Genomic DNA, 42,289 nt, shown 5'->3' with positions numbered 1-42,289 from the left:
AATCTGGGGAGGTTTTCGTCCTTGGCGGACAAAACAGGGGCCAGCCCCGCCGCCAGCGGCCATTGAACGGCGATGTCGGGATCATTCCAGAACAAGCCGCCGTCATGCGAGGGGGCGTAATATTCGGAAACTTTGTAGACAACTTCGGTATCCGGCTCCAGCGTCATGAAGCCATGGGCAAACCCGGCAGGAACGAAAAGCTGCGCCCCATTCTCGGCCGATAATTCCGCACCTACCCATCTGCCGTAGGTTGGGGAGCCAGCGCGTATATCAACTGCAACATCGAATATCCGGCCGCGGATGCAGCGCACGAGCTTATCCTGCGCATAGGGTGGAGTTTGAAAGTGCAGACCGCGCACCGTACCTGCGGCGCGCGACAAAGACTGATTATCCTGCACGAAGCCGCAGCATATGCCGACCGCCTCAAGCTGCGCCTGATTATAGGTTTCGCTGAACCAGCCCCGGCTGTCGTTAAATCTTTTGCTTTTTAACAAAACGACCATTAGGCCCCGACCCATTCTTCATTTGAAATTTGACATGTGTTAAAAATGCGGCTTAAAAATGACGGACGATAGATTTTTGAATGCACAAAGAAGCACATCCAATAAATTTGGCAAATTTGCTCCTCATAAAAGTAAATAGGAATTAAATAACTGTGCTCGAATTAAATATTAAAGCTTTTGAGCTTAAATCAAAACGTGATCCCTTCTTATTTCCTGTTCTAAAGTTAAATATTAACTCGGACTCCGGTGGAGAATATATAAATTTACTTAATGGCACAAAAGCGAGCTTTATATTTGTGCCCAGTTTTTTTGGAGCAACGAATATAGGTTTCGACAGTAATGATTTCGAAATCCAGATTTTGTCATTTCGGAAAGGTCTTGGCGCGCGCCTGCGTGCGTTAACCACTTTCAAAGCGAAGAAAATTCTCAAGTTTCGTTCCGGCAAAATTTTGTTCGATGGGCCCGAACACACTAAGAAGCTGTTAATCCGCACCAACAAGCTCCTGACACGACTTAGATCACGACTCGATTCATTAACAATTAAGCAGCATCCAGAATTAATCATTGGCTGGGGCGAAAACGCTGTCCAGCTGGCAAAGCCACGTGAAGTTTCAACTCCTTCAACCTGGCTCGCCGTCGTTGTGCATGTCTATTATCCTGAAACTTGGCCAGAATTGGCGGAGGTGTTGCGCCATATCAGTTATCGGTACGATCTGTTCATAACCACTGTTTCTGACCGAACAGAACTGATAGCACAAATGAAGGCCGACTTTCCGCAAGCGCAAATCAAAGTGTTTGAAAATCGCGGTCGTGATGTCCGACCTTTTCTGCGCCTTTTGGAAGACGGAACATTGGCCCCCTATGATTTAGTCTGCAAAATCCACGGCAAAAGATCATTGGCCAACGACCCTTCGGGAAATCTCGGTGATATTTGCCGTCGTCGCATGTTATTTGATCTTTTGGTCGCACCAAATGTGATCGCGCATATCGTAAAACGCTTTCGCACCGAACCCAAACTGGGAATGATCGGCTCCAAAGCCTTTCATCTCAACCGAAAAAGGGATTTTGGCATATTCTGGAAAGCGAATTTTAGCCAAATGACACAGATTATTCGCGAACTCGGTGGCGATCCGCAAGAAATCAAGCCAAATTTCTTTGAGGGTACGATGTTTTGGGTGCGCCGAAGTGCTCTTAATAAACTCGCGCAGCTGAAATTGAGTGAACGTTTCGACGCAGAACGCGGCGCCAACGATGGCGCGTTAGAGCACGCTCTCGAACGTGTATTCGCTGTTGCGGTTCTGCTTTCTGGCTTCATCATTAATGCAATAGATGGACTGAATTTCTTCGATTTTTAAATGAAACCTGTTGCGCTTATCCGGATGGACTTGGTGAACTCGGCACGCACCACACGATCGTCGAGTTGGCAATGAGTGGCAAGCCAACTCGTTCAGCACGAGCAATTGTCGCAAATCAAGGGCTCAGTTGGCCAATCTGATGGCAATCAAGACCAATTGAAAATTGTAGGACCCCTCTCCCAAAGACAGGGAATGCGTGCATTGGCCAATGTAAACAGTGCTCGTTGATTAGCGCCCTCGAATAAGATTTGAACGCAACGGCCAATTATGATATTTGTTACGGTATCGAAATGAATTTGAGACGCGGCGATGGCTGCAAATTCAACAGCAAAACAGCGAGGACCAGGACGGCCCTTCCAGCCGGGTCAGTCGGGCAATCCCGCCGGGAAACCCAAGGGCGCGCGAAACCGGACGACATTGGCAATTGAAACCTTGCTGGAAGGTCAAGGCGAGGCCATTGGTCAGGTGGCCATCAGCAAGGCCTTAGACGGGGATATTGCCGCCGTCAGATTGGTGCTGGATCGTATTGCCCCGGCGCGAAAAGATCGCACGGTTGCTTTCGACTTACCGCATCTGAATGAAGCGGGCGATGCCGTGGCGGCGATGCGGGCGATCCTCCGAGCAGTTGCCGAGAGCGAGATTACGCCGGCGGAAGCCAATGAGTTGGCGCGTTTAGTCGATACCTTTGTCAAAGCTCTCGAAGCCAATGAACTGGCCATGCGCATCAAGCTGATTGAGGAGCATTTACACCATGGTCAGATCAAGGATATTGGCTAAGCGCATCGCGCAGGTACAACTGCCAAAACGACACATCACGGACGATTTTGATTTCACCAGATTATCGTCAGATGAGCGCGATCGCTTACGTATCATGCTCGAAGCGCAGATAGCCGGAACATTCCATGAAAAGGATCGTCCGCAGTTCCAACGGCTGATAAAGATTGCCAAAATTTAGAGCAGTTTTATCCCGCCAGATATCTTTTCCTGGTCCATCGTACCCACGTGACCAGGCATTTGCACAAATCTCACATCAACGCCAGAAGCCGTGATCGAATCGATTAAGGAAAAAGTTTGCTAGCTATCTGCTAGCTAGGTAATTTTGCCAGTTCGGAAAAATTTTGCTAAACTATTGAAAATATTGGCGCACCCGACAGGATTCGAACCTGTGACCTCTGCCTTCGGAGGGCAGCGCTCTATCCAGCTGAGCTACGGGTGCCTGTTATGATGTTTGAATAGCTTATTCGCTCGGAGCCGGCAACAGCCAAACCCCAAAAACTGGCCTGTCGCGCCAAATTCATCTTGCGGCCCTAGGCTGGCCCTTCAAAACCGTCGGCACGGCGCAGTTGCGGAAACAGCCGGGCCCAGAGCGCCACAATAAGCAGCGTGCCAACCCCGCCCAGCAACGCCGCGCCAACGGCACCCATAAAATAGGCCGCGAAACCCGATTCGAATTCGCCCAGCTGGTTGGACGCTCCGATGAACACAAAGTTGATGGCCGTAACTCTGCCGCGCATGTCATCGGGCGTTGCGATCTGCACCAATGTCTGGCGGACGACAACGCTCACCATATCGAACGCGCCCAGAGCAATCATGGCCAAGGCCGAAACCGCAAAATTGGACGACAGGGCAAAGACGATGGTTGCAAGGCCATAGCCCGCCACGCACACCAGCATCAATCGCCCCACCCTGCGGCGCAGGGGCACATAGGCCAGAAAAATGCCGGTCAGAGCCGCGCCGATCGCCGGACAACCGCGCAGCATTCCCAGCCCGCCGGGGCCGATCATCAGAATGTCGCGCGCATAAATCGGCAGCAGCGCCGTTACGCCGCCGAGCAGCACCGCGAAAAGATCGAGCGAGAGCGCGCCCAGAACAATGGGATTGCTGAACACGTAGCGTGCGCCAGCCCTGACACGCTGCATCGTCGTGAGATGCGCCTCGCTCGATACAGCCCGCACTTCGGGCAGTCCGGCCATTATCAGAGCCGCACTGGCAAAAAGAAGAGCCGGAAGAATAAAAATGGCATCTCCCATCAGAGCATAAAGCAACCCGCCAGCCGCCGGCCCGACAATAGTTGCAACCTGAAAGGCCGACGAATTGACCGCTACAGCCCGGGAAAATTCCTCCTTGGCGACGAGATTAGGCAAAATTGCCGACATTGCGGGCGCATTGAAAGCCCTTGCCGTGCCAAGCGCGAACAGACACAAATATATCGGCCAGACGCCAAGGCCCGGCATCAGGGCAAAGCCCAGCAATGCCAGAGAGCATCCGGTCTGGGCAATATTGCACACCATCCCAATGCGGCGCCGGTCCCTGCGATCTGCCGTATCACCGGCAAGGCCGACAAAAAGCAGCAAGGGAAGAAATTGCGCCAGACCTACAAGACCAAGGCTCAGGGCGCTGCCCGTAATCGAATACATATGCCAGCCGATGGCCACATCCTGCATTTGCGCGGCAAAAGCCATCAGCACCCGCACCGAAAGGAAGCGGACAATGCTCGGCTTACGCCAAAGAGAATTTTCTGAAACAAGAGAAGACATGCGGGAATTTCGCCTTACACCAGAAGGATAAGGCCCGACTCACGGCAAATCCAGCCCTGTTCTCAATGGCAAAAATGATTGCCCTCGCCAAGACAAAACGGCACTGTGCGCTGGAACCTATGGAGGATTTCAATTGCCGGGCCTTGGCTGGGACATTCTTGCGGGAATTTCAGTAGCAGGCGTGTTGCTGCCGGAATCCATCGCTTATGCCATGATTGCCGGTGTCGGCCCGGCCCACGCGATCATGGCCGGCCTGATCGGACTTGTGGTCTATGCACTGCTGGGCCGCAGCCGCTATGCCATTGTCGCGCCGACCTCGTCAGCAGCAGCCATTCTTGCGGCTGCGGCCCTGTCGCTTGGCTTTGTCGGGCCAGATCAGAAGATCATCGCAATGTCCGGGCTGGTGCTGTTGTGCGGCGTGCTCTTCGTCGCAACAAGCCTTGCGCGGCTAGGCGCGCTCGCCTCCTTCGTATCAAGACCGGTTCTTCGGGGCTTTGCCTTCGGTCTAGCCCTCACCATTATCATCAAGCAAATTCCGTTGATTGTCGGCTTAGATCATATCAGCGGCACGCCAATCTCGGTTGTGTACCAGTGCCTGAAGCGCGTCGCCGAATGGAATCACGTCTCGACGCTGCTCGGCATTGCCGCCCTGACGCTGCTTGTCGCCTTGCGGCGTGTACATGGCCTGCCATCGGCACTACTTGTCATCATATTTGGCATTCTGGCAGCATATGCCCTGCCCTTGCAGGCCTATGACGTTCATCTGGTCGGACTCATCAGGCTGCCGCTTGCAACGCCGCAAATTCCCCTGCTCTCATTTGACCAGTGGCTTAGTCTGGCGCAACTGGCGCCGCCGCTCTTTCTGATTATTTTTGCGGAATCCTGGGGCTCCATCAGAACTCTCGCGCTCCGCCACGACGACAAGACAGATGCCAACCGGGAGCTTCTGGCGCTGGGATTTGCCAATATAGCCGCGGGTCTTATTCAGGGGCTGGGGGTAGGCGCAGGTTTCTCCGCCTCGTCGGCCAACGAAGCCTCGGGCGGGCGCTCACGCCTTGCGGGGGTCATCGCGGCGCTGGCATTCGCCAGTCTCATGCTGCTTATACCAGAGATTATCGGGCGCCTGCCGGAAGCGGTTCTGGCGGCAGTGGTCATTTCTGTGCTTCTGCACGCGCTGGACCCGCGCCCGATCCTCAGATTATGGGACATCAACCGCGATCAATATGTCGTCATCGCCTCGGCAATAGCGGTTCTGGCACTTGGCGTGCTGTATGGCATGCTGATCGCCATCGGCCTTTCGCTCTTTGCGCTGGTTAGGCGGCTCGCCCAGCCCAAAGTGAGCATTCTGGGCCAGTTGGGCGACAGCCACGATTATGTCGATCTGCGCCACTACCCCGATGCCCGACAGGACCCCGAAATTCTGGTGCTTCGCCCGGCGCGGCCGATGTTTTTCGCCAATGCCGATGCAATACTCCAGCACTGCGCCACGCTCAGCGCCGGATCATCCGTGCGTGCCGTCATACTCAGTCTGGAGGAAAGCCCGGATTTTGACAGCACAACCGCCGATGTTCTGCACGAGTTCAAACAGCAACTCGATAAATCGGGCAAACAGCTCTTCTTTGCCCGCGTTCATGGCGACATAGTGCAGTTGCTGACGCGCTATGATGAAGGTGCACTCGGAGCCACGGACATACGCGGCGTCAGCGTTGCCGATACGGTGGCATTGGCGCGGCGAAGCCTGACGACGCCACGCCCCGCCTAATTGCTGCGGTAAAAGAGCCCGATGGTCAAAAGCACGCCGATGCCGATTATGGCGATACGCAATACGCGCTCGTTCACCCGCTTCAGCGCCCAGACGCCAACCTGCCCGCCAATGATGGCGCCGACACCCAGCACGAGCACCTTCGGCCAGGCAATGGGCGACGAATAGATGAAAATGGCCACGGCGGAAGCATTCATGACGCCGGCGAGCATGTTCTTCGTTGCCCCGGCGTTGCGCACGGGCAGACCAGCCATTGTCAGCGCAGCGAGCATAAGGAACCCAATTCCGCCACCAAAATATCCGCCATAGATCGCGATCAGAAACTGAGCGACAGCGGTGCCGACCGGGCCGAGATCCTTCGACGCATGGCTTGCCTTCGGGCCAAAGCTGCCCCAGCCGAACATGACAGTAGCAAATAGCACGAGATAGGGCACGAGATGGGCAAAAAATGACGCGGGTGTGGCCAGCAACAGAATGCCACCGACGGCACCGCCGACGATACTCAGGCCAAACAGGACATAAAAAGGCAGGCTTGCCGTGCCTGAAACCATCTTTCGCCCGGATAGACCGGTGAATATCTGCCCGGGGAAAAGCGCGACGGTAGACGCGATATTCGCGGCGCGCGGATCAAGTCCAGAGATAATCAGCGCCGGCAAAGTGATAAACGACCCGCCTCCGGCCAAAGCATTCTGCGCACCGGCCCACAATGCTGCCAGAAAGAGCACAATCATCATGGCCATGAAATGCAGCCTTCAACTTGAGGAGAGACCATAAATGGAAACTGACTGATCAAAGGGTGAATGGCGCGGCGTAGGGGAATCGAACCCCTCTTACCAACGTGAAAGGCTGGTGTCCTAACCGATAGACGAACGCCGCTCCGCACCGTCACGAACCATTACGTCCGCGAACGTTGGTTCGTATACTGGCATGAACGCATTGTGGCAAGCGCTAATGACAATATTTTCACATTAACCCCGAAAACCCGTGGCAAGCACGTAAAGCTCCGCCGAGCCCGCACGGCTGGCTGCGGGCTTCACATGGCGCACCACGGCAAAATCCCGCTTCAGATTGGCCAAAAGCTCGCCCTCCGTGCCGCCCTGAAACACTTTTGCGATAAAAAAACCGCCGGGAGCCAGCACTTCGCGGGCAAAATCGGCCGCCAGTTCGATGAGCGAAATTATTTTGAGATGGTCGGTCTTTTTATGGCCGGTCGTATTGGCAGCCATATCTGAGATGACCCCATCGGCGCGAATCTCCTCGCCATTGGCACCAAGCAGAGCGCGCAGGCGCTCCGGCGCTGACGAATCAAGAAAATCCATCACGGTGAATTCCACCCCTGGAATCGGATCGATATCCAGCAGATCGATGCCGACGACCCTTCCCACAGGCCCAGTTCCTTCGCCAATTGAGTTGACGCGCTTGGCGGCTACCTGCGACCAGCCGCCCGGCGCCGCACCAAGATCGACGATCCTCATCCCCGGCTTTAAGAGATGGTATTTGTCATCCATCTCCAGCAATTTGAAGGCGGCGCGGGAGCGATATCCCTCGCGCTTAGCTAAGGCAACATAGGGGTCATTCAATTGGCGTTCCAGCCAGATCGTTGAAGAGAGCGAGCGCTTGCGGGCTGTCTTCACGCGCACCTTGAGCGAGCGTCCGCCTTCCCGCCCCGTGCCTGATTTTTGCGTCAAGACTGCGCTCCCCCGATATTGCCAAGACCCCAGACCCTGTCCATTCGCATCATTTGCGTCAAAATGCCCTCTCTTAATCCCCTGTCGGCAATGCGTGTGCGTCCGGCCGGAAAAACACGCCGTATGGCCTCGAATATGGCGCAACCCGCCAGAACCAGATCGGCCCGCTCCGGCCCGATGCAGGCGTTGCCAGCCCGGTCGGCATAGGACATGGCCTTCAGCCGCTGCATCGCTTCCTGAACCTCGTCGTCGCTCATCCAAAGGCCGTCGATCTGCCGCCGGTCATATTTGGCCAGATTGAGATGAATTCCGGCTATGGTTGTCACCGTACCCGATGTTCCGAGCAGATGAAAACGTCCGCAGCGGCGCAAATCCGCTGTTGCCTCGATGAAATCGCCCATATTTTCCATGACATGCGCGACGATGGCTTCATAGGTTTCGGGCGTCACATGCATGCCGCCGAATTTCTCGGCGAGAGAGACAACGCCCATCTGCAACGATGCCCATGCGCGCAAGCGGCCGCTCGTTGGTGCGAGCGGCTCGCGTTCGAGCCAGATAATTTCCGAAGAGCCGCCGCCGATATCAAAAATCAGAACGGATTCTGCGTCGGGATCAGCCAGAGTTGAACATCCGGCCACGGCAAGCCGCGCCTCTGTTTCGCGATCGATAATTTCAAGCCGCAGCCCGGTCACGTCAAAGACACGATCAAGAAACTCCTGACCGTTTTCGGCTGTGCGGCAGGCTTCGGTGGCGATCAGCCGCGCGCGGGTAACGCCGCGCAGATTCATCTTGTCGCTGCATACGGAAAGCGCAGACAATGTGCGCTCGATCGCGGATTCGCTCAGACGTCCCGTCTGCGACAGACCTTCACCCAGCCTCACAATGCGCGAGAATGCATCAACAATGCGAAACCCGTCCTGATTGGGCCGCGCAATGAGCAACCTGCAATTATTGGTGCCGAGATCCAGAGCCGCATAGACATTCTTCGTGCTTGCCGGAAAGAGGCGAGCCCGTTCATCAGACACGGCAATGCCGGAGCCATTTGAACCGGACGCGCCAAGGCACGCCTGATTCAAATCATTCATCTTTCTTGTCACACAAACCACCTCCCTGCCTGGCCGGGGCGCAGGCAGGTAAAAACCAAGTTGTGCAACAGCTTATCAGAACTTTATGATATTATCCACAACGACGTTGGTCAGACCATGGCCATGCCGCCATTGACGTGCAGCGTGACGCCAGTGACATAGCCAGCTTCCGCGCTTGCAAGATAAACCACGGCAGCGGCGATGTCCTCGCCCTGTCCAAGGCGGCCCATCGGCACATTCTGCAGAATGCCTTCCTTCTGTTTGTCGTTCAGGGCATCTGTCATCGGGCTGGTGATGAAGCCCGGCGCAACACAATTGACCGTGATGCCGCGGCTGGCAACTTCCTGCGCGAGCGACTTCGACATGCCGATCATGCCGGCCTTCGAAGCGGCATAATTGCCCTGACCCGCATTGCCTGTAACGCCCACCACCGAGGTAATGCTGACGATGCGGCCGTAGCGGCGCTTCATCATGCCTTTCAATGCCGCGCGGGCGAGGCGGAACGACGAGGTGAGATTAACGTTGAGCACCGAGTCCCAGTCCTCGTCCTTCATGCGCATGAACAGCCCGTCGCGGGTGATGCCTGCATTGTTGACCAATATATCCAGCCCGCCCATGGCAGCCTCTGCGGCAGGCACCAGAGCCTCCACTTCGTCCTTATTGCCGAGATTGCACGTCAGCACATGAACGCGGCTGCCGAGCTCCGCAGCCAGAGCATCAAGCGCATCGCGACGCGTGCCTGAAATCGCCACGGTCGCACCCTGCTTGTGCAGCGCGCGGGCTATGGACCCGCCCAGACCGCCGGTCGCGCCTGTGACGAGTGCCTTTTTATCGTTGAGTTCAAACATGGCGGCTCCTTAGTTTCTGCCGGCCCTGAAGGCCGCAATATCATCCGGCGTGCCGATCGAGACCGCCGTAACCCCTTCGGCAATACGCTTGACCAGCCCGGCCAGCACCTTGCCTGTACCCACTTCCATAAAATGATTGACGCCCTGCGCGGCCATGTAGGCGACGGACTCGCGCCAGCGCACCGTACCCGTGACCTGCTCCACCAACCGGCGGCGTATCTCCTCCGGATCAGTTATCGGCGCGGCAGTGACATTGGCCACAAGCGGCACGCGCGGGGCGGCAATCCGCACGGAACTCAGCGCCTCCTGCATCGCCTCGGCGGCAGGTTGCATCAGCACGCAATGGAACGGTGCGGATACCGGCAGGGCAAGTGCCCTTTTGGCCCCCGCCGCCTTCGCCAGTTCCATGGCCCGCTCAACCGCGGCTTTGGCGCCGGAAATCACCACCTGCCCGCCGCCATTATCATTGGCGGACTGACAAACGCCCCCGGTTTCCTGAGCCGCAGATGCGGCCACTGCGGCCAACGCGTCAAAGTCCAGACCGATAATCGCTGCCATGGCGCCCTGCCCCACCGGCACGGCCTTCTGCATCGCATTGCCGCGGATGCGCAACAGGCGCGCCGTATCGGCAATGGTCAGGCTGCCCGCAACAGCAAGGGCTGAATATTCGCCAAGCGAATGTCCCGCAACAAAGGCGATTTCCCTGCCAAGGTCAAAACCGCATTCGGTTTCAAGAACGCGCATTACGGCAAGGCTCGACGCCATCAGGGCGGGCTGGGCATTGTAGGTCAGCGTGAGGTCCGCTTCTGGTCCTTCGAACATCAGAGCCGAGAGCTTTTCGCCAAGCGCGGAATCAACTTCATCGAAGACGGCGCGCGCCGCTGAAAATTGCTCGGCAAGCGCCTTGCCCATTCCAATAACTTGCGATCCCTGCCCCGGGCAAATCAGTGCTGTCGTCATTTTAAACTCCGGATTTTTGCCTTCGAGTCGCACCGGTCGCAAAAAGAGTCAAGCCGACCTGCTGACTTTGTATTTACGCTTGCCTAAGGTGCATGAATTGTCTAGCGTTTAATCAGTCTACAAAATAGATAGGATTATTAAGATGAGCGAGCAGCGCAGCCCAGGTTTTGCAACGCAGTCCATTCATGCCGGCGCCCACGCCGACCCCACCACCGGGGCGCGTGTCACGCCCATCTATCAGACAGCGTCCTTTGTTTTTGACGATGTCAATCATGCGGCCTCTCTGTTCGGCCTCCAGGCATTCGGCAATATTTACACCCGCATAACAAACCCCACCACAGCCGTGCTCGAGGAACGCATCGCCGCGCTGGAAGGTGGCACAGCCGGCCTTGCCGTCGCATCCGGCCATGCCGCCCAGCACCTTGTCTTTCATACTTTGATGAAGCCGGGCGACGAGTTCATCGCTTCCACCAAACTCTATGGCGGTTCGATCAACCAGTTCAACCATTCCTACAAGAATTTCGGCTGGACCGTGAAATGGGTCGATCCGGATGATCTGGCGGCGATGGAAGCCGCCGTCACGCCTAAGACCAAGGCCATCTTCATAGAATCGATCTCCAATCCCGGCGGCGTGATCACAGACATTGCCGGCATTTCGAAAATCGCAAAGAAGGCACGCATTCCGCTCATCGTCGACAATACGCTGGCGACGCCTTATCTGATCCGCCCGTTTGAGCATGGCGCGGACATCGTCGTTCATTCGGCAACCAAGTTCCTCGGCGGTCACGGCAATTCCATTGCCGGCCTGATCGTCGATGGCGGCACATTTGAATGGCAGGGCGACGAGCGCTACCCCATGATCTCCGCGCCAAGGCCGGAATATAACGGCATGGTGCTGGGCGACGTCTTCGGCAATTTTGCCTTTGCTATTGCCTGCCGCGTTCTGGGCCTGCGCGATCTTGGCGCGGCGCTTTCGCCCTTCAATGCCTTTCTCACGCTTACGGGCATTGAGACGCTGCCTCTGCGCATGCAGAAGCATTGTGACAATGCGCTGACCGTTGCCCGTTTCCTTGCTGAACATGAAGGCGTGGACTGGGTATCCTATCCGGGCTTGCCGGGCGACAAATATCATCATCGCGCCAAGACATATACGCCCAAGGGAGCGGGTGCCGTTTTCACTTTTGGCGTCAAGGGCGGCTATGATGCCGGTGTGGCGCTGGTCAGCAAGGTGAAATTGTTCTCGCACCTCGCCAATGTCGGCGACACGCGTTCTTTGATCATTCATCCTGCGTCCACAACCCACAGACAATTGTCGGACGCGCAGAAAGCCGTTGCCGGGGCCGGTCCGGACGTTGTGCGTCTGTCTGTTGGCCTTGAAGACAAGGAAGACATCATCGCTGATCTGGAACAGGCGCTGGCCGCTGCCCGCGGGTAGTGGTAAAATCCGGGCATTGGCTGCTTGACATGCGTCAATGCCACGCACCCGGGCGGGGCTAAAATAGCTACATTAAAGCGTCCCGCCCCAAGCACAAAGGATCACGTCATGTTCAAACATCTTCTTGTCGCCACCGACGGAACAGCGCTTGCCCGCGAGGCCGAGCGTCGCGGAGTTGAACTTGCGGCCAAACTCGGCGCAAAGCTGACATTCATCACCATCCGCATGCCCTTTTATGTTTACACGCTGGAGGCGAGCGGTCTGGCCGAAATGTCCGGCCAATATGACGAGCAATCCAAGGCGGCGGCTGATGCCATCCTCAAGCGCGTCGGCGAAATGGCGGAAGCCGCGCATGTTCCTTATTCGACGCTCGATGTCGAACACGAATATCCCTATGAAGCCATTAACGATGCCGCCGCCAAAAACGGCTGCGATCTGATCGTCATGGCGTCTCACGGGCGGCGCGGCGTGGCGGCGTTGTTGCTGGGCAGCGAGACGGTGAAGGTTCTCACCCACTCCACCATCCCGGTTCTTGTCTGCAAATAAGACTGCCGCGGATTAGCGGCCGGAAGGCGGCGGTGCAAGGCTTGTGGCGATATGCGTCGCCAGGGCCGTGGCACCGTTCGGCCTGAACAGAGCGTTAAACGGCGCATTTTCAGAAAACTCGGCTGCGGCAGGCTGGCCAAAGGCCAAAAACAGTTCTCGCATGCGGTCGGTGCCGCGCTCGGACTTATGGCTTCGATGAACGCCATCGCTTCTGATATGCGCAGAATGATAGCCCAGCCCGGTCATGGACGAATATCCTTCGTAAACTTCGTCGCCATGCACGTAAAATCTCTGTACGCCTGCAGCGAAAATCAGAGTACAGGCGCTGTCACACTGGGCGCGGCGGGCATCCACCACCGTGTTGAGCCCGGCCTGATGCACAAGAAGGGCGATATGAATGGCCGCGTTGACCTGCCCGCCCGTGGAGTCAAGATCAATGTCCGTGATCTGATGAGACGGGGTTTGTTCGAGATAGACGGCAAACCTGTCCCCATCACCCGGGACGATAACCCCCGACAAATAAACCGTCGATCCGCGCTGCGAAAAGCTCATCGCATAAGCAGCCTGACACAGGCCGCAAAGCAAAGCCATTACGAGCGCTGCGGCCTTCATGCGATCACCGTTCAGATGTGCGGCACTGATGCGCCACAAGCATGGCGATGACCACCATGGCCCAGGCCTGATGCAGAATGCCAAGCCAGATCGGCACAACAAGCACCAAAGTCGCGATGCCGATTGTTGCCTGAACGACCACAAGACCGGCATTAGCAACAGCGCGCCGCGACGTATGGCTACCGGGCCGCAATCTGGTGGCATCGAACGCATGCCACACCGCAAGCAAAAGCAGCGCATAGGCGCCCATGCGGTGATCGAACTGAACCGTGGTAATGTTTTCAAACAGATTGCGCCAGAACGGCGTCTCCCGCGTCAGATCCGGAGTTGGCGGAATGAAATGCCCGTCCATCAATGGCCAGGTATTGTAGGTGAGCCCAGCGCGCAATCCGGCAACAAGGGCACCCATGCCGATCTGCAGAAGCGCAAGAACCAGTATCAGCCCGGCGGTGAAGCTGAGCCGCGCCTGCCCCGGCAAATTCGCCTCGCTCCGCCGCGGCTTCAGACGTGTCGCAATCCAGACAAGCAGGGAGAATGTCAATGTCGCCAGCAGCAGATGTGTCGCCAGCCGGTATTGCGACACCTCAACCCGGCCCACGAGGCCTGACTTGACCATCCACCACCCGACGAAGCCCTGCAACCCGCCCAGAGCCAGCAGCCCGGCCAGACGCCATTTGAGCCAGGACGAAAGCTGCCCCCGCACCCAGAACCAGATCAGCGGCACTGCAAAGACCAGCCCGATCAGACGGCCAAGAAGCCGGTGACTCCACTCCCACAAAAAGATGCCTTTGAACGCAGCAAGATCCATATCGGGGAACATCTGCGAATATTGCGGAATTTGCTTGTATTTTTCGAAAGCTGCCGCCCAGTCCGCCGCCGTAAGCGGCGGTATGACGCCGGTTATGGGTTTCCATTCGGTGATGGACAGACCGGATTCAGTAAGCCGGGTCGCGCCGCCAACCACAACCATGGCAAAAACCATGGCGGCGACACCCCAAAGCCAAATTCTCACGCCCGCTGCCGTTTCAGGAATTCTGTTGTGCCTGTCTGTCATTTTGCCTTGCTTGCTTGATCTTTTGCGCCTGAGCCTTCAGATAGAGCGTATAACGCAAGTCGTCGAGCGCGGCGACTGTTACATATTATCGCAATCAGGCTCCCGCATGTCACGACGCACACGAAAATTCCTCGGCACCATAGCCATGCTGCTGTTTGTCTGCATTTACGCACTGCTGGCCATGGCGCTGGCGCAGGCCCGCTTCATTCAGAGCAGTTCCGGGCTTTTGCAAAGCATATTCTATGTATGCATCGGGCTTGGCTGGATTTTGCCCATCATGCCGCTGGTCAAATGGATGGAACACAAAGACCGTAGCGAACAAGGTTAGCGATTTTTCTTGCCAATCCGGCATGTCTCAGCCACAAGCGCGCTATGCTGCATATCAATGATCTGACTTACCGGCTCGGCTCACGCCTGTTGTTTGACAATGCAGGCGCCGCACTGCCCGATTCTGCCCGTATCGGCTTTGTCGGGCGCAACGGCACCGGCAAGACCACGCTGTTCAGAATCATCAGCGATGAACTTGCGCCTGAATCAGGCACGATCAGCATCCCCAAACAGGCGCGGCTCGGGCGTGTCGAGCAGGAAGCCCCCGGCGGTCCCGGCACGCTGATCGATTTCGTCCTTGGCGCCGACAAGGAGCGCGCGGCCCTGCTGGGCGAGGCCGAAACGGCGGTCGATCCGCACCGTATCGCGGATATACAGACACGGCTCGTTGATATTGACGCCCATTCTGCCCCGGCGCGCGCGGCGAGCATTTTGGCCGGACTTGGCTTCGACCATGCGGCCCAGCACCGCGCCCTGTCTGAATTTTCGGGCGGCTGGCGCATGCGCGTGGCGCTTGCTGCCGTCCTGTTCGCGCAACCGGACATTCTTCTGCTCGACGAACCGACCAACTACCTCGATCTGGAAGGTACGTTGTGGCTCATCGATTATCTGAAGAAATATCCGGCAACAGTGCTGGTCATAAGCCATGATCGCGACATGCTGGATGCAGTGTGCGACCATATTCTTCACCTCGATCACGGCAAGCTCACGCTCTGGAAGGGCAATTACTCCAGCTTTGAAAAGCAACGCCGGGAACAGCAGGCCATTCTTCTCAAGCATCAGAAAAAGCAGGAAGAACAGCGCGCGCACCTTCAGGCATTCGTTGACCGCTTCCGGGCCAAGGCCAGCAAGGCGGCGCAGGCGCAGAGCCGCCTCAAGATGCTGGCGCGGCTGGAGCCGATTCCGGCAATGATCGATGGCGACGTCCTGCCCTTCAACTTTCCCTCGCCGGCCCGCCCGCTGTCGCCGCCCATCATCGCAATGGACAGGGTCAGCGTTGGCTATGGCGATCGCGTGGTGCTGCATCATCTCAATCTTTCCATCGCCAATGACGACCGCATTGGTCTTCTGGGCGCCAACGGCAACGGAAAGTCGACTTTTGCCAAGCTCATCGCCGGTCGCCTGCAGGCAATGAGCGGCGAACTGAAGCGCTCGTCAAAGCTCGAAGTGGGGTTTTTCGCACAACACCAAATCGATGACCTCGATCGCGGCGGTACCCCGTACAGCCATGTTGCCGCCATGATGCCGGAAGCGCCGGAAGCCAAAAAACGGGCGCGTGCGGCACAGATGGGCTTTACCGGCGCAAAAGCCGATACGCCGATCGAACAGCTTTCAGGCGGCGAAAAAGCGCGGTTGCTGATGGGTCTTGCCACATTCAACGGCCCGCATCTCGTTATCATGGACGAGCCGACCAACCATCTCGATATTGACAGCCGCGCCGCTCTGATCGAAGCGATCAATGATTATGAGGGGGCAATCATCCTCGTCTCGCATGACCGCCACCTGCTGGAGGCCACGGCCGACAGGCTTTGGCTGGTCGATGAAGGACGGGTCAGCCCTTTCGACGGAGACATGGACGATTATACAAAATTCGTTCTGAGCAAAGCGGGCGTCTCCGACCGGCAGAAAAAGCAGAAGCCCGAAGATGAGACCGCGCAAAAAGGCGAAGTGCGCCGCGAGGCTGCCCGCACGCGCAAGGACATCGCGCCGCTGCGCAAGAAAATATGGGCGCTTGAAGACAAAATTGCCAAGTTCGAAGAGTTCGTTAAAAAAATCGATCAGGCGCTGGCTGATCCGGAAACCTATGCCAAGGACCCGGTCAAGGCCGGGCAACTTGCCAAGCAGCGCAACGAGTTGCTGCGTATGTTGAATGTGGCGGAAACCGAATGGCTGGATCTGTCCGCCCAGATGGAAGAGGCAACGGGCTAAGCCTTCTTCTGCCAGCCTCCCCCCTCAGTCTGCTGCCAATAGGCCAAAACATGGCCAGCGGTCTTGAGGCTCGACCATTGCCTGCGGGCTGCAGTCAGTTCGGCTTCGTCATTGCCATCAAAAATGACGATGATGCGCTGATATCCGCCATCAAGCGCCGGGGCGACATCGGCTCCGTCAAGGCAGATGCGCAGCTGAGCGCCGCACATCGGCGTATGGTCATCGGTCAGCAGGATCGGTGTATCGGCATCCGGCTCGGTGCCATGCGGCAGAAAACTCTCCGGAGCATAAGACCAGAGCAGTTCATCAATCGCTTTGAGCCGCGCCGTGCTGGTTTGCACAACCACGCGCCAATCCCGTTCCAGAGCCTTTTCCAGCAAGGCTGGCAAGGCTTTTTCCAATGGTTGCCGCGTGAGATGATAGAACCAGATTTCCAAGATTCAGATCTTTCACGTCATGCCGGGCCGATGATTACCGCCCGGCTCACACGTGGATACACGCACAAATTCCGCGCACGGCGAGCCTAACCGGATATCGGTGGCGCATATCCTGATTGGGTGGCCCGTCTGAAACCGCGCCCCTTGCCCGCTTTGCGTTTGAGGGAAGCTTCAGATCGTGACGGTCCCCATACGCCGCGCGTCAACCTTCGTAATGGTCTGCCACAAGCTGGTTCAACAGACGCACACCCCACCCCGAACCCCAGCTCTGGTTGATGTCGCTGGGATTTGACGCCATGCCGGTGCCGGCAATGTCGAGATGCGCCCAAGGCGTCTCATTGACGAACCGCTGCAGGAACTGCGCAGCAGTGCTCGAACCGGCAAAACGCCCGCCGGTGTTCTTCATATCGGCGAATTTCGAATCGATGAGTTTGTCGAATGCCTTGCACAGCGGCATCCGCCAAACTTTTTCGCCAGTTGATTTACCCGAGGCGGCCAGCCGCTCGGAGAGTTCGTCATTATTGGAGAACAGTCCGGCATATTCCTGCCCGAGCGCCACGAGAATAGCGCCGGTCAGCGTGGCCAGATCGACGATGAACGCCGGCTTGAATTTGTCCTGCACATGCCAGAGAACATCGGCAAGCACGAGACGCCCCTCGGCATCTGTATTGATGATTTCGATCGTCTGGCCTGACATCGACGTCACGATATCACCGGGCCGCTGGGCATTGCCGTCCGGCATGTTTTCGACAATACCGATCGCGCCGATTGCATTGACCTTGGCTTTGCGGCTGGCGAGGGCATGCATCAGCCCCACAACGCAGGCAGCGCCGCCCATGTCGCCCTTCATGTCTTCCATGCCCGCAGCCGGCTTGATGGAAATGCCGCCCGTATCGAAAGTAACGCCTTTGCCCACAAAAGCCACCGGCTGCTTGTCTTTGCCCTTGGCTCCGTTCCAGCGCATGATGACAACCCGGCTCTCGCGCGACGAACCCTGACCAACACCCAGAAGCGCCCGCATGCCGAGCTTTTCCATATCCTTCTCATCGAGAACATCCACCGAAACGCCGAGCTTTTTCAGCTCAGCGGCGCGGTTGGCAAATTCTGCAGGATAAAGCACGTTCGGCGGCTCATTGACGAGGTTGCGCGCTATGATGACACCCTCGGCAACGGCTTCGCGCGCCTCGAAGGCGCTTTGCACCGCAGCAGGTGCCGAGCAGGCCAGCGAAACCACACCGACACCGGTCTTTTCCTCGCCTTCCGGCTTCTTGGTATGATAACGGTCAAACTTATAAGCGCGCAGGTGAATGCCGAGCCCGATATCCGCAGCCTGCTCTGCGCTCAGGGCGCGCCCGGGCAGATCGACGATCACCGTGGCGTCACGGCCAGCGCCGATCTTGCCGAACGTGAAGCCGCCCAATGTCACGGCATCCAGATCCGCATTGGCCGCGCCCGTGCCGACCACGATCAGCCTCCCGGCATCGAGACCAGCAGGGCTCAGCAATTCCATGGCCGAGTTGGCCTTGCCGGAGAATTTTGCAGCCGTTGCTGCGGATTTGACAGAAGCCATGGCCTGACCAAGCACAGCTTCCGCGCCTTCGGAAAAGCTAAGATCAGCCCCGGCGAAAATGACCAGCGCGTGCGTATCCTTCTTGGCCTTGCTCTTGGGAAAAAGTTGATCCTTGAGATCAATAATGTTCAATTTCACGAAATCCGACATGGCTTTCTCTCTTTCAGAGGTATGACCTTCATTTCATTCAGGATGAAAATGGCGCGCCGAAATGCAAATGTCCAGCAGTCCGGCTTATCCATTATTTTGCAGAACCGCGACATAAAAGCCGTCAGTGCCGCTCGAATGGGGTGAAAAGCGAAACCCCGGCCCGAAACGCGACGCAAAAGGCGCAAGCTGAGGCAAACGCGCATCGGACAGCACCTGCTCCGCGCCTAAGGTCGACCAGCCCTCATGATTGCGCAAAAAGCGTGAAACACGGTCTTCATTCTCATCCCGGAAGAGCGAACACGTGACATAAACCAGCCGCCCAGCAGGCCGCACAAATTGCTGAGCCCGGCTCAGCACCGCGTCCTGCTCATTCAGGCGCTGCGAAAGATTGGGCTGGCGCAAACGCCATTTGGCATCGGGATTGCGCCGCCATGTGCCGCTGCCAGTACAAGGCGCATCGACAAGAACCATATCCTGCGTGCCAAGAAGATCATCGAGATCGACCTGTTTGCCGCGCGGACTGCGCACCTCGACATTGGTAATGCCCGCGCGTGTCAGGCGGTCAAATATCGGCATAAGACGGCGCCCGTCGGCATCGGTTGCAATCAACCGGCCCTTATTCTGCATCTGCGCCGCCAAAGCCAGCGTCTTGCCGCCGGCGCCGGCGCAAAAATCCAGCACGTTCGCACCCGGGCGCGCTTGAGCGAGCAGGGCCGCGAGTTGCGAGCCTTCATCCTGCACCTCAATATGCCCGAGCGCAAAACTGGGCTCGGCCTGCAGAGCGGGTCCACGTCCATCCTCGCCAATGGCTATGCGAAGTCCCAATGGCGACAAACGGGTTGTCTGCGCGCCAAGATGAGCCAGGGCGGCCAGAACCTCGTCCCGTCTGGCCTTGAGCGTATTGACGCGCAGATCCACCGGGGCACGCTGCGCCAGTGCCCGAGCCTCGGCTTCCGCATCCTCGCCATAAACCGACTCGAATGCCGGCTCCAGCCACCGGGGGAAATTGCCGCGCACCCAGAGGGGCGCTTCCGAGAGATCGCGCCGGGACAATTGTTCGGCCTCTTCGCCGCTCAGAGCCGGAGAGGCAAAACGCTCTCCCTCCTTGCACAGAGCCGATATATCTTCGGTCGACATCCCGCGGGCAAGAGCCAGCGCGCCAATCATGGCCGAGCGCGGCGTCTGCGCCTGCATGATCCAGTTTGCCGAGGCCCTGACGCGCATCGCGTCAAAGACCAGAGCACCTATGGCCGAACGGTCTTTCGATCCGGCAAAACGGTGGGCAAGGCCCCAATCCTTCAGGGCCTCGCTCGCGGGACGGCGGCGGCTCTCGATGTCGGTAAGAATTTCAATGGCGGCGGTTAAACGTGCTGTTGGTGTCATTCCTCCTGCATAGCCGCTTCACCGCCCGCCTGCGAGAAGAATTTGCAACCCGCCGCCCGAAATTCAGTTCAATCCAAAAAACCGATATACCTGCCCTGTCTCCGCGCCCTCAACGCTGCGGCTGTAGCCGAGCGCGGCGCGCGCCACCGGAACAGGCGGAAAACCGCGAAAATAGGGACCATACACATCCATCGATTCATCAAAGACAGTGGGGCTGACAAGATTGATGCGCAAACCTTTCGGCATCTCGATCGCGGCCGCGCGCACAAACCCGGCCAGCGCAGCGCAGACCATGCTGGCCGACGAACCAGTGACAATGGGATGATCTCCCGTTATGCCCGAGATCAAAGTAATGGAGCCGCCCTCGCGCAGATATTTGCGCGCTTCAAGCGCCAGATTGACCTGACCCAGCAGTTTGTCGCGCAAGCCCAGGCCATAAACCGAACTGGCAATATCCGCCGTCTGAATTTCGCCCAGCGGCACGAATGCCACATTGCCGGCGGCGCACATCACGCCATCGACCGGACCTGCCTTGGCAAGACCAGCGGCTATGCTTTCCGGATCACTGATATCAATACGAATATCTCCGGAGTTGCGGCCCGAGGTAATGATGGTATGGCGGGCGCCGAGTTCGCTGTGAACCGCCTTGCCGAGCGTACCATTTGCGCCGACGAGCAGTAATTTTAATTTTGAATTCGTCATGTTGGAAATTGCCCTTCTTGCCAGAAATTTCTGTTACACATGGCTTGACACCGGATCGCGCTGTAAACTTGCCGGATATGAATTTAAGTTAACAGAAACCTATTAACTTTGATCGGAAAAACTTCACAAGACTAACGTATCGTTAATTGAGATATGTGTGGGCAGCCTATAGATTGTTGTTTGCAGAGTAATCAACGATGGTATTGTTTATGAGTGAATCGGGTCAGGTTTGATTCGCGCTTTGCGATTTTTGGGAGTTTCAGGTGGGTTTCAAGGATTCGTCAACCATAGCTGATATTGAGCTTGGCACTTCAGACAAGCAGGCAGCGGCGCATGATCGCGATTCCGTCGAGCTTATCGAAATCTCCGGCCACATCAAATGGTTCGATGTATCGAAGGGTTACGGATTCGTCGTGCCGGACAACGGCATGGCTGATGTCCTGCTTCATGTCACAACCGTGCGCCGCGACGGGTTCCAATCGGTGGCGGAAGGCGCGCGCGTGGTCTGTGAGATCCAGCGCCGGGAAAAAGGCTTTCAGGTTTTCCGCGTCATCAATATCGACGAATCGACCGCAGTTCACCCCTCGCAGACGCAGGCCCCGCGCACCCATGTGCAGGTGGTGCCCACGAGCGGGTTTGAAATTGCCGTGGTGAAATGGTTTAACCGCACCAAGGGATTTGGCTTTCTGACACGCGGCGAAGGCACCGAGGACATATTTGTGCATATGGAAACATTGCGCAAATATGGCATTGCCGAACTCAAGCCCGGCGATTGCGTGCTGGTTCGCTTCGGCGATGGCAAGAACGGGCTCATGGCTTCCGAGGTGCGGCCGCTTGAAGGCAGCCGCCTGCCCCAGTCGCATTGACCGGCGCTTAGCCGCCGCCAGAGCGTCCGGCCGACAATGACAATTTACCTGCTGCATCGCGTCATTAGTCTTTTGACTTGTGACGTTCTCGTGCTATGACCCGACGCCAACTCATTCGACATCCACCCCAGCCGATATTTGCAAACGCGCGGCTGTTTAAAGGGTCGTCATCTCACAGGCGGGAACCCGCCTCATCAGGAGTAGGCAATGTTAGATTCATCCCCGCCCCCTTCCCGCTTCGTTGAAGCGCTGGCTTTCGACGATGTTTTGCTCAAGCCCGGTCATTCGGAAGTCATGCCCTCGGAGGTGAATATCCGCACCCGTCTGACGCGCGACATCTTTCTGAATTTGCCGATCATCTCCTCGGCCATGGACACGGTGACGGAAGCGCGGCTCGCCATCGCCATGGCACAGGCCGGCGGCATCGGCGTCATTCATCGCAATCTCGAACCCGAGCAACAGGCCGAGGAAGTGCGCAAGGTCAAGCGCTATGAGAGCGGCATGGTGGTCAACCCAATCGTCATTTATCCGGAGCAACCGCTGTCCGAAGCGCTGCAACTGATGAAATATCACGGTATTTCCGGCATTCCGGTTGTTGAGCGGGCATATACAGGCAAGCCCGGGCGGCTGGTGGGCATTCTCACCAACCGCGATGTGCGCTTTGCCGACAATCCCAACCAGCCGGTTTCGGAATTGATGACCAAGCAGCTCATCACCGTGCGCGAGGGCGGCGTTTCCAAGGAAGAGGCGCGACGCCTTCTGCACCAGCACCGTATCGAAAAGCTGCTGGTTGTCGACGAAGCCTATCACTGTGTCGGCCTTATCACCGTCAAGGACATTGAAAAAGCTACGCTCAACCCCAACGCCTGCAAGGACGAGTCAGGCCGGCTGCGCGTGGCTGCGGCCTCAACCGTCGGTGACAAAGGCTTTACCAGAGCCGAAATGCTGATCGACGCCGGTGTGGATTGCATCGTTGTCGATACAGCCCACGGCCATAGCCAGATGGTGCTGGATCAGGTCGCGCGCATCAAGCGCCTGACTAATTCCGTCAGCGTCATTGCCGGCAATATCGCGACATCGGAAGGCGCCAAGGCCTTGATTGACGCTGGCGCGGATGCTGTCAAAATCGGTATTGGTCCGGGCTCCATCTGCACGACGCGCATTGTCGCGGGTGTCGGCGTGCCGCAATTCTCGGCTATTCTGGACGCGGCCGAAGAAGCCCATAAACAAAATATCCCGGTTATCGGTGACGGGGGCATCAAATTCTCCGGCGATCTGGCCAAGGCCATCGCAGCGGGCGCTGATTGCGCCATGATCGGTTCATTGCTGGCAGGTACGGATGAAAGTCCGGGCGAAGTCTTCCTCTATCAGGGACGTTCCTATAAATCCTATCGCGGCATGGGATCTGTCGGGGCCATGGCCCGCGGCTCGGCTGATCGTTATTTTCAACAGGACATCAAAGACAGCCTCAAGCTTGTGCCGGAAGGCATCGAGGGTCAGGTGCCCTATCGCGGACCGGTGTCAAGCGTGCTGCATCAGCTTGCCGGCGGCCTGCGCGCGGCCATGGGCTATGTCGGCGCCAAGACCATCGAGGATTTGCAGAAAAAGGCCCAGTTTGTCCGCATCTCCTCGGCGGGTCTGCACGAGAGCCATGTCCATGATGTGACCATCACGCGGGAAAGCCCGAATTACCCCACCCGGACGTGATCCGCTCTGCAAAATAACTAAAAAAGCCCGCCAGTTGGCGGGCTTTTTATTCGAAACACTCATTACTTCTGCGAGCGGGCAAATCCGCCGTTCAATCGTTCTGATGCGCGGTTTTCAGATCGCGTACGGCACCGCGCGCAGCGCTGGTGGCCAGCATCGCATAGGCTTTGAGCGCAGTTGAAACCTTGCGCTTGCGGGGCGCGGACGGATGCCAGGCCTTTGCGCCACGCTCCAGCATATGCTGGCGCCGCAGAGCAAGCTCAGCCTCCGGCACGGCAAGATTAATCTTGCGCTCAGGTATATCGATCTCGATCGTATCACCCTCTTCCACCAGCGCGATAAGTCCGCCCTCAGCGGCTTCGGGTGAAACATGGCCGATCGACAGGCCGGACGTACCGCCCGAAAAGCGCCCGTCCGTAACCAGAGCGCAGGCCTTGCCGAGCCCTTTCGATTTGAGGTAGCTGGTGGGATACAGCATTTCCTGCATTCCGGGACCACCGCGCGGACCTTCATAGCGAATAACGACAACATCGCCTTTGTTGATCTTGTTGCCGAGAATTGCTTCCACAGCGGCATCCTGACTCTCAAAAACCCGGGCCGGGCCGGTGAATTTCAGGATGGATGCATCCACGCCTGCCGTCTTGACGATGCAGCCGTCGAGCGCCAGATTGCCGCTCAGAACTGCAAGCCCGCCATCCTTGGAAAAGGCATTCTCGACCGACCGGATAACACCCGACTTACGGTCGAGGTCGAGTTCTTCAAAACGGCGGTTCTGGCTGAAAGCAACCTGCGTCGGCACGCCGCCGGGCGCTGCGCGATAAAAGCGCTGCACATCAGGGTCGTTGGTCGAGGCGATATCCCACTTGGCTAGAGCCTCGCCCAGGGTTGAGCTATGCACTGTCGGCAAATGATTGTGAATCAACCCGCCCCTGTTCAGCGCCCCAAGGATGGACATGACACCGCCGGCCCGATGCACATCTTCCATATGCACATCCGGCACCGAAGGCGCGACCTTGCACACGACCGGCACCTTGCGGGACAGCGCGTCAATGTCGCTCATGGTGAAATTCACTTCACCCTCGTAGGCAGCGGCCAGCAGGTGCAGCACGGTATTTGTTGATCCGCCCATCGCGATATCGAGCGTCATGGCATTCTGGAACGCCTCAAACGAGGCAATGGACCGCGGCAGAGCGCTTTCATCATTCTGCTCGTAATAGCGGCGGGTCAGATCGACAATCCGGCGTGCCGCCTCCAGAAACAGTTCCTTCCGGTCAGCGTGTGTTGCCAGAACCGAGCCATTGCCGGGCAAGGAAAGTCCGAGAGCCTCAGTCAGGCAATTCATGGAATTGGCGGTGAACATGCCGGAGCACGAGCCGCAGGTCGGACAAGCCGAACGCTCCATCACCAATGTCTCTTCATCCGAATAGCTTGGATCGGCGGCAGCAACCATCGCATCCACGAGATCGATCGCCATAACCTTGCCCCGAAGATTGACCTTGCCGGCTTCCATCGGTCCACCCGACACAAATATCGTCGGGATGTTGAGACGAAGGGATGCCATCAGCATTCCGGGCGTGATCTTGTCGCAGTTGGATATGCAGACCAAAGCATCGGCGCAATGGGCATTGACCATATATTCGACACTGTCGGCGATAACCTCGCGCGACGGCAGGCTGTAAAGCATGCCGTCATGCCCCATGGCAATACCGTCGTCGACCGCTATGGTGTTGAATTCCTTGGCGACGCCGCCAGCTGCCTCGATCTCGCGCGCCACCAGCTGGCCCAGATCCTTGAGATGCACATGGCCCGGCACAAACTGCGTGAATGAATTGGCAATGGCGATGATCGGCTTGCCAAAATCTCCGTCCTTCATGCCCGTAGCGCGCCACAATCCGCGTGCTCCGGCCATATTGCGACCATGGGTTGATGTTCTGGAACGATAAGCGGGCATGAAAGCTCTCTTTAAAAAACAGACGGCCTAAAGGGCTAATACCCCTAGCCTGAAAAATCAACTGTCTATAACGATAAGGCAGGCGTGCGATGTTTCAAATAGATTTGCCGGGCTTGGCGCAACAAAAAAGGCCCGCGCTTGTGGCACGGGCCTTCAAACCTTGTTTGACAGTCTGCAGGATCACAATTCATGTTCGGCAGGCGGCGCCATAGCGCCCGTCATCATGGCCACGGCATCCGACATCGAATGCTGTTTGGGATTGATGACGGTCAGACGGCGGCCCAGACGGTGAATATGAACGCGGTCAGCAACCTCGAAGACATGCGGCATATTGTGGCTGATGAGCACGATCGGCAATCCGCGCGATTTCACATCATTGATAAGATCGAGCACGCGGCGTGACTCTTTCACGCCCAATGCGGCTGTCGGTTCATCCATAATGACGACGCGGCTGCCGAAGGCCGCGGCGCGGGCCACGGCGACGCCCTGACGCTGACCGCCAGAGAGCGTTTCCACCGGCTGGGAAATATCCTGAATGGTCAGGAGACCCAGTTCGGAAAGTTTGTCGCGGGCCATCCGCTCCATGCCCTTGCGATCGAGTTTTCGGAACAGCGTGCCGAGCAGGCCCGGAGCGCGGCGCTCACGCCCCAGAAACATATTGTCGGCGATGGACAAGGCCGGCGACAGGGCGAGGTTCTGATACACCGTTTCAATACCGGCCTCGCGCGCATCCTGCGGCGAGCGGAAATGAATCACCTTGTCATCGAGGCGAATTTCGCCTGCATCCGGAATAACAGCGCCGGTCAGAGCTTTGATCAGGCTGGTTTTGCCAGCGCCGTTATCGCCGATCACGGCCAGCACCTCGCCCGGATACAAATCAAAATCCGAGTTGTTCAGTGCCACCACATGGCCGTAGCGCTTGGAAAGGCCACGCGCCATAAGAACAGGTTTGCGCTCACTCATTTCGTAGCCCTCCGCAACCATTGATCCAAAGCCACAGCAACAATAATCAGCACGCCAACCGTGAAGGACTTCCACAATTCGTCCTGCCCGGCGATAGAAAGACCGGTGCTGAACACGCCCACGATGAGGGCGCCGAGTACTGAACCCACAATGGAGCCGCGCCCGCCGAAGAGCGATGTGCCGCCGATCACCACAGCGGTGATGGAGTCGAGATTGGCTGTCGCGATTTCCTGCGGATTGACGCCGCCAACACGGCCGATGAGCACCCATGCGGCGAAGCCGCAAATCAGGCCAGCCACCACATAAACCGAGATCAGCAATTTCTTGGTCTGGATACCGGCAAGATTTGCTGAATCAATGTCGTCGCCGATGGCATGAACATGGCGACCCCATGACGTCCAGTTCAGCACATACCAGAGGAAAGCCGCCAGCAGGATCAGCGCGATACCGCCATAAGTAACCGTTGCGCCAAAGATACCGAATGTCTTGCCAAACCAGATCAGCGTCGGCGCCTGGCTTTCGACATCGGCGGCGCGAATGGACTCCGAGCCGGAATACCAGAGCTTGAGCGCGTCAAAGATGTTGAACGTTCCCAGCGTCACGATGAAGGGCGGCAATTCGACATAAGTGACCAGCAAGGCATTCACGAGCCCCATCACGCCGCCAGCGCCCATGGCAATGGCAATGGCAACGAGCGGAGGAACACCTGAATCAACCGCAAGGCGACCCATGATGATCGAACAGACGACGGTGATAGCCCCAACCGAAAGGTCGATGCCGGCCGTCAGGATGATGATGGTCTGCGCAAGCGCAATCATTCCCACAACAGTAACCTGCTGAAGGATAAGAGACAGAGTGGCCAGCCGGAAAAACCGGTCGCCGGCAATCAGCCCGAAAGCAAGAACACTCAGCACGAGCACGATGGCCGGAATAAGTGTCGGATTGGTGTGTAGGAAGCCGCGGAAAAAAGCCACCAATCCGCTCGGGCCCTGCTCGAACGACGCTACCTTGGCGTCGGCATCCTTGAGCACCTTTTCGTGCTCGGCCATTTTGGCCTGGGTCGAAGACGAGTCATTCATGGACACATGCCCTCCCGATCTACGCGTCGCAACATGTTGAAGAAAGGGCGACCCGAGGGCCGCCCAAAAGATCGCTCAATCGCGCCAGGTTATTAGCCCCAGCAGAGCTTAAGACCTTCAGCCGAGGTCTTGGACGGAATGCCTGCAACCGGATGATCGGTAATCAGTTCGACGCCGGTGTTGAAGAAGCTCAGGCCGGGGGTCGGCTCGGGCTTCTTGCCGGTCTTGGCGAATTCGGCAATAGCCTCGACACCCTTCGACGCCATCAGCAGCGGGAACTGCATGGAGGTCGCGCCGATGATGCCATCCTTGACGTCCTTGACGCCAGGGCAGCCACCGTCAACCGACACGATGGTGATGCCGTCCTTTTCCTTGCCCATCTTCTTGATGGCCTGATAGGCGCCTTCGGCAGCCGGCTCGTTGATCGTGTAGATCAGGTTCATGCCGGGTTCCTTGGCGAACAGGTTTTCAGCCGCCTTCAGACCGCCTTCCGGATTGGCTTCCGAAGACTGGTGGCCAATGACGCGGGGGTCCTTCTCGGAGCCGAGAACCTTGAGGTTCGGCACTTCGATGCCAAAACCGGTGAGGAAGCCAGTGTCGCGCTGCACGTCAACGGAAATATTGTCCTTGTTGATGTCGAGCATGCCGATCTTGGCGGATGCGGCCTTGTCGCCCAGCGTTGCCTTGGCCCAGGAACCGATAAGCGTGCCAGCCTTGAAATTGTCGGTTGCGAAAGTCGCGTCCGAGGCGTCCTTGTCGCCGATGGGCGTGTCGAGAGCAATGACCAGAATGCCGGCAGCACGGGCCTTCTTCAGGGCCGGGATGACCGAGTCATTGCTTGCGGTGATCAGAATGCCCTTGGCGCCAGCGGCGATGAGGTCTTCGATAGCCTTGATCTGCGGGCCGGCATCACCGTCCTTCACGCCAGCGTAGGACTGGAGATGGAGACCCATTTCCTTGGCCTTGGCTTCAGCGCCCTGCTTCATCTTCACGAAGAAAGGATTGGTGTTGTTCTTGGTGATGAGACCGACGAGGGTATCGGCTGCCGAAGCCGAGCCAGCGCCGAAAACGGCGAGGGACAAGACAGCCGCAGCTGTGGCGGACAAAATGTTGAATTTTTTAGACACGAGTTCTCTCCCAGTAAGTTTTTATCAGAAATGGCCGGTTCAACCATCATCCGACGCTCCTAATGCCTCAGGCTTGGGCGCATCGAGAAGTCAACACCCAATCAGCACCGATTGCAATGGCAGGAAACACCAAGTTTTTACGTCTGTCAATTAATAAATCAATCGGATTTAATAATTGACAGCTTGATCATATCGACCGATTGTGTAACCGGGAGAAGCCCGCAATAAGGGTCCGTCATAATGGCAAGCGACAAATACCTCAGTTCAGCAAACGGCAGGACAAAACAGGCCTCGGCTACGCCGAGCAAAGACGTTCTGACCGCGGAAGGCAGCCGCGGCACCAATCAAACCGGCGTGCGCCTGTATAACGAACGTCTTATCCTGACCCTGATCCGCCGCAACGGTTCACTCTCAAAAATCGACATAACGCATATGACCGGCCTTTCGGCGCAAACCGTTTCCGGCATAGTCAATAATCTGGAGAGCAACGGCCTTTTGTTGCGTGAAGCGCCGCAGCGCGGCCGCGTCGGCCAGCCGACTGTGCCGTTCCGTCTCAAGCCCGAAGGCGCGTTCTCGCTCGGCCTCAAGGTAGGCCGCCGCACTTCCGATTTCGTCGTGATCAATTTCGTCGGCGATGTCCTGCTGCGCAAAAGGCTGACCTACAAATTCCCCCTGCCCTCCGATGTGCTGGAATTCGTGCGCGCGAATCTCGCCGAACTCGACGAGACCATGACAGCCGCGCAGATCGAGCGCATAGCGGGGCTTGGGATCGCGGCGCCGTTCGAATTATGGAACTGGGAGACGGAGGTTGCCGCCCCGCGCGATATTCTCGACCGTTGGCGCAATTTCGACATTGCAAAAGAAGTCGCCGCATTCTGCAAGTGGCCCGTAAGCCATTGCAATGATGCCACGGCCGCCTGCGCCGCGGAACTCACGTTCGGACGCGGCTGGACCTACCATTCCTACGTTTATTTTTTCATCGGTTCGTTCATCGGCGGCGGCATCGTGCTCGACGGCAATCTCTATCAGGGACGAACCGGCTATGCGGGCGCCATAGGACCGATGCCGATCGCCGTTAAAACCGAAAGCGGCTGGGAAAACCAGCAGATCATCCGTCACGCCTCGACCTATGTTCTCGAAAACCGATTGCGCGAGGCGGGCATTGATCCCTCCCCCGTGTGGATGACGCCGGAAAACTGGGAAAGCTTTGGCGACGTGCTGGAAGATTGGATGAAGGACACATCCCGGGCTCTCGCCCATGCCATCGTCTCCGCCGTCGCGATCATAGATTTCGACGCCGCTGTCATCGATGGGGCTGTGCCTGCATGGGTGCGCCAGCGCATCCTTGCCCTGACCAATGAGAACATCAAAAGTTTCGACTTGCAGGGTACGGCGCCATTTTTGGTCGTGGAAGGGACTGTCGGTGTTCAGGCCCGTGCAATCGGCGGCGCTTCTCTGCCGTTTCTGGAGAATTTCACGCGCGATCGTTCTGTTCTGTTCAAGCTGAGCGAATCCTGAAATATTTGCATTAATATTTCGATGCTTTTCTACCCGCACTTGCAGAACACAAAATGAACCTTTATGATATGTTCACGGTTTGATTTGGTTCTGTACCAGACAATGTTAAGCGGGTCGGTTAAATGCTCACAAAAAAACAAAGCGATCTTTTGCGATTTATTCATGAACGGCTGAAGGAAACGGGTGTACCGCCTTCCTTCGAGGAAATGAAGGAAGCGCTGGATCTGCGCTCCAAATCAGGCATCCACAGGCTGATCATGGCTCTGGAAGAGCGCGGATTCATCCGAAGGTTGCCCAACCGCGCCCGGGCGCTGGAAATCCTGCGTCTGCCAGAGTCGTCCATGCCTGCTTCGGCGCGCGGGCAGAAATTCTCTCCGAGCGTTATCGAGGGTAATCTTGGCAAGGTTCGCCAGACTCCGGTCCAGAGCCAGCCGGATGATGTACAGCAGACGATTGCCGTTCCCGTCATGGGCCGTATCGCGGCAGGTACGCCGATATCGGCGATTCAGTCGCGCATGGCGACCATTTCAGTGCCGCCGGAAATATTGGGCAAGGGCGAATTCTTCGCGCTGGAGGTTCGCGGCGATTCGATGATCGATGCGGGCATTCTTGACGGCGACACGGTGTTGATCCGGCGGCAGGACAGCGCCGATACGGGCGACATCATCGTCGCGCTGATCGATGACGAAGAAGCCACTCTGAAGCGGTTGCGCAAACGCGGTGCCTCGATCGCGCTGGAAGCCGCCAATCCGGCTTATGAAACACGGATCTTCTCGCAGGACCGCGTGAATATTCAGGGCAAGCTGATCAGTCTGATGCGGCGGTACTGAGGCGCGTGTTCGCACTGAACTGGCATGCCGACGGCATCACCGGGCCGTTGGCTATGGCGAGAGCTCAATGGCTGAATCGTCAGAAGCCGGATCAGCCAAAGACAAAGCATCTTCCGGCTTTACGGCTTCGCTGGTCTGGTCATTGGCTTCGACTGCAGGCGCTGGAACATGCGGCTTCGTTGATGCGCGTATTTTCGGCAGCCAGGGCCTGTCCGTTGTTATCCCCCGCTCAGAAGCAACAAGCTGCAACCCCGGCAGCGAGAGGGTAGCTGCTCCGGACATGGCCAGGCGGTTGCGGTCAAATATCTGGCTGGCGGCGCAATCGGGTGGCGCAACAAGCGGCGATACGATCAGGGCGGCACGCTGGCAGTCTTCCGCGAACGCCTCAGCCCGGTAAACAATTGAAACAAACTTGTCATTCCCCATCGGCATGACACAGCCAAGCTCATCGCAGGACTGGCTCGAACTCATCGCGTCGGAGGCCGCGCGTCCGTCGGCATCCGCCGTGAGCCACTGGTTCGCGGCAAATTCGCTGACATGCCGCCCGGCAATCGTAAGCCGTCCGTCGGCCTGCCGCACAGCAATAAAATCGCCGGAGGGCGGCACAATGATGTCAAACGGCGCACCCATAACCGCGCCGCACAGGCCAGCGATAGCGCATGGCAATGCGAGCAGCCGAAGAGCCCAGGTTCGCCATATCACCATGTTCAGGATCGCCAGTGTCAGAAAAGGCAGCGCCCATCCGGCGAAGGCGTGAACATGAAGGGAAGCGCCGGGCAAGGACGCAATGACACGCGCCATAGCCAGAACGAGCCTGATGCCAAGGCCGAGATAGGTCCAGACCAGCCCGTCCAGACCCAGAGGATAAAGCAAAGTGCCGATCAGCGCGGCTGGCACCGCAAAAAATTCGATGATCGCCATGGTCAGCGGATTACCGATCGCAACATAGGGGCTCAGTTCGTGAAAATCCGCAGCCATGAACGAGGCCGTTGCCGATGTCGCGCAGACCGTGGCCAGAAGAAGATACAACACTTTCCTGAAACTGCGCTGGAACACTCCAATAAAACCAACTGCGCGCGGATTGCCTTGCGTGACAAGACCGTTCTGAACATTATCGATCAGCGAAGCCGTCCGGGTTTGACGCTGCTCATGCACCGCAACAAGAGCCGCCACTGCGGCAAAAGAAAGCTGGAAGCTCGCTCCTGTCAGCACTTCGGGCTCTAAAGCAATCACAACCAGCACGGCAAGCGCGAGATTTCGCATCGTCAGCGCCGACCTGTTACACAAAATGGCGCAAAGCATGATGATCGTCATCAGCAGCGCGCGCTCCGTGCCAACGCGTGAGCCGGTACCGAGATCATAGAACGCAGAGGCGATGATTGCGATGATTGCCGCCAGCTTTTTGATGGGAAGATGCAACGCCATATATTCGGATTGCGCCAGCAGGCGGCGGGAAAGCCAGAATATTATGCCCGCGACAAGCGTCATCTGAATGCCGGAAATGGTGATGATGTGGAATATGCCCGCCTGCCGGATAAGCTCAAGCGAATCGGCGTTGAGCAGCATTCGCTTGCCCGTCACCATAGCGGCCGCAATCGCGCCCTCCTGCCCGCCGATGCTGGCGCTTACGCGTTCCGCCAGCCGGTCACGGATGTGATCGATTCCGGTCCAAAACCAATCGCGCCAACCAAGCTGGCCGCGTTCAGCGATACGGGTTACAGGTCCCAGGGCAGAACCAACAGCGCCGAGGCCGGAAAAATAAGCATCGCGTGCAAAACTATAGCCGCCGGGTATGCTCGGTTGCGAAGGCGGCAGGATCCGCGCACGCACACGCACATGATCACCCGCAGCAAAATCTGCCGGGCCGCGCGTGGACAAGCGAATGCGCAGCGGATGCCCCGAATAATCCATCACTTTCCCATCGCTGCCCACGGCAAGGCCCACCCGCAAGACAAAGCGCGCTCCATCCGCGCGCCTGTCGAATGTTTCGACCATGCCTTCGACATCCATGATCCGGATATGATCGATGACGGGGGCGGCCACACGCGCCGTGCGCCATCCCGCACTGAAAAAGCCTGCCCAGAGCGCAAATGCCATCATGAATACGGCGAATAACGCCCGCTTCCTGCGCGCCAGATAGGCGCCGCCCGCTGCAAGCAGGCACAGCGCGAACACGAACACCAGCGATGGCTCCTGTTCGGCCGAAAGATAGAGCAGGACACCGGCGCCCGCCGCAACTGGAAGCCAGAGGAAAAGCCGCCGTTCGGCGCATTCGACAGCCCAAGCGGCCTGATATGTCTCCAGCAGACGACGCATTCTGGCCGCAAGCGCCAATCCGATGCTATATCGGGCGCGGTAGCCGCTCAACAAAGCACTCTGCGTCCGATTGCCGTGGCTCACGATGGCGATCACCTCTTTACTTAGCCAAATGTCATGTTAACACCATGCCCGAACCTATTTAGCAACAGCAGGCTGGCGCGCTCGCGGCGTTCAGTCTCCATTCTGCCAATTGGAACTTTCAATGTCACGTCCCGTGGTCACTCGCTTCGCTCCCTCGCCGACAGGCTTTCTGCATATTGGCGGCGGACGAACGGCTCTGTTCAACTGGCTTTTCGCCAAGAAGATGGGCGGAAAAATGCATCTGCGCATCGAGGATACCGACCGCGAGCGCTCAACCGATGCGGCCATTTCCGCCATACTCGATGGCCTGCAGTGGCTTGGGCTGGAATGGGACGGCGAAGTCGTCTATCAGTTTGCCCGCGCGCAGCGGCACCGCGAGGCAGCCGAAAGCCTTCTGGCGCAGGGCAAAGCCTATCATTGCTATGCAAGCGCACAGGAACTTGAAGAAATGCGCGAACGTGCACGGGCGGAAGGACGGACTCCCCGCTATGACGGGCGCTGGCGCGACCGCGACCCGAAAGACGCCGAGTCTCTGATCGCTGCCGGCGTCAAACCTGTCATCCGGCTCAAAGCGCCCATCGACGGCGAGACAGTGGTCGACGATCAGGTGCAGGGCCGCGTCACTTGGGCGAACAAGGACCTCGATGACCTGATCCTGCTGCGCTCCGACGGCACGCCCACCTACATGCTGGCTGTTGTGGTCGACGATCACGATATGGACGTGACCCATGTCATCCGCGGCGACGATCACCTGACGAATGCGGCACGACAGACACAGATTTACAATGCCTTCGGCTGGGATATTCCGGTTTTCGCGCATATTCCGCTGATTCATGGGCCGGACGGTTCCAAATTGTCAAAGCGTCATGGCGCGCTGGGTGTCGATGCCTATCGCAGCATGGGCTATCTTCCTGCGGCCCTTCGCAATTATCTCGTGCGTCTTGGCTGGAGCCAGGGCGATCGCGAATATTTCAATACCGCAGAAATGATCGAAGCCTTCAGCCTGAACGGCATCGGCCGTTCGCCCTCGCGTTTTGATTTTGCCAAACTGGAGAACATGAACGGGCATTACATGCGCGCCACGCCGGATGGCGAGTTGCTGGATGAATTATTGCGCACCTTGCCCTACCTAGAAAATTACGCGCATCTGGCGCAGCACATGGATGAAAGCAAAAAAGCGCAGTTGCTTGCCGCGATGCCCGGCCTGAAAGAACGCGCCAAAACGCTGAATGAACTGATGGATGGCGCTGCATTTCTCTTTGCCAGGAACCCCATTCCGATGGACGCCAAGGCTATAGAAACGTTGAAGAACGGCGGCGCGGCACATATCAAGGCAATGCTGCCAGCACTTTCGGCACTGCCCAAATGGGGCGCGGCTGAAACCGAGGCTTGCGTGCGAGATTATGCCGCATCTGCGACAATAAAGCTGGGGCAAGCCGCGCAGCCTTTACGTGCGGCCTTGACGGGAAGACTGACTTCTCCTGGTATATTTGATGTTTTAGCAGTTCTTGGCCGAGAAGAGAGCCTGATCAGACTAAATAATGCTGTCAATCTGTAAGCCATAGCTCGACTTGAACGGACGTACGCAATAGTCTAGATTTTCCGCAACGCACAATTTCGTAGACCATGCATCAACATGCTAGGTCGACACTTCCAGAAAAAGGGGCCTTTTTATGAGTGCACAAACCTCAACGTTCAAAATTGGCGAAAAATCGGTTGAAATGCCGGTGAAGAACGGAACGATTGGTCCGAATGTAGTCGATATTTCAAAGCTTTACGGCCAGACCGGCATGTTCACATATGACCCGGGCTTTACATCGACGGCAAGCTGCGAATCCAAAATCACCTATATCGATGGTGATGAAGGCGTTCTGATGTATCGCGGCTATCCGATCGAACAGTTGGCTGAGAACGGCGACTTTCTGGAAACCTGCCATCTCCTGCTGCATGGAGAATTGCCGACCTCCACCCAGAAGGCCGATTTCGATTTCCGCATCTCGCGCCACACAATGGTGCACGAACAAATGGCCCGCTTCTTTCAGGGCTTTCGCCGCGACGCACATCCCATGGCCGTGATGGTGGCTTCCGTCGGCGCGCTTTCTGCCTTCTATCACGATTCAATCGATATTTCCGATCCGACGCAGCGCATGATCGCGTCCATGCGCATGATCGCGAAAACACCGACACTGGCGGCCATGGCCTATAAATATAACATCGGCCAGCCGTTCGTTTATCCGCGCAACAATCTCGATTACACGTCGAATTTCCTCCATATGTGCTTCGCTGTGCCATGCGAGGAATATGTGCCGAACCCGGTGCTTGCCCGGGCGCTGGATCGGATTTTCATTCTTCATGCCGATCACGAGCAGAATGCCTCGACATCGACAGTCCGTCTTGCGGGATCATCCGGCGCCAATCCTTTCGCCTGCATTGCTGCCGGCATCGCGTGTCTCTGGGGGCCGGCGCATGGCGGCGCCAACGAGGCGGCCCTCAAGATGCTGGCCGAGATCGGCACTGTCGATCGCATTCCGCATTATATCGCCCGCGCCAAAGACAAGAACGATCCGTTCCGTCTGATGGGCTTCGGCCACCGGGTTTACAAACACTATGATCCACGCGCGAAAATCATGCAGAAGACGACTCATGAGGTTCTCGCCGAGCTTGGCATCAAGGATGATCCGCTTCTCGATGTAGCGCTGGAACTGGAGCGTATTGCGCTTAGCGACGAATATTTCATCGAAAAGAAGCTCTATCCGAATATCGATTTCTATTCCGGCATCACGCTGAAGGCCATGGGCTTCCCCACCTCGATGTTCACGGTGCTCTTTGCCGTGGCCCGCACGGTGGGCTGGATTGCCCAGTGGAAGGAAATGATCGAAGAGCCCGGCCAACGGATCGGACGCCCGCGCCAGCTCTACACTGGTGCAACCCGCCGCGATTATACGCCGATCAGCCGCCGCGCATAATCTCAAAGCAGAAGGCAATCAGAAGACTTCAAGATTGGAGTTATGCCGATCAAGCGCCTTCGCCGAAGAAGAAAAACGGCGCCGACGGATCCCGGCAATCTGACTGCCCGCTGTTTCAGCCATTGCGGCCCGGATATTTTATCCGGGCCTTTTAATATGCAATAATGCCTCATGAGCAAAATAATCCGCGCACTTCGTCCTGATGATCACGAGCAATGGCTGGCATTGTGGCTCGGCTATCGCCGGTTTTATCAGAGCCTGCCTTCAGATGATGTGACAGCTGCAACATGGCAGCGTTTGCTCTCGCCGGACGAGCCTGTTTATGGCCTCGTGGCGGAAGAAGGATCGCGGCTAACCGGGCTCGTTCATTATATTTTTCATCGCAGCACATGGTTTGTCGAACCGGTGTGCTATCTACAGGATCTCTTCACTGCTGAAGACAGACGTGGCAGCGGGATTGGCAAATCCCTGATCGAAGCCGTGTATCAAGTTGCCGAAAAGGAAAACATCGGCCGCGTCTACTGGCTGACCCACAAAACCAATCAGGCGGCCATGGCGCTCTATGATCAGATCGCGGAACAATCCGGCTTTATCCAATATCGCAAAAACATGTGATCATTCAGCGGTTTGAGAATATTTTTTCTCTTTTTGAATCAACATGAGATTGCGGATATACACCAGTACATTGGGCCCCTGCCCGAGAATGAATACGGGGTCGCGCCGATAAAACGCATAAGCGGACAATAAGAGCGCGCCGCCGATCGACAGATACCAGAAACTGAGCGGAATGACGCTGCGCCCTGCGCGTTCACTGACAATCCACTGCACGCCAAAGCGCAGAATGAACATCGACTGGCCCACCATGCCCATGACGACCCAACCGTCGAAGGAGCGGATGAACACGCTGTCCAGATAGGCAATGAGCTGCGACCAAAGCTCAATCATGGCCAATCTCCACACATTGCGGAATGCGCTTGCGGCGACTGATCAGCCAGCGTACGCCCATGAGATCGACAATGCCCACCCACAGACGATCGAAAAATCCATAATTCGACACGCCGGTATGACGTGGACGATCCACGACATCGCAATATGCGATGCTAAAGCCCTCGCGCCGCACCAAAGCTGGCATAAATCTGTGCAGGGCGTCAAAATATGGCAGCGCCAGATAGACCGAGCGATGAAAACATTTCAACCCACAACCTGTATCGCGCGTTCCATCCTTCAGTACGGCGTTGCGCACCTTATTCGCTAAACGCGATTGAAAGCGCTTGAAGCCGGTATCCTTGCGCCCCAATCGCTGCCCCTGCACCATCCCGCACCCCGGCCCGGCCTGGCGCAGTTTCGCGAACATCTCGGGAATGAAGGCGGGATTGTTCTGGCCGTCGCCATCCAGCGTGACGACAATATCTGCCCGCGCCGCACGAACGCCAGAGCGCACAGCGGCAGACTGACCGCAGCTTTTTTCATGATGCAACACACGCAGGAATGAATGCTCACGCTGCAATCTGGCCAATTCGACGGCCGTCGCATCCGAAGAGCCATCGTCGACATAAATAATCTCGAAGCCGCCGATTTTGCCGCAGGCCGCAATGATCTCATCAATCAGCGGAGCCACGTTTCCGGCTTCATTTCGCACCGGCACGACAACGGAGAGTTCAGGTTTCAAGAGAGACGCCTCGTTCATGGCTCTTATTGGCGCACATAAACGGCAATGTCCAGCCTCTTGCCAGACCCGATATTGATTCCAGCAATATGCGACACCGGCTCAGTTGCCAGTCCGACGGGCAATTGAGCGAGAAACGCAGGCTCTTCTTGCTGCGTGACAAAGGCCATTCTGCAACCGCCAGCGCCATAAAAGGCACCAGCAGCAGCGCCATTTGTCAGCTGCAGGTCAGTCTGCGTCAGAAACACGAGGCTTGGTTCCGCATAACCGGCACTGGCCATCTGCAACGGCCCGCATGACAGATCGCGCTGTATATCGCGGTGGATTTCCGCAAGCCGTGGCGAGAGGGCAAAAGGAGCAAAGGCCGGTCCTGTCACAACTGTGGAATAAGCCATGACAAATACACAGAAGGTTGCGGCAATATAAGCGCCGATGGCGTTCTCGCCGTGCTGTCTGCCCAGATACCGCATATAATGGCCAAGCAGCAACATTCCCGCCAGTGCCAGCACTCCCATCGAAATCACAAATGGTATTGCCTGCTCCAAATCCGCCGGCACAGACACAAGCTTTACCGATACCGGAACAAAACTGTTCAGCCATAGTAATGCGCCCGCACCGATAAGGCTTATCGGCACGAGAATCGTGAGAATGGCAGAAAGCCAGCGCTTCCAACCGCTATACGCCTTCATGATCGAATCGAACTGGCAAGCGGTCAGAATTGCAATTGCCGGATAGAGCGGCAGGACATAGTGCGGAAGCTTGGTCGGCACCAGTTCAAACATCAGCCAGCCCGGCACGAGCCAGGCCAGCAAAACAGCAACGCGCGGCTCCTTACGCGCAATCCAGACCAGCGGCGCAGCGGCAAGCGCCAATGGCGCCAACGGCCAGGCTGTCACCCAGAACAGAGCAAAATAAGTCAAAGGCGGCGCACCATGCGACTCCTGTCCCTGCGCAACTTTGCCCATCATGTCCTGCCCCACCGAATCGGTAAAAAAGGCGCCATGCGTTTTCAGGCCGATCAGCACGAACCATGGCAGGACAACAACAAGACACAGAGCGAGGCCAAGAAGCGGGCGAAGCGGCAACAGCCAGCGCAGCGAACGCTCTTTGAAGGACAAAACGCCAATAGCCAGCAGCAAAAACAATGGCGTGAGCGGCCCCTTGACGAGAAGACCCAGCGCCACGGCGGCCCAGAAAATCAAGGCATGGGAAAAGGCCAGCGTGCGGCGCAGATAAAGCCGAATAAACGCGCCGAAAGCCGCGACCACCGTCATGGTGAGCGTGGCATCGGTCTTGGCAAGGCGCGCCTCGACGCCCAGCAGCAGACATGAGGCCATCAACAGCCCGGCAATCAGCGCGCGTTTTCGATCCGTTACCGCAAGCGCCGCCCAATATGTCAGCAATACCGTGGCAAGCGCCGCTGCCAGCGACGGCAGACGATAGATCCAGATTCGCTGCCGCGCCTCGGGAATGCCAGCCGCTTCAGCCAGACTGACGGCGGCGGCCTGCAGCCAGTAGATTCCCACAGGCTTCTTGTTGCGGGCCTCATCCTGAAAGCGGATAGAAACGAAATCGTGCGTCTCAAGCATCTGCTTCGTCGCTTGCGCGAACCGGGGCTCGTCCCGGTCCATTGGTTGCAGGGAGAAAAAACCCGGCAAAAAGAGCGCAAGCGCGACAACAGACAGTAGCAAAAAGGCCCGCGCATGAGAAATACGCGCCCATTCCATCACGACAACGAAAAAATTAGGGTTTTCAGCCGAAGCGTCCATGGCTTTTCCGATCGTGGCCTGCGGCAAGCATATGCACACTCCTCACGCCATCAGCCAAACCCCTGCCCAGGCTGACTGGCGACCTCGGCAGGGCTCGAACCTGCGACCTGCCGCTTAGAAGGCGGCTGCTCTATCCAGCTGAGCTACGAGGCCGAAGCAGCGAAATGGCGCTTCAATGCGTCCAAGAACCGATTCTATTATGACGGAAATTATCCGAATAGGACATACCCTTGCGTACACGTTGCTTGGGCTCTTCCACGCGAAAGGCCAGCCCCTGCCGCTTGGCGTAGGCGACCGCTTCTTCCTTTGTTTCGAACCAGAGCCTGACCTGCGAGAGCATATCGGCAGAAGAGGTCCAGCCCATCAGCGGGTCTGAACTGCGCGGCTGCGCCGCCTCATATTCCAGCAACCAACGATTTGACTTGGCTGCGCCCGATTGCGTGGCTGTTTTGGCAGGACAATAAATGCGTGCGCTCATTTTTTAAACCTGTTCAAGAGCCGGAGACTTGGCCTCAACATCAAGCGGTAGGTGGTCGGGGTAGCTGGATTCGAACCAACGGCCTATAGTACCCAAAACTATCGCGCTACCAGACTGCGCCATACCCCGATGCGCGATTGAGTAGCATTGCCTCGGCCTACCGGCAAGACCTGAATTGCTCCAAGGACAAAAACTTGCGCATTCTCATAAGGCCGCATCGATACATTTGCCGGCATTATTGAAAAATGGTCGATTTCATCACATCGCCAGCCTTGATCTGCAGGCGCGCCGCCGTACCGGCGTTCACCTCCAGAACCGCATAGGCGGGACCATGCGAGGAAATAATATCCTCCGACATGGGCTCGGCATTCTCGGCGATCCAGGTAATTTTGCCGGTTTTGTCGGTAAAGACCATGTCAAGCGGGATGTAGGTATTCTTCATCCACATCATCACCGGAGCTTCGGCGTGAAAATCAAACAGCATGCCGCGATCATCCGGCAGGAAGCGCCGGAACATCAGGCCCCGCTCGAGTTCGTCCTGGGTGCGCATCACCTCGACGGAAAACTGATGCACGCCGCTTGCCGACTGGATGCTGATGGTTTCGCGTGCCGCGTTTTGCGCCTCCAGCGAAGGCGCAAAAGCCAAGGCCGCGAACATGAAAAGAAGCGGAAGAGCCGAATTGAAGATATGTCTCAAATTCATCTGATCCGCTCCGTTCACGCCTGATTTGTCTCCGGTGCCTCAGCTCAGCGGTTGAAAGCCTTCAACGCGCCGCGTCCAGCATAGAGCGCCTGCGCGCCAAGCTCTTCCTCGATGCGGATCAGCTGGTTGTATTTGGCCAATCTGTCAGACCGGGCCAGAGAACCGGTCTTGATCTGGCCGCAATTGGTGGCAACCGCGAGATCGGCGATGGTCGAATCCTCGGTTTCGCCGGAGCGGTGCGACATGACGGCCGTATAACCGGCGCGCTGAGCCATATCCACGGCATTGAGCGTTTCCGTGAGTGAACCGATCTGATTGACCTTGACGAGAATGGAATTGCCAACGCCCTTGGCGATGCCGTCCGCCAGGCGCCGGACATTGGTCACGAACAGATCGTCGCCTACGAGCTGGACCTTCTTGCCGACGAGATCGGTGAGAATCTTCCAGCCTTCCCAATCATCTTCCGACATGCCGTCCTCGATTGTGGCGATGGGATAATCATGAGCCAGCTTTGCCAGATATTCCGCCTGCTGCTGGATGGTGCGGGTCTTCTTCTCGCCCTCATAGACATAGGCGCCGTTCTTGAAGAATTCGGTCGAGGCGCAGTCAAGACCGAGAACCATGTCCTGACCGGGTTTGAAACCGGCGGTTTCAATGGCCTTCACGCAGAAATCCAGCGCAGCTTCCGCCGAAGGCAGGTTCGGGGCAAACCCACCCTCATCGCCAACATTGGTGTTATGTCCGGCTTTCTTGAGCGCGGACTTCAGCACATGGAAGACTTCCGCTCCCCAGCGCACCGCTTCGGAAACCGAAGGCGCACCGACGGGGAGAATCATGAATTCCTGAAAATCGATCGGGTTGTCGGCATGTACGCCGCCGTTGATGATATTCATCATCGGCACGGGCAGGATGCGCGATTGCGTGCCGCCGATATAGCGATACAGCGGCAGGCCCGCGGCATCGGCCGCTGCCTTGGCGGCGGCGAGCGATACGCCGAGGATGGCATTGGCGCCGAGACGCGCCTTGTTCGGCGTGCCGTCAAGATCAATCATGATCTGGTCGATCAGAACCTGATCTTCCGCATCATAGCCATCCAGAGCATCGGCGATTTCGCCGTTGACGCTTTCAACGGCCTTGAGCACGCCCTTGCCGCTGTAACGGCTCTTGTCGCCATCGCGCAATTCAACAGCCTCATGCGCGCCGGTCGATGCGCCCGAGGGCACCGCGGCGCGGCCAAACGAACCGTCTTCCAGCGTCACATCCACTTCGATTGTGGGATTTCCGCGGCTGTCCAGAATCTGGCGGGCGTGAACGTCGATGATCTGTGTCATATGGAGCCTCTTTCGTTGTATTGGCGCTGGGGCCGGTATCGCTTGTGTCTAT

At 57.3% G+C, this 42,289-nt stretch carries 39 protein-coding genes and 4 tRNA genes; 15 read left to right on the top strand and 28 right to left on the bottom strand.

Annotated features, from left to right (window positions below; all coding sequences use genetic code 11):
* Positions 1-503 (bottom strand): dTDP-4-dehydrorhamnose 3,5-epimerase (rfbC, locus tag AC0N03_RS14630; protein ID WP_474289551.1); only part of this gene is annotated, 503 nt, incomplete at its 3' end.
* A 152-nt stretch (positions 504-655) separates the two neighbouring features.
* Here rfbC and AC0N03_RS14625 point away from each other — a divergent pair.
* The 3 genes from AC0N03_RS14625 (at position 656) to AC0N03_RS14615 (ending at position 2,813) form a co-directional block, all read left to right on the top strand.
* Positions 656-1,858 (top strand): rhamnan synthesis F family protein, encoded by a 1,203-nt coding sequence (locus AC0N03_RS14625; RefSeq protein WP_474289550.1) that lies wholly within the window; start codon positions 656-658, stop codon positions 1,856-1,858.
* 309 nt (positions 1,859-2,167) lie between these two features.
* Complete coding sequence (locus AC0N03_RS14620; protein ID WP_474289549.1) at positions 2,168-2,635, top strand: DUF5681 domain-containing protein; 468 nt, start codon at positions 2,168-2,170, stop codon at positions 2,633-2,635.
* Complete coding sequence (locus AC0N03_RS14615) at positions 2,610-2,813, top strand: hypothetical protein (protein ID WP_474289548.1); 204 nt, start codon at positions 2,610-2,612, stop codon at positions 2,811-2,813. The genes AC0N03_RS14620 and AC0N03_RS14615 overlap by 26 nt, the downstream gene beginning before the upstream one ends.
* Positions 2,814-2,997: 184 nt before the next feature.
* On the opposite strand, the gene AC0N03_RS14610 is transcribed toward AC0N03_RS14615, so the two are convergent.
* Together AC0N03_RS14610 and AC0N03_RS14605 are read right to left on the bottom strand one after the other, a co-directional pair.
* Positions 2,998-3,074 (bottom strand) — tRNA-Arg (locus AC0N03_RS14610).
* Positions 3,075-3,165: 91 nt separating this feature from the next.
* Positions 3,166-4,395 carry an MFS transporter gene (locus AC0N03_RS14605; RefSeq protein WP_474289547.1) on the bottom strand — a complete coding sequence of 410 codons (1,230 nt, stop codon included), beginning with the start codon at positions 4,393-4,395 and terminating at the stop codon, positions 3,166-3,168.
* Between the two features lie 133 nt (positions 4,396-4,528).
* Between AC0N03_RS14605 and AC0N03_RS14600 the strand changes: the two genes are divergently transcribed.
* A complete protein-coding gene (locus AC0N03_RS14600) occupies positions 4,529-6,157 on the top strand; it encodes a SulP family inorganic anion transporter (protein WP_474289546.1) in 1,629 nt (542 codons plus the stop codon).
* On the opposite strand, the gene AC0N03_RS14595 is transcribed toward AC0N03_RS14600, so the two are convergent.
* The 6 genes from AC0N03_RS14595 to fabD all read right to left on the bottom strand — a co-directional run bounded on the left by AC0N03_RS14595 (position 6,154) and on the right by fabD (position 10,738).
* Positions 6,154-6,897: a sulfite exporter TauE/SafE family protein gene (locus AC0N03_RS14595; RefSeq protein ID WP_474289545.1), complete on the bottom strand. Its 744-nt coding sequence runs from the start codon at positions 6,895-6,897 to the stop codon at positions 6,154-6,156. The genes AC0N03_RS14600 and AC0N03_RS14595 overlap by 4 nt on opposite strands.
* Positions 6,898-6,958: 61 nt before the next feature.
* Positions 6,959-7,033: transfer RNA gene (locus AC0N03_RS14590), tRNA-Glu, on the bottom strand.
* A 92-nt stretch (positions 7,034-7,125) separates the two neighbouring features.
* Positions 7,126-7,845, bottom strand: a complete 720-nt coding sequence (locus tag AC0N03_RS14585) for an RlmE family RNA methyltransferase (RefSeq protein WP_474289544.1) — start codon at positions 7,843-7,845, stop codon at positions 7,126-7,128.
* Entirely contained in the window at positions 7,842-8,930 is a 1,089-nt protein-coding gene (locus tag AC0N03_RS14580; protein ID WP_474289543.1) for a Ppx/GppA phosphatase family protein, read from the bottom strand. The genes AC0N03_RS14585 and AC0N03_RS14580 overlap by 4 nt, the downstream gene beginning before the upstream one ends.
* Before the next feature lie 110 nt (positions 8,931-9,040).
* Entirely contained in the window at positions 9,041-9,778 is a 738-nt protein-coding gene (gene fabG / locus AC0N03_RS14575; protein ID WP_474289542.1) for a 3-oxoacyl-[acyl-carrier-protein] reductase, read from the bottom strand.
* Positions 9,779-9,787: 9 nt separating this feature from the next.
* The gene (gene fabD / locus AC0N03_RS14570) at positions 9,788-10,738 is read right to left on the bottom strand and encodes an ACP S-malonyltransferase (protein WP_474289541.1); all 951 of its coding nucleotides are present in this window, start codon (positions 10,736-10,738) and stop codon (positions 9,788-9,790) included.
* Between the two features lie 142 nt (positions 10,739-10,880).
* Between fabD and AC0N03_RS14565 the strand changes: the two genes are divergently transcribed.
* Together AC0N03_RS14565 and AC0N03_RS14560 are read left to right on the top strand one after the other, a co-directional pair.
* Positions 10,881-12,173, top strand: coding sequence for an O-acetylhomoserine aminocarboxypropyltransferase (locus AC0N03_RS14565; protein ID WP_474289540.1), 1,293 nt, complete (start codon positions 10,881-10,883; stop codon positions 12,171-12,173).
* Between the two features lie 108 nt (positions 12,174-12,281).
* Positions 12,282-12,719 carry a universal stress protein gene (locus tag AC0N03_RS14560; RefSeq protein ID WP_474289539.1) on the top strand — a complete coding sequence of 146 codons (438 nt, stop codon included), beginning with the start codon at positions 12,282-12,284 and terminating at the stop codon, positions 12,717-12,719.
* A gap of 12 nt (positions 12,720-12,731) precedes the next feature.
* Here AC0N03_RS14560 and AC0N03_RS14555 read toward each other — a convergent pair whose 3' ends face one another.
* Both AC0N03_RS14555 and AC0N03_RS14550 read right to left on the bottom strand, forming a co-directional pair.
* Positions 12,732-13,331 carry a hypothetical protein gene (locus AC0N03_RS14555; RefSeq protein ID WP_474289538.1) on the bottom strand — a complete coding sequence of 200 codons (600 nt, stop codon included), beginning with the start codon at positions 13,329-13,331 and terminating at the stop codon, positions 12,732-12,734.
* A gap of 4 nt (positions 13,332-13,335) precedes the next feature.
* Entirely contained in the window at positions 13,336-14,385 is a 1,050-nt protein-coding gene (locus AC0N03_RS14550; RefSeq protein WP_474289537.1) for a COX15/CtaA family protein, read from the bottom strand.
* Between the two features lie 106 nt (positions 14,386-14,491).
* Here AC0N03_RS14550 and AC0N03_RS14545 point away from each other — a divergent pair, with 106 nt between their 5' ends.
* A complete protein-coding gene (locus tag AC0N03_RS14545) occupies positions 14,492-14,713 on the top strand; it encodes a DUF2842 domain-containing protein (RefSeq protein ID WP_474289536.1) in 222 nt (73 codons plus the stop codon).
* 44 nt (positions 14,714-14,757) lie between these two features.
* A complete protein-coding gene (locus tag AC0N03_RS14540) occupies positions 14,758-16,641 on the top strand; it encodes an ABC-F family ATP-binding cassette domain-containing protein (RefSeq protein ID WP_474289535.1) in 1,884 nt (627 codons plus the stop codon).
* Here AC0N03_RS14540 and AC0N03_RS14535 read toward each other — a convergent pair.
* The 4 genes from AC0N03_RS14535 to AC0N03_RS14520 form a co-directional block, all read right to left on the bottom strand.
* On the bottom strand, positions 16,638-17,078 hold the full coding sequence (locus tag AC0N03_RS14535; RefSeq protein ID WP_474289534.1) for a DNA polymerase III subunit chi: 441 nt from the start codon (positions 17,076-17,078) through the stop codon (positions 16,638-16,640). The two genes, AC0N03_RS14540 and AC0N03_RS14535, sit on opposite strands and share 4 nt — an antisense overlap.
* 202 nt (positions 17,079-17,280) lie before the next feature.
* Positions 17,281-18,798, bottom strand: a complete 1,518-nt coding sequence (locus AC0N03_RS14530; RefSeq protein WP_474289533.1) for a leucyl aminopeptidase — start codon at positions 18,796-18,798, stop codon at positions 17,281-17,283.
* An 84-nt stretch (positions 18,799-18,882) separates the two neighbouring features.
* Positions 18,883-20,181 (bottom strand): RsmB/NOP family class I SAM-dependent RNA methyltransferase, encoded by a 1,299-nt coding sequence (locus AC0N03_RS14525; RefSeq protein WP_474289532.1) that lies wholly within the window; start codon positions 20,179-20,181, stop codon positions 18,883-18,885.
* A 63-nt stretch (positions 20,182-20,244) separates the two neighbouring features.
* The gene (locus tag AC0N03_RS14520; protein WP_474289531.1) at positions 20,245-20,883 is read right to left on the bottom strand and encodes a short chain dehydrogenase; all 639 of its coding nucleotides are present in this window, start codon (positions 20,881-20,883) and stop codon (positions 20,245-20,247) included.
* 296 nt (positions 20,884-21,179) lie between these two features.
* Between AC0N03_RS14520 and AC0N03_RS14515 the strand changes: the two genes are divergently transcribed.
* Together AC0N03_RS14515 and guaB are read left to right on the top strand one after the other, a co-directional pair.
* Positions 21,180-21,749: a cold-shock protein gene (locus tag AC0N03_RS14515; RefSeq protein ID WP_474289556.1), complete on the top strand. Its 570-nt coding sequence runs from the start codon at positions 21,180-21,182 to the stop codon at positions 21,747-21,749.
* A 207-nt stretch (positions 21,750-21,956) separates the two neighbouring features.
* The gene (guaB, locus tag AC0N03_RS14510; RefSeq protein ID WP_474289530.1) at positions 21,957-23,456 is read left to right on the top strand and encodes an IMP dehydrogenase; all 1,500 of its coding nucleotides are present in this window, start codon (positions 21,957-21,959) and stop codon (positions 23,454-23,456) included.
* Positions 23,457-23,547: 91 nt separating this feature from the next.
* Here the strand turns inward: guaB and ilvD are convergent, their stop codons facing one another.
* From ilvD to AC0N03_RS14490, 4 genes are all read right to left on the bottom strand, one after another.
* Entirely contained in the window at positions 23,548-25,407 is a 1,860-nt protein-coding gene (ilvD, locus tag AC0N03_RS14505) for a dihydroxy-acid dehydratase (RefSeq protein WP_474289529.1), read from the bottom strand.
* Positions 25,408-25,587: 180 nt separating this feature from the next.
* Complete coding sequence (locus AC0N03_RS14500; RefSeq protein ID WP_474289528.1) at positions 25,588-26,370, bottom strand: ATP-binding cassette domain-containing protein; 783 nt, start codon at positions 26,368-26,370, stop codon at positions 25,588-25,590.
* A complete protein-coding gene (locus AC0N03_RS14495) occupies positions 26,367-27,449 on the bottom strand; it encodes an ABC transporter permease (RefSeq protein ID WP_474289527.1) in 1,083 nt (360 codons plus the stop codon). Before AC0N03_RS14495 ends, AC0N03_RS14500 begins: the two co-directional genes overlap by 4 nt.
* Before the next feature lie 92 nt (positions 27,450-27,541).
* Positions 27,542-28,555 carry a substrate-binding domain-containing protein gene (locus tag AC0N03_RS14490; RefSeq protein WP_474289555.1) on the bottom strand — a complete coding sequence of 338 codons (1,014 nt, stop codon included), beginning with the start codon at positions 28,553-28,555 and terminating at the stop codon, positions 27,542-27,544.
* A 261-nt stretch (positions 28,556-28,816) separates the two neighbouring features.
* Between AC0N03_RS14490 and AC0N03_RS14485 the strand changes: the two genes are divergently transcribed.
* Together AC0N03_RS14485 and lexA are read left to right on the top strand one after the other, a co-directional pair.
* A complete protein-coding gene (locus AC0N03_RS14485; protein ID WP_474289526.1) occupies positions 28,817-30,094 on the top strand; it encodes an ROK family transcriptional regulator in 1,278 nt (425 codons plus the stop codon).
* Positions 30,095-30,216: 122 nt separating this feature from the next.
* The gene (lexA, locus tag AC0N03_RS14480) at positions 30,217-30,924 is read left to right on the top strand and encodes a transcriptional repressor LexA (protein WP_474289525.1); all 708 of its coding nucleotides are present in this window, start codon (positions 30,217-30,219) and stop codon (positions 30,922-30,924) included.
* A 51-nt stretch (positions 30,925-30,975) separates the two neighbouring features.
* Here lexA and AC0N03_RS14475 read toward each other — a convergent pair whose 3' ends face one another.
* Positions 30,976-33,324 (bottom strand): ComEC/Rec2 family competence protein, encoded by a 2,349-nt coding sequence (locus AC0N03_RS14475; protein WP_474289524.1) that lies wholly within the window; start codon positions 33,322-33,324, stop codon positions 30,976-30,978.
* Between the two features lie 121 nt (positions 33,325-33,445).
* Between AC0N03_RS14475 and gltX the strand changes: the two genes are divergently transcribed.
* The 3 genes from gltX (at position 33,446) to AC0N03_RS14460 (ending at position 36,905) form a co-directional block, all read left to right on the top strand.
* Positions 33,446-34,882, top strand: a complete 1,437-nt coding sequence (gene gltX, locus AC0N03_RS14470; RefSeq protein ID WP_474289523.1) for a glutamate--tRNA ligase — start codon at positions 33,446-33,448, stop codon at positions 34,880-34,882.
* Positions 34,883-34,997: 115 nt separating this feature from the next.
* Positions 34,998-36,290, top strand: a complete 1,293-nt coding sequence (gene gltA, locus AC0N03_RS14465; RefSeq protein ID WP_474289522.1) for a citrate synthase — start codon at positions 34,998-35,000, stop codon at positions 36,288-36,290.
* A 171-nt stretch (positions 36,291-36,461) separates the two neighbouring features.
* Positions 36,462-36,905, top strand: coding sequence for an N-acetyltransferase family protein (locus AC0N03_RS14460; RefSeq protein ID WP_474289521.1), 444 nt, complete (start codon positions 36,462-36,464; stop codon positions 36,903-36,905).
* On the opposite strand, the gene AC0N03_RS14455 is transcribed toward AC0N03_RS14460, so the two are convergent.
* The 8 genes from AC0N03_RS14455 to eno form a co-directional block, all read right to left on the bottom strand.
* A complete protein-coding gene (locus AC0N03_RS14455) occupies positions 36,906-37,235 on the bottom strand; it encodes a lipid-A-disaccharide synthase N-terminal domain-containing protein (RefSeq protein ID WP_474289520.1) in 330 nt (109 codons plus the stop codon).
* Positions 37,228-37,977, bottom strand: coding sequence for a glycosyltransferase family 2 protein (locus AC0N03_RS14450; protein ID WP_474289519.1), 750 nt, complete (start codon positions 37,975-37,977; stop codon positions 37,228-37,230). Before AC0N03_RS14450 ends, AC0N03_RS14455 begins: the two co-directional genes overlap by 8 nt.
* Positions 37,978-37,982: 5 nt before the next feature.
* Positions 37,983-39,752, bottom strand: a complete 1,770-nt coding sequence (locus tag AC0N03_RS14445) for an ArnT family glycosyltransferase (RefSeq protein WP_474289518.1) — start codon at positions 39,750-39,752, stop codon at positions 37,983-37,985.
* Between the two features lie 49 nt (positions 39,753-39,801).
* Positions 39,802-39,878, bottom strand: a tRNA-Arg gene (locus tag AC0N03_RS14440).
* A gap of 19 nt (positions 39,879-39,897) precedes the next feature.
* Positions 39,898-40,203 (bottom strand): ETC complex I subunit, encoded by a 306-nt coding sequence (locus tag AC0N03_RS14435; protein WP_474289517.1) that lies wholly within the window; start codon positions 40,201-40,203, stop codon positions 39,898-39,900.
* Positions 40,204-40,255: 52 nt separating this feature from the next.
* Positions 40,256-40,332: transfer RNA gene (locus AC0N03_RS14430), tRNA-Pro, on the bottom strand.
* A gap of 106 nt (positions 40,333-40,438) precedes the next feature.
* Positions 40,439-40,906: a DUF192 domain-containing protein gene (locus AC0N03_RS14425; RefSeq protein ID WP_474289516.1), complete on the bottom strand. Its 468-nt coding sequence runs from the start codon at positions 40,904-40,906 to the stop codon at positions 40,439-40,441.
* A 44-nt stretch (positions 40,907-40,950) separates the two neighbouring features.
* Positions 40,951-42,237 carry a phosphopyruvate hydratase gene (eno, locus tag AC0N03_RS14420; protein WP_474289515.1) on the bottom strand — a complete coding sequence of 429 codons (1,287 nt, stop codon included), beginning with the start codon at positions 42,235-42,237 and terminating at the stop codon, positions 40,951-40,953.
* Between the last annotated feature and the right edge of the window lie 52 nt (positions 42,238-42,289).

Source organism: Methylocystis sp. sgz306128, assembly GCF_056032725.1.
Note: the sequence above shows the minus strand (reverse complement) of the source record. Positions and strands in the feature narration are given on the sequence as shown.

Excerpts from the sequence above, each read along its gene's own strand:
- AC0N03_RS14555 (WP_474289538.1), bottom strand. The coding sequence starts at position 13,331 with ATGAAGGCCGCAGCGCTCGTAATGGCTTTGCTTTGCGGCCTGTGTCAG.
- lexA (WP_474289525.1), top strand. The coding sequence starts at position 30,217 with ATGCTCACAAAAAAACAAAGCGATCTTTTGCGATTTATTCATGAACGG.
- AC0N03_RS14560 (WP_474289539.1), top strand. The coding sequence starts at position 12,282 with ATGTTCAAACATCTTCTTGTCGCCACCGACGGAACAGCGCTTGCCCGC.
- AC0N03_RS14525 (WP_474289532.1), bottom strand. The coding sequence starts at position 20,181 with ATGACACCAACAGCACGTTTAACCGCCGCCATTGAAATTCTTACCGAC.
- eno (WP_474289515.1), bottom strand. The coding sequence starts at position 42,237 with ATGACACAGATCATCGACGTTCACGCCCGCCAGATTCTGGACAGCCGC.
- AC0N03_RS14460 (WP_474289521.1), top strand. The coding sequence starts at position 36,462 with ATGAGCAAAATAATCCGCGCACTTCGTCCTGATGATCACGAGCAATGG.
- ilvD (WP_474289529.1), bottom strand. The coding sequence starts at position 25,407 with ATGCCCGCTTATCGTTCCAGAACATCAACCCATGGTCGCAATATGGCC.
- AC0N03_RS14545 (WP_474289536.1), top strand. The coding sequence starts at position 14,492 with ATGTCACGACGCACACGAAAATTCCTCGGCACCATAGCCATGCTGCTG.
- AC0N03_RS14620 (WP_474289549.1), top strand. The coding sequence starts at position 2,168 with ATGGCTGCAAATTCAACAGCAAAACAGCGAGGACCAGGACGGCCCTTC.
- AC0N03_RS14530 (WP_474289533.1), bottom strand. The coding sequence starts at position 18,798 with ATGTCGGATTTCGTGAAATTGAACATTATTGATCTCAAGGATCAACTT.
- AC0N03_RS14615 (WP_474289548.1), top strand. The coding sequence starts at position 2,610 with ATGGTCAGATCAAGGATATTGGCTAAGCGCATCGCGCAGGTACAACTG.
- AC0N03_RS14595 (WP_474289545.1), bottom strand. The coding sequence starts at position 6,897 with ATGGCCATGATGATTGTGCTCTTTCTGGCAGCATTGTGGGCCGGTGCG.
- AC0N03_RS14495 (WP_474289527.1), bottom strand. The coding sequence starts at position 27,449 with ATGAATGACTCGTCTTCGACCCAGGCCAAAATGGCCGAGCACGAAAAG.
- AC0N03_RS14520 (WP_474289531.1), bottom strand. The coding sequence starts at position 20,883 with ATGACGAATTCAAAATTAAAATTACTGCTCGTCGGCGCAAATGGTACG.
- AC0N03_RS14425 (WP_474289516.1), bottom strand. The coding sequence starts at position 40,906 with ATGAATTTGAGACATATCTTCAATTCGGCTCTTCCGCTTCTTTTCATG.
- AC0N03_RS14565 (WP_474289540.1), top strand. The coding sequence starts at position 10,881 with ATGAGCGAGCAGCGCAGCCCAGGTTTTGCAACGCAGTCCATTCATGCC.
- AC0N03_RS14500 (WP_474289528.1), bottom strand. The coding sequence starts at position 26,370 with ATGAGTGAGCGCAAACCTGTTCTTATGGCGCGTGGCCTTTCCAAGCGC.
- AC0N03_RS14485 (WP_474289526.1), top strand. The coding sequence starts at position 28,817 with ATGGCAAGCGACAAATACCTCAGTTCAGCAAACGGCAGGACAAAACAG.
- AC0N03_RS14455 (WP_474289520.1), bottom strand. The coding sequence starts at position 37,235 with ATGATTGAGCTTTGGTCGCAGCTCATTGCCTATCTGGACAGCGTGTTC.
- AC0N03_RS14450 (WP_474289519.1), bottom strand. The coding sequence starts at position 37,977 with ATGAACGAGGCGTCTCTCTTGAAACCTGAACTCTCCGTTGTCGTGCCG.
- fabD (WP_474289541.1), bottom strand. The coding sequence starts at position 10,738 with ATGACGACAGCACTGATTTGCCCGGGGCAGGGATCGCAAGTTATTGGA.
- gltA (WP_474289522.1), top strand. The coding sequence starts at position 34,998 with ATGAGTGCACAAACCTCAACGTTCAAAATTGGCGAAAAATCGGTTGAA.
- AC0N03_RS14580 (WP_474289543.1), bottom strand. The coding sequence starts at position 8,930 with ATGAATGATTTGAATCAGGCGTGCCTTGGCGCGTCCGGTTCAAATGGC.
- AC0N03_RS14605 (WP_474289547.1), bottom strand. The coding sequence starts at position 4,395 with ATGTCTTCTCTTGTTTCAGAAAATTCTCTTTGGCGTAAGCCGAGCATT.
- gltX (WP_474289523.1), top strand. The coding sequence starts at position 33,446 with ATGTCACGTCCCGTGGTCACTCGCTTCGCTCCCTCGCCGACAGGCTTT.
- guaB (WP_474289530.1), top strand. The coding sequence starts at position 21,957 with ATGTTAGATTCATCCCCGCCCCCTTCCCGCTTCGTTGAAGCGCTGGCT.
- fabG (WP_474289542.1), bottom strand. The coding sequence starts at position 9,778 with ATGTTTGAACTCAACGATAAAAAGGCACTCGTCACAGGCGCGACCGGC.
- AC0N03_RS14540 (WP_474289535.1), top strand. The coding sequence starts at position 14,758 with ATGCTGCATATCAATGATCTGACTTACCGGCTCGGCTCACGCCTGTTG.
- AC0N03_RS14435 (WP_474289517.1), bottom strand. The coding sequence starts at position 40,203 with ATGAGCGCACGCATTTATTGTCCTGCCAAAACAGCCACGCAATCGGGC.
- AC0N03_RS14550 (WP_474289537.1), bottom strand. The coding sequence starts at position 14,385 with ATGACAGACAGGCACAACAGAATTCCTGAAACGGCAGCGGGCGTGAGA.